At 71.3% G+C, this 43,930-nt stretch carries 42 protein-coding genes and 1 pseudogene (1 of these 43 only partly in view); 21 read left to right on the top strand and 22 right to left on the bottom strand.

From position 1 onward, the window contains the following. Positions 1 to 2,146, bottom strand: partial view of an excinuclease ABC subunit UvrA gene (gene uvrA, locus BEK98_RS03305; RefSeq protein WP_094214826.1) — the 5' portion only. Its footprint begins 881 nt before the window's first position; the window shows 2,146 of its 3,027 coding nt (coding positions 1–2,146); the start codon lies at positions 2,144 to 2,146; its stop codon lies beyond the left edge, outside the window. A gap of 225 nt (positions 2,147 to 2,371) precedes the next feature. On the opposite strand from uvrA, the gene BEK98_RS03310 reads away from it, so the two are divergent. From BEK98_RS03310 to BEK98_RS03330, 5 genes are all read left to right on the top strand, one after another. Continuing rightward, positions 2,372 to 3,058, top strand: coding sequence for a maleylpyruvate isomerase family mycothiol-dependent enzyme (locus tag BEK98_RS03310; RefSeq protein ID WP_094214827.1), 687 nt, complete (start codon positions 2,372 to 2,374; stop codon positions 3,056 to 3,058). 62 nt (positions 3,059 to 3,120) lie between these two features. Continuing rightward, a complete protein-coding gene (locus BEK98_RS03315) occupies positions 3,121 to 3,777 on the top strand; it encodes an MBL fold metallo-hydrolase (RefSeq protein WP_094214828.1) in 657 nt (218 codons plus the stop codon). Positions 3,778 to 4,218: 441 nt separating this feature from the next. After that, a complete protein-coding gene (locus tag BEK98_RS03320; RefSeq protein WP_094214829.1) occupies positions 4,219 to 5,103 on the top strand; it encodes an ABC transporter substrate-binding protein in 885 nt (294 codons plus the stop codon). Beyond that, positions 5,100 to 6,035: an amino acid ABC transporter permease gene (locus tag BEK98_RS03325; protein ID WP_094214830.1), complete on the top strand. Its 936-nt coding sequence runs from the start codon at positions 5,100 to 5,102 to the stop codon at positions 6,033 to 6,035. Before BEK98_RS03320 ends, BEK98_RS03325 begins: the two co-directional genes overlap by 4 nt. Continuing rightward, positions 6,032 to 6,784 carry an amino acid ABC transporter ATP-binding protein gene (locus BEK98_RS03330; protein ID WP_167444075.1) on the top strand — a complete coding sequence of 251 codons (753 nt, stop codon included), beginning with the start codon at positions 6,032 to 6,034 and terminating at the stop codon, positions 6,782 to 6,784. Before BEK98_RS03325 ends, BEK98_RS03330 begins: the two co-directional genes overlap by 4 nt. 10 nt (positions 6,785 to 6,794) lie before the next feature. On the opposite strand, the gene aroQ is transcribed toward BEK98_RS03330, so the two are convergent. Then, the gene (aroQ, locus tag BEK98_RS03335; RefSeq protein ID WP_094214831.1) at positions 6,795 to 7,268 is read right to left on the bottom strand and encodes a type II 3-dehydroquinate dehydratase; all 474 of its coding nucleotides are present in this window, start codon (positions 7,266 to 7,268) and stop codon (positions 6,795 to 6,797) included. A 209-nt stretch (positions 7,269 to 7,477) separates the two neighbouring features. On the opposite strand from aroQ, the gene BEK98_RS03340 reads away from it, so the two are divergent. Next, positions 7,478 to 8,749 carry an MFS transporter gene (locus tag BEK98_RS03340; RefSeq protein WP_094214832.1) on the top strand — a complete coding sequence of 424 codons (1,272 nt, stop codon included), beginning with the start codon at positions 7,478 to 7,480 and terminating at the stop codon, positions 8,747 to 8,749. A gap of 14 nt (positions 8,750 to 8,763) precedes the next feature. Here BEK98_RS03340 and BEK98_RS03345 read toward each other — a convergent pair whose 3' ends face one another. The 6 genes from BEK98_RS03345 to BEK98_RS03370 all read right to left on the bottom strand — a co-directional run bounded on the left by BEK98_RS03345 (position 8,764) and on the right by BEK98_RS03370 (position 16,985). Next, entirely contained in the window at positions 8,764 to 9,864 is a 1,101-nt protein-coding gene (locus BEK98_RS03345; protein WP_094214833.1) for a calcium:cation antiporter, read from the bottom strand. Between the two features lie 160 nt (positions 9,865 to 10,024). Then, positions 10,025 to 11,026: a TerC/Alx family metal homeostasis membrane protein gene (locus tag BEK98_RS03350; protein WP_094214834.1), complete on the bottom strand. Its 1,002-nt coding sequence runs from the start codon at positions 11,024 to 11,026 to the stop codon at positions 10,025 to 10,027. 224 nt (positions 11,027 to 11,250) lie between these two features. After that, positions 11,251 to 13,125, bottom strand: coding sequence for a TerD family protein (locus BEK98_RS03355; protein ID WP_094214835.1), 1,875 nt, complete (start codon positions 13,123 to 13,125; stop codon positions 11,251 to 11,253). A 50-nt stretch (positions 13,126 to 13,175) separates the two neighbouring features. Beyond that, the gene (locus tag BEK98_RS03360) at positions 13,176 to 13,754 is read right to left on the bottom strand and encodes a TerD family protein (RefSeq protein WP_094214836.1); all 579 of its coding nucleotides are present in this window, start codon (positions 13,752 to 13,754) and stop codon (positions 13,176 to 13,178) included. A gap of 158 nt (positions 13,755 to 13,912) precedes the next feature. Continuing rightward, positions 13,913 to 16,060, bottom strand: a complete 2,148-nt coding sequence (uvrB, locus tag BEK98_RS03365; RefSeq protein ID WP_094214837.1) for an excinuclease ABC subunit UvrB — start codon at positions 16,058 to 16,060, stop codon at positions 13,913 to 13,915. A 40-nt stretch (positions 16,061 to 16,100) separates the two neighbouring features. Further along, entirely contained in the window at positions 16,101 to 16,985 is an 885-nt protein-coding gene (locus BEK98_RS03370) for an MHYT domain-containing protein (RefSeq protein WP_094214838.1), read from the bottom strand. 279 nt (positions 16,986 to 17,264) lie between these two features. Between BEK98_RS03370 and BEK98_RS03375 the strand changes: the two genes are divergently transcribed. Then, positions 17,265 to 18,134: a glycerophosphodiester phosphodiesterase gene (locus tag BEK98_RS03375; RefSeq protein ID WP_094214839.1), complete on the top strand. Its 870-nt coding sequence runs from the start codon at positions 17,265 to 17,267 to the stop codon at positions 18,132 to 18,134. Positions 18,135 to 18,187: 53 nt separating this feature from the next. Then, on the top strand, positions 18,188 to 18,742 hold the full coding sequence (locus BEK98_RS03380) for a methylated-DNA--[protein]-cysteine S-methyltransferase (protein ID WP_094214840.1): 555 nt from the start codon (positions 18,188 to 18,190) through the stop codon (positions 18,740 to 18,742). 30 nt (positions 18,743 to 18,772) lie between these two features. Here the strand turns inward: BEK98_RS03380 and BEK98_RS03385 are convergent, their stop codons facing one another. Then, positions 18,773 to 19,201, bottom strand: a complete 429-nt coding sequence (locus BEK98_RS03385) for a VOC family protein (RefSeq protein ID WP_094214841.1) — start codon at positions 19,199 to 19,201, stop codon at positions 18,773 to 18,775. 99 nt (positions 19,202 to 19,300) lie between these two features. On the opposite strand from BEK98_RS03385, the gene BEK98_RS03390 reads away from it, so the two are divergent. Beyond that, on the top strand, positions 19,301 to 20,209 hold the full coding sequence (locus BEK98_RS03390) for a pseudouridine-5'-phosphate glycosidase (protein WP_094214842.1): 909 nt from the start codon (positions 19,301 to 19,303) through the stop codon (positions 20,207 to 20,209). Continuing rightward, on the top strand, positions 20,206 to 21,186 hold the full coding sequence (locus BEK98_RS03395) for a carbohydrate kinase family protein (RefSeq protein WP_208642989.1): 981 nt from the start codon (positions 20,206 to 20,208) through the stop codon (positions 21,184 to 21,186). The genes BEK98_RS03390 and BEK98_RS03395 overlap by 4 nt, the downstream gene beginning before the upstream one ends. 9 nt (positions 21,187 to 21,195) lie before the next feature. Here the strand turns inward: BEK98_RS03395 and BEK98_RS03400 are convergent, their stop codons facing one another. Next, a complete protein-coding gene (locus tag BEK98_RS03400; RefSeq protein ID WP_094214844.1) occupies positions 21,196 to 21,990 on the bottom strand; it encodes a methyltransferase in 795 nt (264 codons plus the stop codon). A gap of 194 nt (positions 21,991 to 22,184) precedes the next feature. On the opposite strand from BEK98_RS03400, the gene corA reads away from it, so the two are divergent. Beyond that, positions 22,185 to 23,312: a magnesium/cobalt transporter CorA gene (gene corA / locus BEK98_RS03405; protein ID WP_094214845.1), complete on the top strand. Its 1,128-nt coding sequence runs from the start codon at positions 22,185 to 22,187 to the stop codon at positions 23,310 to 23,312. A gap of 25 nt (positions 23,313 to 23,337) precedes the next feature. Here the strand turns inward: corA and BEK98_RS03410 are convergent, their stop codons facing one another. Then, complete coding sequence (locus tag BEK98_RS03410) at positions 23,338 to 23,751, bottom strand: PPOX class F420-dependent oxidoreductase (RefSeq protein WP_094214846.1); 414 nt, start codon at positions 23,749 to 23,751, stop codon at positions 23,338 to 23,340. 78 nt (positions 23,752 to 23,829) lie between these two features. Then, positions 23,830 to 24,462: a nucleoside/nucleotide kinase family protein gene (locus tag BEK98_RS03415; RefSeq protein WP_094214847.1), complete on the bottom strand. Its 633-nt coding sequence runs from the start codon at positions 24,460 to 24,462 to the stop codon at positions 23,830 to 23,832. A 326-nt stretch (positions 24,463 to 24,788) separates the two neighbouring features. On the opposite strand from BEK98_RS03415, the gene BEK98_RS03420 reads away from it, so the two are divergent. From BEK98_RS03420 to BEK98_RS03430, 3 genes are all read left to right on the top strand, one after another. After that, positions 24,789 to 25,481 (top strand): DUF2293 domain-containing protein, encoded by a 693-nt coding sequence (locus BEK98_RS03420; RefSeq protein WP_094214848.1) that lies wholly within the window; start codon positions 24,789 to 24,791, stop codon positions 25,479 to 25,481. A 153-nt stretch (positions 25,482 to 25,634) separates the two neighbouring features. Then, positions 25,635 to 26,114, top strand: a complete 480-nt coding sequence (locus BEK98_RS03425; protein WP_094214875.1) for an anthrone oxygenase family protein — start codon at positions 25,635 to 25,637, stop codon at positions 26,112 to 26,114. A 184-nt stretch (positions 26,115 to 26,298) separates the two neighbouring features. Beyond that, complete coding sequence (locus BEK98_RS03430) at positions 26,299 to 27,786, top strand: glutamate synthase subunit beta (protein WP_094214849.1); 1,488 nt, start codon at positions 26,299 to 26,301, stop codon at positions 27,784 to 27,786. 102 nt (positions 27,787 to 27,888) lie between these two features. On the opposite strand, the gene BEK98_RS03435 is transcribed toward BEK98_RS03430, so the two are convergent. Both BEK98_RS03435 and BEK98_RS03440 read right to left on the bottom strand, forming a co-directional pair. Continuing rightward, entirely contained in the window at positions 27,889 to 28,143 is a 255-nt protein-coding gene (locus tag BEK98_RS03435; protein WP_094214850.1) for a DUF397 domain-containing protein, read from the bottom strand. Continuing rightward, entirely contained in the window at positions 28,144 to 29,004 is an 861-nt protein-coding gene (locus BEK98_RS03440; protein WP_094214851.1) for a helix-turn-helix domain-containing protein, read from the bottom strand. 222 nt (positions 29,005 to 29,226) lie between these two features. On the opposite strand from BEK98_RS03440, the gene BEK98_RS03445 reads away from it, so the two are divergent. From BEK98_RS03445 to BEK98_RS03455, 3 genes are all read left to right on the top strand, one after another. After that, a complete protein-coding gene (locus BEK98_RS03445) occupies positions 29,227 to 29,865 on the top strand; it encodes an ATP-binding protein (RefSeq protein WP_094214852.1) in 639 nt (212 codons plus the stop codon). After that, positions 29,862 to 30,290, top strand: a complete 429-nt coding sequence (locus BEK98_RS03450) for a hypothetical protein (protein ID WP_094214853.1) — start codon at positions 29,862 to 29,864, stop codon at positions 30,288 to 30,290. The genes BEK98_RS03445 and BEK98_RS03450 overlap by 4 nt, the downstream gene beginning before the upstream one ends. Positions 30,291 to 30,543: 253 nt before the next feature. Next, the gene (locus BEK98_RS03455) at positions 30,544 to 32,487 is read left to right on the top strand and encodes an ABC transporter ATP-binding protein (protein WP_094214854.1); all 1,944 of its coding nucleotides are present in this window, start codon (positions 30,544 to 30,546) and stop codon (positions 32,485 to 32,487) included. Positions 32,488 to 32,525: 38 nt separating this feature from the next. Here the strand turns inward: BEK98_RS03455 and BEK98_RS48860 are convergent, their stop codons facing one another. The 5 genes from BEK98_RS48860 to BEK98_RS03480 all read right to left on the bottom strand — a co-directional run bounded on the left by BEK98_RS48860 (position 32,526) and on the right by BEK98_RS03480 (position 38,341). Then, complete coding sequence (locus BEK98_RS48860; RefSeq protein WP_094214855.1) at positions 32,526 to 32,699, bottom strand: hypothetical protein; 174 nt, start codon at positions 32,697 to 32,699, stop codon at positions 32,526 to 32,528. Between the two features lie 187 nt (positions 32,700 to 32,886). Beyond that, the gene (locus tag BEK98_RS03465; RefSeq protein ID WP_094214856.1) at positions 32,887 to 34,050 is read right to left on the bottom strand and encodes a cytochrome P450 family protein; all 1,164 of its coding nucleotides are present in this window, start codon (positions 34,048 to 34,050) and stop codon (positions 32,887 to 32,889) included. A gap of 20 nt (positions 34,051 to 34,070) precedes the next feature. Continuing rightward, positions 34,071 to 35,447 carry an amidohydrolase gene (locus BEK98_RS03470; protein ID WP_094214857.1) on the bottom strand — a complete coding sequence of 459 codons (1,377 nt, stop codon included), beginning with the start codon at positions 35,445 to 35,447 and terminating at the stop codon, positions 34,071 to 34,073. Between the two features lie 49 nt (positions 35,448 to 35,496). Next, positions 35,497 to 37,359, bottom strand: a complete 1,863-nt coding sequence (locus BEK98_RS03475) for an FUSC family protein (protein WP_094214858.1) — start codon at positions 37,357 to 37,359, stop codon at positions 35,497 to 35,499. A 214-nt stretch (positions 37,360 to 37,573) separates the two neighbouring features. Next, positions 37,574 to 38,341 carry a nucleotidyltransferase domain-containing protein gene (locus tag BEK98_RS03480; protein WP_094214859.1) on the bottom strand — a complete coding sequence of 256 codons (768 nt, stop codon included), beginning with the start codon at positions 38,339 to 38,341 and terminating at the stop codon, positions 37,574 to 37,576. 630 nt (positions 38,342 to 38,971) lie between these two features. On the opposite strand from BEK98_RS03480, the gene BEK98_RS03485 reads away from it, so the two are divergent. Continuing rightward, positions 38,972 to 39,385 (top strand): RidA family protein, encoded by a 414-nt coding sequence (locus BEK98_RS03485; RefSeq protein ID WP_094214860.1) that lies wholly within the window; start codon positions 38,972 to 38,974, stop codon positions 39,383 to 39,385. Next, on the top strand, positions 39,382 to 39,846 hold the full coding sequence (locus BEK98_RS03490) for a GNAT family N-acetyltransferase (RefSeq protein WP_094214861.1): 465 nt from the start codon (positions 39,382 to 39,384) through the stop codon (positions 39,844 to 39,846). Before BEK98_RS03485 ends, BEK98_RS03490 begins: the two co-directional genes overlap by 4 nt. A 10-nt stretch (positions 39,847 to 39,856) precedes the next feature. Here the strand turns inward: BEK98_RS03490 and BEK98_RS03495 are convergent, their stop codons facing one another. Both BEK98_RS03495 and BEK98_RS03500 read right to left on the bottom strand, forming a co-directional pair. Further along, the gene (locus tag BEK98_RS03495; protein ID WP_094214862.1) at positions 39,857 to 40,579 is read right to left on the bottom strand and encodes an aspartate/glutamate racemase family protein; all 723 of its coding nucleotides are present in this window, start codon (positions 40,577 to 40,579) and stop codon (positions 39,857 to 39,859) included. A 5-nt stretch (positions 40,580 to 40,584) separates the two neighbouring features. Beyond that, positions 40,585 to 42,045 carry an NCS1 family nucleobase:cation symporter-1 gene (locus tag BEK98_RS03500; protein WP_094214863.1) on the bottom strand — a complete coding sequence of 487 codons (1,461 nt, stop codon included), beginning with the start codon at positions 42,043 to 42,045 and terminating at the stop codon, positions 40,585 to 40,587. 186 nt (positions 42,046 to 42,231) lie between these two features. On the opposite strand from BEK98_RS03500, the gene BEK98_RS03505 reads away from it, so the two are divergent. Continuing rightward, on the top strand, positions 42,232 to 42,906 hold the full coding sequence (locus BEK98_RS03505) for a GntR family transcriptional regulator (protein WP_094214864.1): 675 nt from the start codon (positions 42,232 to 42,234) through the stop codon (positions 42,904 to 42,906). A 7-nt stretch (positions 42,907 to 42,913) separates the two neighbouring features. Here BEK98_RS03505 and BEK98_RS03510 read toward each other — a convergent pair whose 3' ends face one another. Next, the gene (locus BEK98_RS03510; protein ID WP_094214865.1) at positions 42,914 to 43,609 is read right to left on the bottom strand and encodes a uracil-DNA glycosylase; all 696 of its coding nucleotides are present in this window, start codon (positions 43,607 to 43,609) and stop codon (positions 42,914 to 42,916) included. A 142-nt stretch (positions 43,610 to 43,751) separates the two neighbouring features. Here BEK98_RS03510 and BEK98_RS03515 point away from each other — a divergent pair. Further along, positions 43,752 to 43,930 (top strand): annotated as a pseudogene (locus BEK98_RS03515) (S4 domain-containing protein); the annotation flags it as partial.

Genomic DNA, 43,930 nt, shown 5'->3' on the forward strand with positions numbered 1-43,930 from the left:
GGATGTGGTCGAAGACGCCGGTGTACGTCGCCGGGTTGGACCGCGGGGTGCGGCCGATGGGCGACTGGTCGACGTGCACGACCTTGTCGACGAGGTCGTCGCCGTCCACGCGCGTGTGCCGTCCGGGGACGCTGCGCGCGCCGTTCAGCTCGCGGGCCAGGTGCGTGTAGAGGATGTCGTTGACCAGCGTCGACTTGCCGGATCCGGACACGCCCGTGACGGCCGTGAACACGCCCAGCGGGAAGGACACGTCGATGTCCTGCAGGTTGTTCTCACGGGCACCGTGCACGGTCAGCCGCCGGGACGGGTCCTGGGGGCGCCGGATGTCCGGCAGCGGGATGGACTTGCGACCCGAGAGGTACTGGCCGGTCTGCGACTCGGCGTTGGCAAGCAGTTCCTTCAGGGAGCCGCTGTGCACGACCTTGCCGCCGTGCTCGCCGGCGCCGGGACCGATGTCGACGATCCAGTCGGCGACCTTGATCGTGTCCTCGTCGTGCTCCACGACGATGAGCGTGTTGCCCATGTCGCGCAGCCGGACCAGGGTCTCGATCAGCCGGTGGTTGTCGCGCTGGTGCAGGCCGATGGACGGCTCGTCCAGGACGTACAGGACGCCGACGAGGCCGGAGCCGATCTGGGTGGCCAGGCGGATGCGCTGGGCCTCACCGCCGGAGAGGGTGCCGGCCGCTCGGTTGAGGGAGAGGTAGTCGAGGCCGACGTCGACGAGGAAGCGCAGCCGCTCGTTGACCTCCTTCAGGACGCGCTCGGCGATCTTCTTGTCGCGGGCGTTCAGCGTCAGCTCGCCCAGGAACTCCGCGCAGTCGCTGATCGACATCGCGGAGACCTCGGCGATCGACTTCTCCATGATCGTGACGGCCAGGACGATCGGCTTCAGGCGCGTGCCCTCGCAGGAGGGGCAGGGCACCTCGCGCATGTAGCCCTCGAAGCGCTCGCGGCTGGCGTCGCTCTCGGCCTCGCTGTGCCGGCGCTTCACGAAGGGCACCGCACCCTCGAAGGGTGTGGTGTACACGCGCTCGCGGCCGTATCGGTTGCGGTACCGGACCTCGATCTGGGTCTTGTGACCGTAGAGCAGGGCCTTCTTGGCACGCTGCGGCAGGCCCGCGAAGGGGATGTCGGTACGGAAGCCGAGCGCGTCGGCGAGCGCGCCGATCAGGCGGCCGAAGTAGTCCTTGGTGTGTCCGTGCGACCAGGGGTGGATGGCGCCCTCGTCCAGGGACTTGTCCTCGTCCGGGACGATCAGCTCCGGGTCAACCTCCATGCGCGTGCCGATGCCGGTGCACTCGGGGCAGGCGCCGAAGGGCGAGTTGAAGGAGAAGGAGCGGGGCTCCAGCTCCTCGAAGGACAGGTCGTCGTACGGGCAGTACAGGTGCTCCGAGTACATGCGCTCGCGCTCGGGGTCGTCCTCGGGGAGGTCCACGAAGTCGAGCACGACCATGCCGCCGGACAGGCCGAGGGCGGTCTCCACGGAGTCGGTGAGGCGGCGCTTGGCGGTGTCCTTCACCGTCAGGCGGTCGACGACCACCTCGATGGTGTGCTTCTCCTGCTTCTTCAGGGTCGGCGGCTCGGACAGCTGGATGGTCTCGCCGTCCACGCGCGCGCGTGAGTAGCCCTTGGTCTGCAGGTCGGCGAAGAGGTCGACGAACTCGCCCTTGCGCTCGCGCACCAGCGGCGACAGCACCTGGAAGCGGCTCCCCTCCGGCAGCTCCAGGACCTTGTCGACGATGGCCTGCGGCGACTGGCGCGAGATCGGGCGGCCGCACTCGGGGCAGTGCGGCTTGCCGATGCGCGCGAAGAGCAGACGCAGGTAGTCGTAGACCTCGGTGATGGTGCCGACCGTCGAGCGCGGGTTGCGCGAGGTCGACTTCTGGTCGATGGAGACCGCCGGGGACAGACCCTCGATGAAGTCGACGTCCGGCTTGTCCATCTGGCCGAGGAACTGGCGGGCGTACGAGGAGAGCGACTCCACGTAGCGGCGCTGGCCCTCGGCGAAGATCGTGTCGAAGGCCAGCGAGGACTTGCCCGACCCCGACAGGCCCGTGAAGACGATGAGCGAGTCACGCGGCAGGTCGAGCGAGACATTCTTCAGGTTGTGCTCGCGCGCGCCACGGACGATGAGACGGTCGGCCACGCCGGTCCGCACCTTTCTTGAGAGAAGTGACAGGGGCGGGGCCCCCGTGCTTCTTCGAGACTAGGGGGAGCCACTGACAACGCCGGTCGGATTTCCCGGTTGCATAACAACCCCCGGTCATCCAGCATGCCCGACGCCACCTCCGACGATATAGCACGTGCTTTCGATTTTCGGCCGAGGTTCACCACCTTCACCCAAACGTGTGGCGGGGCTAGGGTCGGGCCCATGATTGATCACGCTCATGACCTGGCCTCTGTACGCGACGCGACCGAGCGGCTCCTCACCGCTGTCGCCAAGCTGGACAACGCGTCTCTCGCCGAGCCGTCACGCCTGCCCGGCTGGACCCGTGGACATGTCCTCGCCCACCTCGCCCGCAACGCGGACGCGCTCGTGAACGTCCTCGAGGGCCGTCCCATGTACGCGAGCGGCGAGACCCGGGACGCCGACATCGAGCGGGACGCCCCCCGCCCGCTGGACGTCCAGCTCGCCGACGTGCGCGAGAGCGGGGCCTGCTTCCAGGAGACGGGGGCCGCGCCGGCGGACTGGACGCGCACGGTGGAGCTGCGCAACGGGGTCACCGACTCCGCGTCCCGGGTGCCGTTCCGGCGGTGGGTCGAGGTCGAGCTGCATCATGTGGACCTCGGGGTGGGGTACGAGCTGGAGGATCTTCCGGCGGAGTTCACCGAGCGGGAGATCGAGTTCCTGGCACAGCGGTTCTCCGGGCACCCCGACGTCCCGGCGACCCGCGTCACGGACGGGACGCGCGCGTGGAGCACGGGACGCGAGGCCGCCGAGCCCGAGGTCACGGTCAGCGGGGCTCCGGCGGACCTGCTGGGCTGGCTCGCCGGACGCCGCGGGGGTGCCGCGCTGCGGGCGACGGGCGGCGCGCTCCCGAAGCTGCCCCCGCTGTAGCGCGACGACGGCTGCAGCGCCACGCGGCCCGTCGGGCACTCCCCCGCTATAGGCTGATCACCATGACGTACAGCGGAGAGGTCAAGGTCGGCGGACCGGCGGACGTGCACGAGCTGAAAGACCTGATGATCACGAAGATCGCGGTCGGCCCGATGGACAACAACGCCTATCTGCTGCGCTGCCGGGCCACCGACGAGCAACTCCTGATCGACGCCGCCAACGAGGCGCAGACCCTGCTCGCCATGATCGGCGACGACGGCATCGCGTCCGTCGTCACCACGCATCAGCACGGCGACCACTGGCAGGCGCTCGCCGAGGTCGTCGCCGCCACGGGTGCCCGTGCGTACGCCGGCCGCGAGGACGCCCCGGGCATCCCGGTGCCCACCGACGTCCTGGTCGACGACGGTGACGTCATCAGGGTGGGGCGCGTGGAACTTACCGCGCGCCATCTCATCGGGCACACTCCGGGCTCCATCGCGCTGGTCTACGACGACCCGCACGGTCACCCGCACGTCTTCACCGGGGACTGCCTCTTCCCGGGCGGCGTCGGCAACACGCGCAAGGACCCGGCGGCGTTCGCCAGTCTGATCCACGACGTCGAGACGAAGATCTTCGACGTCCTGCCGGACGAGACCTGGGTCTACCCCGGGCATGGCAACGACACCACACTGGGGGCGGAGCGGCCGCATCTGCCGGAGTGGCACGCGCGCGGGTGGTGATGCGGCGGGCGCTTACCAGCTCGGGGTGCCTGGTTCGCGTGCGACTGCGGGTCCTTGGTGGGCTTGTCGCACAGTTCCCTGCGCCCCTTGATGTGGCCCGCGCAGCTTGAGAAGTTGGCGCTTCCACACAGGGCGCACGCCCCGCGTGCACTCCCGGCGCGCACTCCGCCGCGCGCCCCGTGTGAACTGTTCGCACGCGCCTGGGGCGCATGCGCGCTCCCTTCGCGCCGTGTCACGCGGTCAACTGGTAGCAGCCCCGCACAGGATGACGGCTCCTGCGCGGTATGGGCCGCCGGTCTTCCAACCCCGCCCTCGGCCGGCGGCCCAGGCCAGGGCCGCCTCAGGCGACAGTGTTCACACGACAGCAACACCGGTTCCCACTATGCGGACAATGAACGCCGTGACCTGGACAAACGGGGGGTTCGCTGTCAATCTCCCGCCATGCACCTTGCCCCTCGCGCACTGCGCCGCGCGGTAGCCGCCGCCACCATAGCCCTGCTCGCCACCGCTGTCGGCTGTGCTCCGCAGCCCGAGGAGAAGGCGTCGGCCACCCCGTCCGGGTCCGCCCAGAAGAGCTGCGCCAAGGGCAAGTTGGCCACCCAGACGTCCGGGAAGCTGACGATCGCGACGGACGAGCCCGCGTACGAGCCGTGGTTCAAGGACGACAAGCCCGCGAACGGCAAGGGCTTCGAGTCCGCGGTGGCCTACGCCGTGGCGAAGCAGCTGGGCTATGACAAGAGCGCCGTGGTCTGGCAGAGCGTGCCCTTCAACAAGGCGTTCGCGCCCGGCGTGAAGACGTTCGACTTCGACATCAACCAGGTGTCGATCAGCACGGAGCGCAAGAAGGCCGTGGACTTCTCCTCCGGTTACTACGACGTGCGCCAGGCCGTCATCGCGCTCAAGGGCAGCAAGGCCGCCAAGGCGACGAGCATCGCGGACCTGAAGAACCTCAAGCTGGGCGCCCAGGTGGGAACCACGAGCCTCGACTACATCACCGACGTGGTGAAGCCGAAGCAGGAGGCCGCCGTGTACGCCAAGAACGACCAGGCCAAGTCCGCGCTGAAGAACGGTCAGGTCGACGCCATCGTCGTCGACCTGCCGACCGCGTTCTACATCACCGCGGCCGAGGTGACGGACGCGAAGATCGTCGGCCAGTTCGAGAACCAGGGCGGCACGCCCGAGCAGTTCGGGCTCGTGCTCGACAAGGGCAGCGCGCTGACCTCGTGCGTGTCCGGCGCCGTGGACGCCCTGCGCAAGGACGGCACGCTGGCGCGGATCGAGAAGCAGTGGCTCTCCGACGCCGTCGACGCACCGGTGCTCAAGTGACGGTCACCAAGGGTGAGTCCGCCCGGGAGGGGGCGGACGACAAGGGTGACATGACCGGCGGCGCCGAGGACGGCGTCGTCGGCGACGGCTATGTGCCCTCCGAGCGGCGGCTGGAGCGCGAGCGCTACAAGCGGGCGCGCGCCCGCCGCGCCACGGCCATCGCGGCGCTCTCCACCCTGGTCACGGCCGCCGTGCTCTACCTGGTCGTCGTCAACGCGCCGGGCTGGCCGCGCACCAAGGAGACGTTCTTCAGCGCACAGTACGCGCGCGAGGCGTTCCCGAAGGTCCTCGAAGGCCTGTGGCTGAACGTCCGCCTACTGCTCATCTGCGGCGTCGCCGTGCTGGTCCTCGGCATGCTCATCGCCGTGGCCCGCACCCTGCGCGGCCCGGTGTTCTTCCCGCTGCGCGCGCTGGCGGCGGCGTACACCGACTTCTTCCGCGGTCTGCCGCTCATCATCAACTTGATGATCGTGGTGCTGGGCGTGCCCGCGCTGCGGCTGCAGGGCGTGACGGTGGATCCGGTGCTGCTGGGCGGTACGGCGCTGACGCTGACGTACTCGGCGTACGTGGCCGAGGTGTTCCGGGCCGGCATCGAGTCCATCCACCCCTCGCAGCGCGCCGCGGCCCGCTCGCTGGGCCTCACCAACCGGCAGGCCCTGCGCTATGTCGTGCTGCCCCAGGCGGTGCGCCGTCAGGTGCCGCCCCTGCTCAACGACCTGGTGTCGCTGCAGAAGGACACCGGCCTGGTGTCGATCGGCGGTGCGGTGGACGCCGTACGGGCCGCCGACATCATCGTGGGCCGGAGCCTCAACTACACGCCGTACATCGTCGCGGGGCTGGTGTTCGTGGCGCTCACCATCCCGATGACCCGCTTCACGGACTGGGTGACCGCCAGGATGGACCGGCAGCGGGCCCAGGGAGGATCCATATGAGCGACGCGCCTGTCCTGCGCATGGAGTCCGTCCGCAAGACCTTCGGCGGCTCGGTCGTGCTGCGGGACGTCGACCTGGAGGTCGCCCCGCATACCGTGACCGCGCTGATCGGCGCCTCCGGCTCGGGCAAGTCCACGCTGCTGCGCTGCGCCAACCTCCTGGAGGAGATCGACGACGGAGCGATCTGGCTGGACAGCGAGGAGATCACCGACCCGCGCGTCGACCAGGACGCGGTACGACGCCGTATCGGCGTGGTCTTCCAGGCGTACAACCTCTTCCCGCACATGACCGTGCTGGACAACATCACGCTCGCCCCGCGCCGGGTGCACGGCGTCTCTCGCGCGGAGGCCGAGGAGCGGGCCGGGGAGCTGCTGGAGCGCCTCGGACTGGGCGGCAAGGCGGCTGCCTACCCGGACCGGTTGAGCGGCGGCCAGCAGCAGCGTGTGGCGATCGTACGGGCCCTCGCCGTACGGCCCCGGCTGCTGCTGCTCGACGAGATCACCGCCGCGCTGGACCCCGAACTCGTCGGCGAGGTACTGGAAGTGGTCCGTGGCCTGAAGGACGAGGGCATGACCATGGTGCTGGCGACGCACGAGATGGGCTTCGCCCGGGACGTCGCCGACCAGGTCTGTTTTCTGGACGGAGGGGTCGTGCTGGAGCGCGGCACCGCCGAGCAGGTCTTCGGCGACCCGCAGCAGGAGCGCACGCGGCGCTTCCTGCGACGGATCGTGGAGTCCGGCCGCCTGTAGCCCGCGGAGGCTACGCGTCGGCCTGCGCCGCCCCCACCAGGGCGGCGACCCGCTCCACGCCGAACACGTAGCCCTGCACGCCGCACCCCGCGATCACGCCGTCGGCGCGCAGCGAGACGTACGAGTGGTGCCGGAACGTCTCGCGCTGGTGGATGTTGGAGATGTGCACCTCCAGCACAGGCATGCCGTCGCAGGTGTTGAGCGCGTCCAGAATCGCGACCGACGTGTGGGAGTAGGCGCCGGGGTTGATGACGATCCCGCAGTGGGTGAGCCGCGCCTCGTGGATCCAGTCGACCAGCTCGCCCTCGTGGTTGGACTGCCGGAAGTCCACCGTGCCGCCGTGCGCCGCCGCTGCCTTGGCGCACATCGCCTCGACGTCGGCGAGCGTGTCCTTGCCGTAGATCTCGGGCTGGCGCTGGCCGAGGAGGTTCAGGTTGGGCCCGTTGAGGATCATGATCGGGGCGTTGGCCAGGGTGCGGGGCACGGTTCCTCCGGTCCGTTCGGGGCGGTCTCTGCGACCGCTCGCTCGCACCCGGTCTATCACGGGGTGCCGCGCGGGCGAGGGGTCGCGTGCTCCGGCCGCCTCGGCGCGCGCCACGACTCGTTGATCACCTCCGCACGCCCCCGTAACCCTTGATCACGGTGGGTAGTTGACGCGGCATGCACGATGTACGGGCTGTAAGGGCCCCTTCCATGCCACGGCTCGCGGCCGCTTCGCTCGCCGGGACCGCGATCGAGTTCTACGACTTCTTCGTCTACGGGACAGCGGCGGCCCTGGTCCTGGGACCCCTGTTCTTCCCGACGTTCCCGCCGGTGGCGGGGACGCTGGCGGCGTTCGTGACGTTCGGGGTGGGGTTCGTGGCCCGGCCGCTGGGCTCGGTGCTGTTCGGGCACCTCGGTGACCGGCACGGACGGCGGCCGGTGCTGGTCGCCTCCCTGCTGCTGACCGGCGCTTCGACGGTCGCGGTCGGGTGCGTGCCGACGTACGGATCCATCGGCGTGGCCGCCCCGGTGCTGCTGCTCGTCCTGCGCTTCCTTCAGGGGCTGGGGCTCGGCGGTGAGTGGGGCGGGGCGGTGCTGCTGACCGCCGAGCACGCGCCCGCGGAGCGGCGCGCCCTGTGGTCGAGCTTCCCTCAGGTGGGGCCCGCGTTCGGCTTCGTGCTCGCCAACGGGGTGATGCTCGCACTGTCGGCGGCGCTGTCCGACGCGCAGTTCGCGCAATGGGGGTGGCGGGTTCCGTTCTGGGCGGCCGGCGTGCTGGCTCTGGCCGGGCTGTGGCTGCGGTCGTCGCTCACCGAGACTCCCGGGTTCCTGGAGATCGACGACCACGCGCGCGTGCCGATCTTCGAGGTCGTACGGCACCACGGACGGCTGGTGCTGCTGACGGCCGGGGCGCTGGCCGTCGGGTACGCGGTGTTCTACGCGGTGACGACGTGGTCGCTGGCGTACGCGACGGAACGGCTCGGGGTGAGCCGTACCGTCATGCTGACGTGCGTCATGGCCGCCGTGGTGGTGAAGGGGGCGCTCACGGCCCCCATGGCGCTGCTGGGCGACCGCTACGGGCGCCGGCCGATGTGCCTGGCGGGCTGCACGGCATGCGCCCTGTGGATGCTGCCGATGGTCGCGCTGCTGGCGACGGGCGAGCCGTTGCTGATGTTCCTCGGCATCCTGGGCGCGCTGGTCGCCTTCGTCATCATGTTCTCGGTGATCGCCGCGTATCTGCCGGAGCTGTACGAGGCGCGGGTGCGCTGCACGGGGGCCGCGGTCGGCTACAACCTCGGCGGGGTCCTGGGCGGCGCGCTCACCCCGATCGTGGCGACGGCGCTGGCGGAGCACGGCGGGCGCGTCCCGTGGGGCGTGGGCGTGTATCTGACCGGGATCGCCCTGCTGAGCCTGGGCTGCTTCGCGCTGCTGCCGGAGACGCGGCCGGTACCCGTGCCCGCGGTCGAGCCGGCCACGAGCTGACCGGGCCGACCACGCTACGGATTGATCGCCAGCTCCAGGTAGGCCGCGAACAGCACCAGGTGCACGCCGCCCTGCAGGGGTGTGGCCCGGCCCGGCACCACCGTCAGGGAGCTGACGACAACGGTCAGTGCGAGCAGCAGCATGTGCGTCGGGCCGAGACCGAGGACGAGCGGTCCGGACAGCCAGATGGAGGCGAGGGCGACGGCGGGGATGGTCAGGCCGATGCTGGCCATGGCCGAGCCGAGCGCGAGGTTGAGGCTGGTCTGCACCCGGTCGCGGCGGGCGGAGCGCAGCGCGGCGATCGTCTCGGGCAGCAGGACGAGCAGGGCGATGATCACACCGACGACCGCTTGGTTCAGGCCGGCCGCCTCCACACCGGACTCGATGGTGGGCGACACACCCTTCGCCAGGCCCACCACGCCGACCAGGGCGAGGCCGAGCACGCCGAGGCTGGTCCAGGCGGCGCGCACGGAGGGGGGCGCGGCATGGTCGTCGCTGGTGATGATCTCGCCCTGCCGGGTGATCGGCAGGAAGTAGTCGCGGTGCCGCACGGTCTGGGTGGCCACGAACAGGCCGTAGAGGATCAGTGAGGACAGCGCGGCGAACGTCAGCTGCACGGTGGAGAACTCGGGGCCCGGCTTGCTGGTGGTGAACGTCGGCAGCACCAGGCTGAGCGTGGCCAGGGTCGCCACGGTCGCCAGGGCGGCGCCGGTGCCCTCGGGGTTGAAGACCGCGGTCCCGTGGCGCAGGGAGGCGACGAGGAGACAGAGCCCGACGATGCCGTTGCAGGTGATCATCACGGCAGCGAAGACGGTGTCGCGGGCCAGGGTGGCACTCTTGTCGCCGCCGTCGACCATGAGGGTGACGATCAGGGCCACCTCGATGACGGTGACGGCGATGGCCAGCACCAGGGAGCCGAAGGGTTCACCGACGCGGTGGGCGACCACCTCGGCGTGGTGCACCGCTGCGAGGACGGACCCCGCGAGGACCAGCGTCACCACCGCGACGACCGCGCCGGGAAGACTACGGCCCCAGGTGAAGATCAGCAGGACGACCGCGACCACCGGCACGAGGAGCGTCCACTGGGTGGTGAGCGACCTGAGCCGAGTGATCATGCAGCGATCGTGGCAGACACGTACAGGGTTCGCATTCCGTTCTTTTCGGATCCCTTCTCATCCTTTCCGGTGCGGGGCACCAGCCTTTCCGGTGCGGGGCACCAGCGCCGGTACGGCCGGCGCCCCGCAGGTCGGGTGATGGTTCTCGCGTCCCCTGCCGTCAGGCGTCGACGCTGTCCTTCGGGGCGCCCTCGCTCCCGCCGCGCACCGCCTCGGCGGCCGCCTGCTTCCTGGAGGCCATCAGGCTGGTGATGGTGGTGACGACCAGGACGGCACAGATCACGCCGAGCGAGATCGGGATGCTGATCTCGGGGACGTGGACCCCGGACTCGTGCAGCGCGTGCAGGACCAGCTTCACGCCGATGAAGCCGAGGATGATCGACAGGCCGTACGACAGGTGGACCAGCTTCCTGAGCAGACCACCGATGAGGAAGTACAGCTGGCGCAGACCCATGAGGGCGAAGGCGTTGGCGGTGAAGACGATGTACGGATCCTGAGTCAGGCCGAAGATCGCGGGGATGGAGTCCAGCGCGAACAGCACGTCGGTGGTGCCGATGGCGAGCATCACGACCAGCATCGGGGTCATGACCCGCTTGCCGTTCTGCTGGATCCAGAGCTTGGTGCCGTGGTACCGGTCGGCCACGCCGAACCGGCGCTCCGCGGCCTTCAGCAGCTTGTTCTCCTCGTACTCCTCGTCCTCTTCGTCGGCGCGGGCCTCCTGGATGAGCTTCCAGGCGGTCCAGATCAGGAAGGCGCCGAAGAGGTAGAAGACCCAGGAGAAGCTGGCGAGGATCGCGGCTCCGGCCGCGATGAAGATGGCCCGCAGGACCAGGGCTATGAGGACACCGACGAGCAGGACTCGCTGCTGATACTGCGAGGGCACTGCGAACTTCGCCATGATCAGGACGAAGACGAAGAGGTTGTCGACGCTCAGCGACTTCTCGGTGATGAAGCCGGCGAAGAACTCACCGGCCGGCCGGCCACCACCGAAGACCAGCAGACCGAGGCCGAAGAGTCCGGCCAGGGCGATCCAGACGACGGTCCAGATGCCGGCTTCCTTGATCGACACGTCGTGGGGCTTGCGGCCGATGAAGAAATCGACCGCGATCAGGGCGGCGAGACCCAGAATGGTCAGGACCCACAGGGTCACAGAGACTTCCACTGCACCTCCGGCATTACGTAACGGCAAACACTTTCAGCGTTGTCGCTGCCGGAGGTCTCTTCCACCCGCGATGGGCCGACGCCCCGGGATCCACATCGATCCGTATTGACGGGTGCGCCGCAGTCAGGGAGTACTCCCCTCCGTTGGGAAGACAGTACCCCAATCACCAAGGAAAGGTAAAGTCATTAGTAAAAGAAACACCAAATGCACAGCTCAGATGCCTTTTACCGATGCTTGGTGCGGGCTGTGGTGACCTCGGTGAGCACCTGCTGCAGGATCCCGCTGCCGGGCGGAACGAGCGAGGGCTCGTACGTCCAGGCGTGGCCGACCCAGGGATCGGCGAGGTGGTCGTCGGGCACGGGGGTTAGTCGCATGAGCGAACGCCACAGCGGGTCGAGCAACGGGCCGTAGGCCTCGGCGTCCGCACGATCCGCGACCATCAGCAGGTGCACCCCGACGGCCGGGCCCTCGTCGGCGAGATAGCGCAGCCGGGTCACCGCCCGGTCGTCGAAACCGTGCGGGAAGTCGTTGACGATCAGCAGCTGCTGGGCGGTGTCGACGTCGGGTGGCAGCGATTCGGCAGCGCCGCCGCGAACCGCCATCTGCGTCAGGTCGACACGGCGGGTGAGCCGCTCCAGCATGTCCGCCACGCCGGCCGCCCCGCTCGCGGGCGGCGCCACCGCCCCCGCCCGCGTCAGCGGCAGGAGTGCCTGGGCCCCGGCACCGGCCGGGTCGACGACCTGCACGGCGAACTCCCCCGCCGGGTGGACGGCGAGCAGCCGGACCGCGAGCGCCACTGCGGCGTCCAGGGCGAGCCGGCGTGCCTCGTCAGAGTCCAGGAAGGTGTCGTCGGGTCCTGCCACAGGGCCGCTGTCGATCCACAGGCCCCGCTCCAGCGGCAGCCTGACCAGCAGGGGAATGCGCAGCGGGACGCTTTCGGGCAGGTGGAGATCACCGAGCCGCACGGCCAGCGGCGGCTCGTCCGGCACGCGGTAGCCGTGCCAGACGGGGTTGTCCCAGCGGGCGTACGCCGGCGGGAGCGCGGGCTCGACGACCTCGGACTCGGCGGTGAGCTGGGCGAGGTCCCGGTCGAAGGCAGCCTGAGCCTGGTCGACCAGCTGGGAGTACCGGGCATGGGCCGTCTCGCGCGCGGCATCACCCGCCGTACCGAGCCGGCTGCGCGGGTCGGCGAGGACCTGGTCGAGTTCCTTCTCCAGACGGGAGCCGGCGAAGTCGACCGCGCTGCGGTACGCGGCCGTGGTGCGGGCCAGATCCTCGAACATGCCCCAGACCTGGTTGTACAGCCGCTCCTCCATCGACCAGCCCACCGCGTCACCCGCCACGGGCTGGGGAGGCCGGCCCTCCGGTGCCGGGGACGCCGAGGGCGGCGGCGGGGCCGTGTGGGCACGGCGGTCGGGGTGGGTGTAGTCGATCGGGCCACTTGGGGTCCGCGCGCCCTGCGGGTCCTGGGTGTCGTACGACTGGGTCGGCTGTGGTGCCGAGGAGCCGGCGGTGTCCTGAGGCTGTGGCACCGGTATCGCGCGGGCGAGGCTTCGGGACACCGCCTCCTGCACGTCCGCCGCGAGTGCTTCGGCCCGGGGCAGGCCCTGGTCGGTGAGGAGGGCGGCGAGGCCGCCGGCGTAGCCCTGGCCGACCGCGCGGACCTTCCAGGCACCCTGCCGGCGGTACAACTCCAGGGCGACGACGGCCGACTCGGCGTCCAGGTCGGTGAGGGTGAAGCGAACGATCTCGGCGCCGTCGAGGCCGGTGACCGACGTCCGCGGGGCGGCGACCGCACCGAACCGGAGCGCGCCTCCCGGCTGCGTGGGCAGGGCCAGCAGCACGGTGAGGCGGTGGACCGCCTCGGGCAGGGCGGCCAGGTCGACGGCGAGACGGTGGTCAGCGGCGGCCTGCCCGGACACCTCGATTCCGGGCAGCGTGGGGGCGCCGGGGTGAGCCACCCACTCGGCGCCGTGCACCGTGCCGTGCTCGTCGCCGAGCGTGGCTCCCGCCAGGACCGGCACCCCGGCAGAGATCCGGATCTCCAGCCGGTCCTGCGACAGCGGGTGGTTCTGCCCCCGCACCAGCTCGGCCGTCATCGCCGACGCCCCCCTGTGTCGTGTTGTCGTGCGCGCCGCGTCGGGCGGTCCTACAGGTACGACTGGATCGTCGGCATCAGGTCCTGGAACGTGCGGCCCCTGGCCGGCTCGCCCAGGGCGGTCATCGTCCAGCCCGAGCCCGCGCGGTGCACCTTGGCCATGATCTGGGCGGTGTACTCGCCGCCGCCCGCCAGCGTGTAGCGGGCCAGCTCCTGGCCGTTGGTCTCGTCCACGAGGCGGCAGAACGCGTTCTCCACCTCCTGGAAGGTCTGGCCCGTGAAGGAGTTCACGGTGAAGACGATCTGGTCGATGTGGACCGGGACGCGCTGCAGGTCCACGAGGATGGCCTCGTCGTCACCGCCCTGACCGGCACCGCCGACGAGGTTGTCGCCGGTGTGGCGCACGGAGCCGTCGTCGCTCACCAGGTGACGGAAGAAGACGACGTCGACCGGCTGCTTCTCGGCGAAGAGAACCGCCGAGGCGTCCAGGTCGATCTCGCGGGTGCGCGAGCCGAACAGGCCGCGCCGCTTCGCCGCCTGCCAGCCGAGACCCATGCGGACCGCGGTCAGGGTGGCCCCGTCCTTCTTCTCCAGGCTGATGGCCTGACCCTTGGTCAAGTTGACGGTCACGGCTGATTCCCCTCTCGGTGGTCCCCTGTTGCCGCACAGTGGGCGGTTGTCCAGAACCCTACGCAGGGGCACCGACAGTGCCGAACCCCGGCTCGCGCTTTGTGTCGGTGTTGCAACACGAGGCGCGTATGCCGAGGTCCGGCAGGGTCCACGCGGGGTCAGGCGAGACCCGCCTCCCGCATCTGGCGCAGTTCCTTCTTCATCTCGGAGACCTCGTCGCGCAGCCGGGCGGCGATCTCGAACTGCAGCTCGGCGGCGGCGGCGCGCATGCGCTCCGTCATCTCCTCGATCTGCTCGGCGAGTTCGGCCGCGGGGCGGTCCGTGGGCACCGCGGCGCCGGCCTTGCCCTTCGCGGCCTTGCCGGCCTTCGCTCCCTTGGCCGCCTTGTCGCCGAGCGACGGGACGGGGGCCTTGGCGCCCTTGCCGTCCTTCTGCTTGCGGTAGCCGGAGCCGAGCAGTTGCTCGGTGTCGACCTCCTCACGGGCGATCTGCGCGACGATGTCGTTGATCTTCTTGCGCAGCGGCTGCGGGTCGATGCCGTTGGCCTTGTTGTAGGCGACCTGCTTCTCCCGGCGGCGGTTGGTCTCCTCGATGGCCTTCTCCATCGCCGGGGTGATCTTGTCGGCGTACATATGGACCTGGCCGGAGACATTGCGCGCCGCGCGGCCGATGGTCTGGATCAGCGAGGTGCCGGAGCGCAGGAAGCCCTCCTTGTCGGCGTCGAGGATGGCCACCAGGGACACCTCGGGCAGGTCGAGGCCCTCGCGGAGCAGGTTGATGCCGACCAGGACGTCGAACTCGCCGGAGCGCAGCTCGCGCAGCAGCTCGACGCGGCGCAGGGTGTCGACGTCGCTGTGCAGATAGCGCACCTGGATGCCGAGTTCCAGGAAGTAGTCCGTGAGGTCCTCGGCCATCTTCTTGGTGAGCGTGGTGACCAGGACACGCTCGTCCTTCTTGGTGCGCTTGCGGATCTCGTGCACCAGGTCGTCGATCTGGCCCTCGGTGGGCTTGACGACGACCTCCGGGTCGATGAGGCCGGTGGGGCGGATGATCTGCTCGACGACGCCGTCCCCACGGGACAGCTCGTAGGTGCCGGGGGTCGCCGACAGGTAGACCGTCTGGTCGATGCGCTCCTGGAACTCCTCCCACTTCAGGGGGCGGTTGTCCAGGGCGGAGGGCAGCCGGAAGCCGTGCTCGACCAGGGTGCGCTTGCGGGAGGCGTCACCCTCGTACATGGCGCCGATCTGCGGGACCGTGACGTGCGACTCGTCGATGACGAGCAGGAAGTCGTCCGGGAAGTAGTCCAGCAGGGTGTTGGGCGGGGAGCCGGGCTCGCGGCCGTCGAAGTGCATCGAGTAGTTCTCCACGCCTGAGCAGCTGCCGATCTGGCGGAGCATCTCGATGTCGTACGTGGTGCGCATCCGCAGGCGCTGGGCCTCCAGGAGCTTGCCCTGTTTCTCCAGCTCGGCCAGGCGCTCCCCCAGCTCCTTCTCGATGTCGTTGACGGCCCGCTCCATGCGCTCGGGGCCGGCGACGTAGTGGGAGGCCGGGAAGACGTACAGCTGCTGGTCGTCGCTGATGATCTCGCCGGTGAGCGGGTGGAGCGTGGACAGCGCCTCGATCTCGTCGCCGAACATCTCGATGCGGACGGCCAGCTCTTCGTAGACCGGGAAGATCTCGATGGTGTCGCCGCGGACCCGGAAGGTGCCGCGGGTGAAGGCCACGTCGTTGCGCGTGTACTGGATGTCGACGAAGCGGCGCAGCAGCTCGTCACGGTCGATCTCGTCGCCGACCCGGAGGGGGACCATCCGGTCCACGTACTCCTGCGGGGTACCGAGGCCGTAGATGCAGGACACCGAGGCGACCACGATGACGTCACGGCGGGTGAGCAGCGAGTTCGTCGCCGAGTGGCGCAGGCGCTCGACCTCCTCGTTGATCGAGGAGTCCTTCTCGATGTAGGTGTCCGACTGCGGGACGTAGGCCTCGGGCTGGTAGTAGTCGTAGTACGAGACGAAGTACTCGACCGCATTGTTCGGGAGGAGCTCGCGGAACTCGTTGGCCAGCTGGGCGGCCAGCGTCTTGTTCGGCGCCATCACGAGGGTGGGGCGCTGGAGCTTCTCGATCATCCACGCGGTGGTGGCGGACTTGCCGGTGCCGGTCGCGCCGAGCAGGACGACGTCCTTCTCACCGGCCTTGATGCGCTTGGCCAGATCGGCGATGGCCGCCGGCTGGTCGCCGCTGGGCTGGTAGGGGCTGACGACCTCGAAGGGCGCCACCGTGCGTTCGATGTGGGAAACGGGCCGCATGGGATCCACCGTACGACCCCGCACTGACAACGGGTCCCGGTCAGCGGTTCTGCGGGGTCCGGGAGCCGTGGTGCCGGGGGTCGCGGACCGGTCGGCGGCCGGAGTGGAGCGGTGGGTGGTGGTGCTGGTGCGAGGCCACGGCGGTGGCCGGGACACCCGGCTTGTCCTCGACGTCCCTCCGGGTGGGCTTGCCCATGACCATCAGCGGGTCGAACATCACGACGACGCCGGCGAGGAGCAGGAAGGCGAGGGGGCCGATCAGCATCGGCGCGAGCACCGTGGCCGGTGAGCCGCCGGTGGCGGAGCCGGAGGTGCCGTGGAGGTGGAGGTGGACGTCGAGGGCGGCCATGCCGGTGTAGTGCATGCCGCTGACGGCGAGGCCCATCACCATGCTCGCCCCGACGCTCCACAGGAAGCCCCGGACGCGTCCGGCGGCCCACAGGGCGGCCGTGGCGGCCACGACCGCTATGACGACGGAGGCGGCGACGGTGAGCGTGTTGTACGAGAGCCGCCCGTCGAAGTGCATGCCCGCCATGCCGAGGTAGTGCATCGAGGCGACGCCCAGACCGGTGATCGTGCCGCCGGTGAACAGAGCGGTGCCGGTGGCGCCCCGGTAGCCGACGATGAAGATCCCGACGCCCACCATGACGATGGCGAGGCCGAGGCTCGCGTAGGTGATCGGCTTGTCGTAGTGGATCGGCGTCTGCTTGATGGTGAAGCCCATCATGGCGACGAAGTGCATGGTCCAGATCCCGGAGCCGATCGCGGCCGAGCCGAGGGCCAGCCAGGCGGGCCGCCAGGAGTGGGTGACCAGCAGGGATCGGGTGGTGCAGCGCAGGCCGAGGGCGCCGCCGAGGCAGGCCATCAGAAAGGCCACCAACGGGGTGACGACCCCGTAGCTGAATCCGTCGACCGTGCCCTGCATGCGCGGCTGCCCTTCCGCCCTCTTGCGTCCCGGAATACCTGAAATGCGCCCCCGTCCCAGGACCGCGACGGCGGTCAGGGTTGACGCAGAGAGTATGACTCCCACCGGAATGGTCGAACGATTTTCCGGCAAAGAAACACGGCCTTGCCCCACTTGTGCGGCACCCGTGAGCGGACTTGGGCGACACCATTCATTGTGTGGGCGTCCTGCACCCACGTGTCGTTGACTCTCTGCTGTCAAGCTGATGCTGTCGGTAATCGCTCGACACGAGGAGTCCGCATGTACGCGCGCGCAGTCGCCTCTACGGCCACCGCGATCCTGGGGGCGGCAGCCCTGCTCAGCCCCACCTCCGACGCCCTGGCGCGCGAGGCCGGCGAGCCCACGGTGATCGCCCACCGCGGTGCCTCCGCCTACGCTCCCGAGAACACCCTGGCCTCCATCGACAAGGCCGCGCAGCTTGGCTTCACCTGGGTCGAGAACGACGTCCAGCGCACCAAGGACGGCGAACTGGTCGTCATCCACGACGACAGCCTGCGGCGCACCACGAACGTCGAGGACGTCTTCCCGGGCCGGGCGCCCTGGAAGGTGAAGGACTTCACCGCCGCCGAGATCGCCCGGCTGGACGCGGGCAGCTGGTTCTCCCCCGCCTACGTGGGCACGCACGTGCCCACCCTGGAGCAGTACATGCGCCGGGTCGACCACAACCACGAGAAGCTGCTCCTGGAGATCAAGAACCCCGAGCTGTACCCCGGCATCGAGCAGCAGACTCTGAAGCTGCTCGGCAACGAGGGCTGGCTGGACCGCCGCCACCTCGGGCGGCTGATCGTGCAGAGTTTCGACGCGGACAGCGTGCGCGCCGTGCACAAACTGAAGCCCGCTCTCACCACCGCCTGCCTCGGCACGCCGTCGTTGGCGCAGCTGCGTCAGTACGCGCGCTTCAGCGACCTGATCAATCCCTCGTACGGGTCGATCTCCGCCGACTACGTCTCCGCCGTGCATGCCCTCACCGGACCGCACGGCAGGCGGCTGCGGGTGTTCGCCTGGACGGTGAACGACGCGGCCACCGCCTGGAAGACCACGGGATACGGCGTCGACGGGCTCATCACCAACAAACCCGACGTGGTCCGGGCGGCGCTGGGCACCGACTGAGCCGGGGCCGCATTGCGGCGGGCGTTGTCAGTGGCGGGTCGTACGGTGGGCGCATGGACAGCCATGGGCAGGACGAGCAGCGGGTCGTGTGGGCCGTCGTGGGCACCGGCGTCGGCCCGCTGATGCTGGCGGCGACCCGCGAGGGACTGGTCAACGTCGTCTTCCACGCGACGGACGCGGTGCGTGAGAGGGCTCTGGAGCAGTTGGCGGCCCGACTGGGCACCGAACCGGTCGAGGACCCGGACTCGCCGCTGCTGGCCGAGGCGATACGGCAGGTCGAGGCGTACTTCGCGGGCGAGCGGCACGACTTCGACCTGCCCCTGGACTGGTCGCTGATCTCGGGCTTCAACCGGCAGGTGCTGCGCGAGCTGGCCTCCGGAGTCCCGTACGGCACGGTGGTGGGGTACGGCGATCTGGCCGGGCGGGTCGGGCAGCCGGGCGGGGCACAGGCCGTAGGTGCTGCGATGGGTGCCAATCCGCTGCCGGTCGTCGTGCCGTGCCACCGGGTGGTGGAGAGCGACGGCGGCATCGGCGGTTTCGGTGGCGGTCTCGAGGCCAAGCGGAAGCTGCTCGCCCTGGAGGGCGTGCTGCCCGAGCCGCTGTTCTGACGGCGGCGGGTCCGCTCGCCCCGGGTGCGGCTACGCGTAGTGCCGGGCCTCGAAGACGTTGCCGTCCGGGTCCTGGAAGTAGAAGTTCCGCGTGGCGTTTCCGCGGGCGCCGGAGGAGTCGTAGCCGATGTCGGACACGGGGACGCCATGTGCGGCCAGGCGGGCGCGCAGGGCGTCGAAGCCGACGGACGGCAGGGCCAGACAGACGTGGTTGACGGGGTGGCCCGCGCTGTCGGCGGAACCGGGGAGCATGTTCATGCGCTCCACGAGGCTGTGCGGCGCGAGGTCCAGGATCGTCTCCTCGTTGACGCGTACGGAGGGGAACGACACCTTTCCCTCGGTGTACTCGGCGACGTTCAGGGGCTCCAGTCCGACGGTGTTCTCGTAGAAACCTGCGGCTGCGACCGGGTCGGCCACCCACAGGACGACGTGGTCGAGACGCGTGGTGTGGTCAGTCATGCCGTCCAGGCTGGTGGCGTCCCCCACAGACGGCAAGCGTTTAGCGGGGTGTGGCGCCCGCCAGAGATGAGGAAGGACCGACGGACAGGAGGCGGGCACGTGGTGCTGGTGGTGTCGGAAGAAGTCCGGGAAGCGATCGACGCGCGGCGGCCGGTGGTGGCCCTGGAGTCCACGATCATCGCGCACGGGCTGCCGCGTCCGCGCAATCTCCAGGTGGCGCTGGAGCTGGAACACGTGGTGCGGCAGGAGGGCGCCGTCCCCGCGACCATCGCCGTCCTGGACGGGCGCCCACACGTCGGCCTGGACAAGGAGCAGCTGGAGCGGGTCGCCAACGAGGACGGCATCCGCAAGCTGGGCCACCGTGACCTGCCGCTGGCCGTGGCGGCGGGGGCGAGCGGGGCGACGACCGTGTCGGCGACGGCGCAGCTGGCGGCGCTGGCGGGCGTCCGGGTGTTCGCCACCGGCGGGCTGGGCGGTGTGCACCGGGAGTGGACGGTGACCCAGGACGAGTCGGCCGACCTGGGCCTGCTCGCGCGGACCCGGATCACGGTGGTGTGCGCGGGCGTGAAGTCGATCCTGGACGTGTCGGCGACCCTGCAGCGGCTGGAGACGCTGGGCGTGGCCGTCGCCGGGTACCGCACCGGCCGGTTCCCCGGGTTCTATCTGTCCGACTCCGGGCATCCGGTCGACTGGACGCTGCAGAGCCCGGAAGAGGCCGCCGAGGTCATGCGGGCGCAGGACGGGCTCGACGCGCCGGGGTCGGCGCTCATCGTCGCCAACCCCGTCCCGGAGGAGCAGCAGCTCGATCCGGGGCTGCACGCGCGCGTGCTCGCCGACGCGCTGCGCGCCTGTGAGGAGGAGGGGGTCACCGGGCAGGCGGTCACGCCGTTCCTGCTCGACTTCCTGGTCCGGCACACGGACGGGGCCTCGCTGGACGCCAACCTGGCCGCGGTGCGCGGCAATGTGCGGCTGGCGGCGCGGATCGCGGCGGCGTGGACCAGACAGTGACCGCAGCAGGGGACGGGTCGCTGCTGGTCGTCGGAGACATCGTCACCGACGTCGTCGCCCGGCACCGGGGGCCGCTCGCGACCGGCACCGACACGGCCGCCGCGGTCCGGACCCTGCCGGGCGGCGCGGGCGCCAATGTGGCCTGCTGGGCGGCCCATTCGGGCTGCGCGGACGTACGGCTGCTGGGGCGGGTGGGCGCGGACGCGGCACAGTGGCACGAGCGGGAGCTGGTGGCGGCCGGGGTGCGGCCCCGGCTGGTGGTCGACCGGGAGGCGACGACCGGGACGGTGATCTGCCTCGTCGACACGGGTGCCTCGGCCGAGCGCACGTTTCTTACCGACAGCGGGGCGTCCCTGCGGCTCGAACCCGCCGACTGGTCGGACGCGTTGCTCGACGGGGTCGCCCGGCTCCACCTGTCGGGCTATCTGCTGTTCTCCGAGCCGAGCCGGGCGCTCGCCGAGGTGGCCCTCGCGGCGGCACGCGAGCGTGGGGTGCCGGTCAGTCTGGATCCGGCGTCGGCGGGCTTCCTGCTGGAGTTCGGTGTGGACCGTTTCCTGGCGTTCGCGGAAGGGCTGGACGTGCTGCTGCCCAGCCGGGACGAGGCGTGTCTGCTGACCGGGCTGCCCGAACCGGTGGACGCGGCAGCCAAGTTGAGCCGGCTCGTCCCTCTGGTGGTGGCCAAGTCGGGTGTGGCCGGGGCGCTGGTGGCTCGTTCCGGGGCCGTGGTCGCCCGGGTTCCGGCCGTGCCGGCGACCCCGCTGGACACCACGGGCGCCGGCGACGCCTTCACCGGCGCGTTCCTGGCCGCCCTGCTGGCGGGCGCGGATCCGGAGGAGGCGGCGGCACAGGGGTGCAGAGCAGGAGCACGAGCGGTGGAACGCGTGGGCGGCAGACCACCGCACCGCAGACCAACACACCGGGGCACCGGCGGCCAGGGGGTGCCCCCTGGCCGACCTGATCCAGAAGTCACCCCCTAGCCTCTGCGCTCAGCCCTTGCGTCCCCACGCCGAGATCATCGGCGCGGTGGCCAGGTCCATACCGCCCGCCTCCACATGGGCCAGGTGGCGGTCGATCTCCTCGTCGGTGGCGAGGCCCGCGGCGACGAGTCGGCCGCGGATCTGGCGGACCGTGGCGGACTCCAGGGCGGCGCAGGCGGGCGAGGTCATGGGGAAGTACGCGTCGGCGGCCACATCGCGCAGTCCGGCCTCGCGGAGCAGGCGCGGGAGCTTGCGGCCGTACGACAGGTCGGCGCCGCGGTCGGCGAGCAGCTTGCGGAAACCCTGCCGCAGGCGGTTGGCGAGCCGCTGCTCGGGGCCGTACTCGTCGGGGCAGGTCAGGGGCTGAAGGGCCGGGTCGGCGTCCTCGATCAGCAACACTCCGCCGGGCCGCAGTGCGCTGACCATGGAGTGCAACGCCCTTTCCCGGTCCGGGACATGGACGAGGACCAGCCGGGCGTGCACCAGGTCGAAACCGTCCCCCGGCGGCTCCTCGGTGCCCACGTCGTGGATGCGAACCTCGACCGGAGGGCGGGCCACGGCGGCGAGCCGCGAGGTGTCGATGTCGGTCGCGACGACCCGGCCGGTGGGTCCGACCCGCTGGGCGAGCCAGGACACCACGGAGGTGCCGCCGGCCCCCACTTCCCAGCAGTGCCCGCCGGGACCGAGCCCGAGTCCTTCGAGATGCCGGAACGTCACCGGATCGAAGAGGGAGGCGAAGGCGTCGAAGCGCTGTCCTGCCTCGCTCTGCCGGTTGTCCAGGAGGTATCCGTCGGATGGCGTCATGCCGCGATCCTGTCAGTCGCTCGACTCGCCCCGCCCGCCCGGCTCAACCGCACCGGCCGACGCTTCGTCCACAGGCGGGAACAAAGCGGAACGGGCCGTTCCCACAGGCTTACCCGCGCTTTGCTCCAGGCTGGCACACTTGCCGGGCAAGGCGCGAAGGCGTTGTGCGAGGAGATCCACGCGAGGAGATCCAGATGTCCATGGCAGGGAATCTGCGGAAGGTCACGGGGCTGGGCAGGGTCGGCAGCCTGCGCAAGGTGGCGCGGCTGGCCCGGCGGCGGCCGCGCGTGGACCTGAGTCATCCCGCCCGGTCACCGCTGGGTTCCTCCGTGGTGAACTGCGTGACGTACCAGGACGGTGCCCGGGTGCCGGGGTGCACCGACCTGGTGCATGCCGTGGAGATGGTGCGCAAGAGCGGCGAGGGGTTCGTCTGGCTGGGACTGCACGAGCCGACGGACAGCGAGTTCGCGGGCATCGCCGAGCTGTTCGACCTGCACCCGCTGGCGGTGGAGGACGCGGTGGAGGCCCATCAGCGCCCGAAGCTGGAGCGGTACGGGGAGACGCTCTTCGCGGTGTTCAAGACCGTCTGCTACGTGGAGCACGAACAGCTGACGGCGACGAGCGAGGTGGTCGACACCGGCGAGATCATGGTGTTCGTCGGCGAGGACTTCGTCATCACGGTACGCCACGGGCGGCACGGCTCACTCGGCCCGCTGCGCGAGGAATTGGAGGCGGATCCACAGCAGCTCGCCAAGGGGCCGGCGGCGGTGCTGCACGCGATCGCCGACCACGTCGTGGACGACTACCTGACCGTCACGGACGCGGTGCAGGCCGACATCGACCAGGTCGAGACGGACGTGTTCTCGGAGAACGGCGCACGGGCCGATCCGGGGCGCATCTACCAGTTGAAGCGTGAACTCCTCGAGCTGAAGCGGGCGGTGGTGCCGCTCGCCCGCCCGGTGGAGGATCTGGCGACCCGGCCGATCCGAGTCGTCGACCCGGAGATACAGGCCTACTTCAGGGACGTGCTCGACCATCTGATGCGAGCCAAGGAGCAGATAGCCGCGTTCGACGAACTGCTCAACTCCATCCTGCAGGCGCATCTCGCGCAGGTGACGGTCGCGCAGAACGAGGACATGCGCAAGATCACGGCCTGGGCCGCGGTGATCGCCGTACCGACGATGGTGTGCGGGGTCTACGGCATGAACTTCGACCACATGCCGGAGCTGCACTGGCGGTTCGGCTATCCGCTCGTGATGGGCGTCATGGCGGCGGCCTGTCTCACGCTGTACCGGGGCTTCAGGCGCAACGGCTGGCTCTGACCTCTCACACCGAGAAGGCCACGACTCACGCCGAGAAGGCCACGACCTTCCGCGGCACGACCTTGATGATCACTCGGACCTCGTCGTCCTTCTCGGCCGGCGGGTCGATGCCGAGGTACTTGTGCGACAGCTCGTGCGGGAGCCGTTTGCCCTCGTCCGGCAGGATCTCGGCGACGCCCCGGATCTCGGCGGAGTGGTAGGGGTTGGCCAGGTCGAAGACCGTCAGGCTGATGTGCGGGTCACGGTGGAGGTTGCGCACCTTCTGCCGGCCGCCGGTGGACGAGAAGAGCACGGTGTCGCCCTCGCGCTTGATCCAGACCACCGAGTTCTGCGGGGCGCCGTCGGGGCCGAGGGTGGCGACACTGGCGAAGTTCTTGCCGTCGAGGAGGGCGCGGACGGAGTCGTCGAAGGCGACGGGAGCGCCGGAGGAGGTCGTCATGGCGCCACTCTAGTTACATGCACGTGCATAGAAGAGGGGTTTTGCCGAACAGCTCGGATCAGCGCGGATCAGCGCGGATCAGCCGTTCCAGGCGGGGTGACGAGGATCGTCGGCGCGCACGAGGACGTCGGCCGTTCCGGCCGGGTCGGTCTCGCCCTCGTAGCGCTCGAAGGCGGGGAGCATCCAGTGGTCGGCCTCCGGGGTACGGCGGCGCAGGGCGCCCTGGGAAAGGAGGACGTGGACGGTCAGATCGAAGGGGAACCAGTGCCGCAGGAGAAGGGGGCCATGGAGCAACAGGATCCCGCCGGGCGGGAGTTGGACGTAGGGGCTGCGGGTGGCGCGGTCGGTGACCGGGTCCCACAGGTCGGGCAGGACGCGGCCGCTGCCACCGGGGTCGAGCGGGCCGAAGACCTCGCGCCACAGGGCGCCCGTGTCGAACCAGCCGCCGTAGTACGACTCCGCGTCCCGTCGCCCGTGTTCCAGGCGGAGGGAGGCAGGGCGCAGAAAGCCCTCGGCGCCGACGACGAGCGAGGGCCGACCGCGCACGCGCAGCGCCTCGGCGACGAGTTCGGCGAGGTCCACCGGGCGGGCGGCCGGTGCCCCGTCGAAGCCGATGCGCGGCCAGGCACCCCCGTCCGCCGGCTCCAGCTCGAGCAGCCGGTCGGCGAGCAGCTCGGCAAGCCGGTCCCAGGTGATCGCTTCGAGTCGCACAGCCCCCATGATGCCGGGCGGGGTCGGCGGGCGAGACCGGCAGGGTGGGCGAGGGCCACCGGGACGGCCATCCGGCTCCACGCCCAGGGCCGTCGGCACGCACCGGCGGTCTCCGGCGGACAAGGGAAGGCTCACCCGTGGTCACGAGAGGGCTCTCCCGCGGTCACGAGAAGGCGGTGACGGGCCCGTCCACCGGGTGATGCTCACGCCCGCCGGGCACCGGGAACACGGCGGGGCTCCGGACCGGCCGGCACCGCGTGGGCGGAGAGCGCCTCCTTCTCCCCCCGGAGTGGGAGCGGTGCGCGGAGACGGGGAAAGAAGCGCGTATGGCACGTTCTTCAACCCCCCGGGTCCCCAATGGACTTGTCGCCGTCCAGCCCCTGCGGAGCAAGCGCTGCTCCGGGTGCCGGCGGGGGCCGCTCTCGCTGCTCGTGCTGGAGGACGGGGCACCGCGCTGCCTCGACTGCGCCGACCTGGGGCACCTGGTGTTCCTGCCGCGTGGCGACACGGCGCTGACCCGCCGGGCGCGGGAGGAGAGCACGCTGTCGGTGGTGGTCGTGCGGTTCAACCGGCGCAAGAGCCGCTACGAACGGCAAGGCGTTCTCGTGGAGGAGGCGGCGCTGGCCCGGGCCGAGGCGCGGTGTCTGGCGGACGCCGAGGCGCGGCGCCGGCGACGGGCGCGGGACGCCCGGCACAGGGCGGCGGAGGACGAGCGGTTCGCGGCGGCGTTCGCGGCGGAGATCCTGCGGCTGTTTCCGGGGTGCCCGGCCGAGCGGGCCCGGGCGATCGCGGCGCACGCGTCGATGCGGGGCAGCGGGCGGGTCGGGCGCAGCGCGGCCGGGCGGGCGCTGTCGGAGGGGGCGGTGATCTCGGCGGTCGTGGCGGCCGTACGGCACGTGGACACGCCGTACGACCAGCTGCTGATGAGCGGGGTGCCGAGGTTCGAGGCGCGGCGGCGGATCGCGGTGGCCGTGGAGAGCGTGCTGCGGAGGTGGGAGGAGGAGGCCGACGTCGGCTGAAGACGCCGGCAGCAGTGGCAGGGGGCTGGACGCTCGCGTATGGCCCCGCGTCCCTCAGCCATGGTGGCCTCGGCGTGCCGCGCATTGACTGGAAGGGAGTGCTGAAGCCGGGCCTCGGCCCGGGACGAGACGAGCTGGGAGTGGGGTGTGACCGTGATCGATGGGCCGTTCTTCGTGCTGGCCGTGCTGGGTGTGCTGGGGACCGGGCTGGTGGCCGGGGTGTTCTGCGGGTTCTCGACCTTCGTGATGCGCGGGCTGGCCGCGCTGCCTCCCGCGCAGGGCGTCGCCGCGATGAAGGCGATCAACGTGGCCGCCGTGCGGCCCGCCTTCATGCTGGTGTTCATCGGCTCCGCGGTGCTGTGCGCGACGACCGCGGTGGTGACGTTCGTGGTGTGGCCGGACGAGGGGAAGGTGGCGCTGCTGCTGGGCAGCGCGCTGTACCTGTTCGGGTCCTTCGGGCTGACCATGGTCGCGAACGTGCCCCGCAACGACAGGCTGGCAGGGATGACCCCGGGCAGCGCCGAGGCCACGGCGTACTGGCCGCAGTACGTGCGCGAGTGGACGTTCTGGAATCACATACGCACGGCCGCCTCCGCCGCGGCCGCCGTCGGGTACGTGCTGGCCCTTGCCTGAGCCTGCGCTGTGAGGGATCGGGGAGCCGGCGGGCCGGGCGCTGAGGGAACCCCGTCAGAAAGCGCTGTCCGCCACTCTGCGTGCGTGTCGGGGTGGACGTATCGTGGCCGAAAGAGTGCCGCCCGATGACGCACGGCCCGTCGCACATCGAGTACCCCGGTACACGTACGCGAGGAAGACGACCATGGCCGATCCCAAGGGGTTCATGACCACGCCGCGCCAGGAGTGGCCGCGGCGGCCCGTCGAGGAGCGGGTCCGGGACTGGGACGAGGTCTACGTCCCGGGAGCGCTGCTGCCGATCATCAGCAAGCAGGCGGACCGCTGCATGGACTGCGGCATCCCGTTCTGCCACGATGCCTGCCCGCTGGGCAATCTGATCCCCGAGTGGAACGACCTGGTCTCCCGCGAGGACTGGCGCGCGGCGAGCGACCGGCTGCACGCGACGAACAACTTCCCCGAGTTCACCGGAAGGCTGTGTCCGGCACCCTGTGAGGCCGGGTGTGTGCTGGCGATCAACCAGCCGGCCGTCACCATCAAGAACGTCGAGTGCGCGATCGCCGACCGGGCCTGGGAGGAGGGTTTCGCCCTGCCACGGCCTCCGGACCGGCTGTCGGGGAAGACCGTCGCGGTGATCGGCTCCGGGCCGACCGGGCTCGCCGCGGCTCAGCAGCTGACCCGGGCCGGGCACACCGTCGCCGTGTACGAACGGGACGACCGGATCGGGGGGCTGCTGCGGTACGGCATCCCCGAGTTCAAGATGGAGAAGCGGCATCTGGAGCGGCGGCTGGAGCAGATGCGGGCCGAGGGGACGAGGTTCCGTACGTCGACGGCGGTCGGGCGGGATGTCCCGGCGGACGTTCTGCGGACCCGCTACGACGCGGTGGTGCTGGCCACGGGCGCGACGGCGTGGCGGGAACTTCCGGTGCCGGGCCGGGAGTTGACCGGGATACACCAGGCGATGGAGTACCTGCCGCTGGCCAACCGGGTGTGCGAGGGGGATCTGGAGGTCTCGCCGCTGTCCGCGGCCGGACAGCATGTGGTGATCGTGGGCGGCGGCGACACCGGGGCGGACTGTCTGGGGACCGCGGTGCGCGAGGGGGCCGCGTCGGTGACCCAGCTGGACATCTACGCGCAGCCGGGTACCGAGCGCGACGAGGAGGCCGAGCCGTGGCCGACGTACCCGAAGCTCTACCGGCTGTCCGCCGCGCACGAGGAGGCGCGGGACCTGCGGACGGCTCCGGCGGCGGACGCGGACGCGCGGCTGTTCGCGGCGTCCACGCTCCGCTTCGCCGGGGACGACAGCGGGCATGTGCGGTCGTTGCACCTGGTCGAGGTGGACGAGCGACGGCAGCCGGTGCAGGGCACCGGGCGGACGCTGCCCGCCGACCTGGTGCTGCTCGCCCTCGGTTTCTCCGGGCCCGACCGGGAGGACGGGCTGGTCGATCAGCTGGGGCTGATGATGGAGCCGCGAGGCACGATCGCCCGCGACGACGGCTTCGCGACCAACGTCGCCGGCGTGTTCGCAGCCGGGGACGCGGCGCGCGGCCAGTCGCTCGTCGTGTGGGCGATCGCGGAGGGGCGGGCGGTGGCGGCAGCCGTGGACCGCTACCTGACGGGGAGTTCACGGCTGCCGGCACCGATCTCGCCACGTGACCGGCCGATGGCGGTGTGAGGAGGCGGCACCGAAGGCGTTGTGCGGGGTGCTGCCACCAGGGTGAGAGTCATAAAGGAGTTGAAGTTGAGGTTGAGCAAGAGGCAGTAAGCATCAGGCGGTTCAGGAGAGCAGGAAGTCGGCCTCCCCCGCCTTGGCGCCCTCGATGAACGCGGTCATCTCGTCCGTGGTGTAGATCAGCGCCGGTCCGTCCGGGTCGGTCGACTGCCGTACGGCTATCCGGCCGTCGGCGAGCTTCATCGCCTCCAGGCAGTTTCCGCCGTTGCCGCCGCTCCAGGGCTTGTGCCACCCCTCGCTGCCCAACTCCCGTGCGGGCATGCCGTTGTAGACGCGAGTGCGCGGCTCGATGCGATCCATTCACAGCTCCTTGCGGAGATCCTGGAGGATCTCCTTCGTACGTTGTGCCGTGGCGGCCTGCGCCGCCATGCGGTCCATGACCTCCAGGTGGGTCGCCACCTCGGAGCGCGCGTCCAGGTAGACCGCGCCGGTCAGGTACTCGCTGTAGACCATGTCCGGGAGTTCCGACATGGCGAATCGGAACAGGACGAACGGTCCGTACGTCCCCGGGTGGGGCCCGTTGGCGAACGGGGCGACCTGGAGCGTCACATGCGGCAACGTCGTGGCCTCGAGCAACTTGTCGATCTGCGTGCGCATCACCTCCGGGCCGCCGACCGGGCGGCGCAGGGCCGTCTCGTCCATCACCGCCCAGAAACGGGGGGCGTCGGTACGAGTGAGCAGTTCCTGGCGTTGCATGCGCAGCGCGACATGGCGCTCGATGTCGTCGGGGCTGGTCTGGCCGATGGCGCCCGACTTCAGCACCCCGCGCGCGTAGTCCTCGGTCTGCAGCAGGCCCGGGACGAAGTGCGGCTCGTAGGAGCGGATGAGGCTGGCCGCGCCCTCCAGGCTGACGTACATCGAGAACCAGCCCGGCAGGATGTCGTGGAACCGCTGCCACCAGCCGGGTCTGTTGGCCTCCTCGGCCAGTTGGACGAAGACATCGGCCTCGTCGTCGGAAACTCCGTAGGCCTTCAGCAGCAGTTGTACATACGGGATCTTGAGGGCGACCTCGGCCATCTCCATACGGCGGATGGTGGCGGGGGCGACGCGGAGCACACGGGCGGCCTCCTCGCGCTTCAGCCCGGCGCGTTCCCGCAGGTCCAGCAGGCGCCGGCCGAGGACCACCTGGCCCACGGTCGGCGCGGACCGCGGCTCGCTCACGCTCCCACCTCCGACACAAGAGTCCGCTCCGGCAAAAGAATCCCGACAGCCCTGCGGCGCCGTTCGAAGACTCATTCGAACGATCCGGCCGGATCGCCGACGGTCCCAATTGGCGCCGCTCGAGGTGCTGTTGCGAGCAGTGTGCCACGGCCATTGACCGAGTCACACAGCACTCTGCATTTTTCAGAGTGACACTTGCCAAGTGTCCACGCCGGGGAGATAGTGGCAAGCGTGATTCCGTCCGCACCCTTAGGAACAGACGCCGCCGCAGACCGTCTTGGTCTCGGTGCGGCAACGGGAGCAGCCCCTGGTGGGGGCGCTGTCGAGCGCCGGTTCCGCTTCGAGCTGGCCGCACATCCGGGTTCACCCGCCCAGGCGAGACGCCTGACGCACGCCCGGCTGACCGGCTGGTCGGTGTGCGCGGACACCTGTGACAACGCGGCCCTCGTCATATCCGAGCTGGTCACCAACGCGATCGTGCACACCGCGAGCAGTCGCGTGGTGTGCGAGCTGCACGACCACGACGACACGGTGCGCATAGCCGTGCGCGACGAGGGCTGTGCGCCCGGCGAGCCCCACCCGTCCCCGCAGCGCCCCGATGAGGAGCACGGGAGGGGGTTGCTCCTCGTCGACGCACTGTGCCAGGCCTGGGGTGCGCAGGAGCACGGGCCGGGGCTGCTGATCTGGGCCGAGCTGGCCCGCCAGACCGACGCGGCCCGCGGCACCGTCGAACCGTGCAACGACCTGGGCTGGGGTGCCCGCCCCAAGCCGGGCGGCCCGCCGCCCGGTCCGGGCGACGAGGAAGAGGCACAGGCCCGGCACGGGACCCCGGAACAGCGGCGCGCCTGGGAGCGACCGTGAGCGGCGCCGACGCGTCCGGCCGGCCGCTCGGCCTGGACACCCTGGTGCGCCTCGGACGCCGGCAGCACACGCCGGCACAGGTCCGCCGCCTGCCGGTGCCGGAAGGTATGACGTCACCGCTGGGCTGTGACGCCGTAGCCGTACCCGACCGCCTCGGGCCGCTGATCGTCCCGCGGCTGCCGCGGGTGGGCTGTGTGTACGCCGACGGCGCGCACTGGTGGTGGATCGTTCCGTCGGACTCCGACTACGCCCTCCCCTGGCCGGCCCCCGCCCTCTACGCCCCGGGCGCCCTGGTCCCCGCCACCGCCCGCCTGATCCACCGCCCCGAGGGCACGGTCCCCTACACCCCGCCGATCCCCATGTACCTGGCCCTGTGCCGGGTGACGGGAACCACACCGGACTGGTCCCGAGCCGTATCGGCGTGACGCTGCGCCGGCTTTGGCCGGTGGGGTGGGATGAGCTGCGGGACTCCTGAGCGGAGGCTTTCACCAGGGGCCCTTCACCCGGCCTCACCGCCGGGCGCGCTGAGCAGGTTCTCGCTCAGCAGACACCACAGCCCACCACCCCTCCACCCCCGCACCCCCTTCACGCCCCCGGTACCCCCTCTCGCGCTCTGCCCCACCACCGGCCCGCCCGCGATAGTGGCCGTTCGGTCATGGGCCGGGATGGAGGGGCGCGGTGCGGAAGAAGCGCGAGGCGGGTGGGCCTGAGGTCTCGGAGTCGGAGCGACTGCTGTTCGGGGGGCCGCTGCGGTACGACATGGGGTGGAACGAGCATGCGGACGCCTTTCTGGAGCTGAGCTTCCGGGCGATGACGGTCCGGTTGCCCGGCATGCTGGCGTCCAGCCTGCGGCTGGCCCGGCAGGCGGACCCGCGGGCGGCACGGATCGTGCTGGCCGCCGAGGTGGGCCGGGGCGCGGCCCAGGCGGTGAGCCTGCTGGCCGTGAACAGCGCGCTCGGAAAGCTGCTCGCCGGTCCCGACATCGCGCAGCGGCTGCGCGCGGCCGCCCCCGCCCTGGTGGTCATGGCCGCCGTGATGCTGGTCGCGGCGCTGCTGCGGGCCGCCTCGACGTATGCCACCGGACGGCTGGAGCCCAAGGTGGAGCGGGTGGCGACCGAGCTGTATCTGGAGCGGGCGGCGAACGTGGAGCTGGCCGCGATCGAGGACCACGCCTTCCACAAGCTGCTGGACACGGCCCAGTACGGCGCCCGGTCCGCGCGCAGCATGATCTCCTACGGCGCCCGGGTCATCAACGCGGTGATCTCCCTGATCGCCGCGGCCGGTGTGCTCACCGTGCTGCATCCGGCGCTGCTGCCGCTGCTGGTCACCATGACCCTGCCCAGCGCCTGGGGCGCCCTGACCAACGCCCGTCGCCGCTACGAGTCCTTCCACACCTGGGTGCAGCACGCGCGCGCCGGCCATCTGATCGGCAACCTGCTCACCGAGCCGGCCGCGGCCCCGGAGATCCGGGTGCACGGAGTCGGCCCGTTCCTGCTGCGGCACTTCCGCTCCATGTCGGAGACGGCGGAGGCGGAGCAGGCCCGGCTGTCCCGGCTGGCCGCCCGGACCGGTCTGATCGCGGCCGCCTGGACGGGGCTCGCCACCGTCGCGACGTACGCCACGCTGGGCGCGCTGCTGCTGGGCGGCGCGATGGCCCTGTCCGTGGCCGGTACGGCGGTGATCGCGATCCGCACCGGGTCGACGAGCCTGGACACCCTGGTGCTGGAGATCAACGAGCTGCACGAGGAGGCCCTGTTCGTCGGCGATCTGCAGCGGCTGTACACCGAGGCGGCCGAGCGGGCGATCCCGTCCGGCGGGCTGCCACTGCCCGAGGACCCGCGGGAGATCCGGTTCGAGAACGTCACGTTCAGCTATCCGGGTGACGCGGCCCGCCCCGCCCTCGACGACGTGAGCCTCACGCTCCCCCTCGGCCGGATCATCGCGCTCGTCGGTGAGAACGGCTCGGGCAAGACCACCCTGGTCAAGCTGCTCGCGGGCCTGTACACACCGGCCCGGGGCCGGATCCTGTGGGACGGTGTCGACGCGGCGAGCGCCGACCGGCGGCTGCTCGCCGAGCGCGTCGCGATGGTGGCCCAGGACTTCAAGCGCTGGCCGTTCACCGCCCGGGTGAACGTGGCCGTCGGCCGTTCCTCCGCGCCCCTGACCGAGGAGCGCCTGGCCGCGTCGATCGCCGAGGCGGGGGCCGAGGAGGTGGTCGCCGACCTGCCGCGCGGCCTGGACACGCTGCTGGCCCGCAACTTCAGCGGCGGGCACGAGTTGTCGGGCGGCCAGTGGCAGCGCCTCGGCATCGCCCGGGCGGCCTACCGGCGCGGGCGCATCCTGATCGTGGACGAGCCGACGGCGGCGCTGGACGCGCGGGCCGAACTGGAGGTGTTCGACAAGATCCGGGCGCTGGCGGGCAGCGGTCAGACGGTCGTTCTGATCACCCACCGGCTGGCCTCGGTCCGGCACGCCGATCTGGTGCACGTCCTGGAACACGGGCGGCTGGTGGAGTCCGGCACTCCGGAGGAACTCCTGGCCAGGGGTGGTGTCTACGCGGAGCTGTACGCGCTGCAGGCGGAGCAGTTCACGGCGCGGGTGCCGGCCCCGAAGCCGGCCTGAGCCGCCTCACCCCGTGCCGTCTCACTCCGCGGCGAGTCTCACTCCGTCGCGTCTGCGCGCACGATGACCAGGAAGGTGTCCGTCGCGAGGTCCATGACGACCTCGGCGGGCAGGCCTTCGAGACGCCGGGCGCGCGCGAACTCCTCCGCCGGCCACGATCCCCGCGGGCCACCTGCGGGAAAGCACTCGAGCACAGTTCGCCCGTTCACCATCTCGCACCTCCAGAAAGTGTCGTACTTCTTGGAGTTAACGCCCTGGAGAAGGCGAACGGCTCGCCCGGTGACGGGACTGAGACATTGTTGACACCCGCTCACGGCGGAGCGTGAGGATCCGTTTACTTTCCGACAGGAATGACACATTCAGCGACAGCTTCGTCGCTGAATGTGTCAATGGTGCCACTCAGTACGTCACCGGCAGCGCCGTCAGCCCACGGGCCCGCAGCGACGAACGCCACCGCAACTCACCCTCCGCGAGCGCCAGATCGGGAAACCTCTCCAGAAGCGCGGTCAGCGCGATCTCGGTCTCGGCGCGCGCCAGGGGTGCGCCCAGGCAGTAGTGGATGCCATGGCCGAGGGAGAGATGGCCGGAGGCGTCGCGAGAGAGGTCGAGGCGGTCGGGGTCGGGGAAGCGGGCGGGATCGCGGTCGGCGGCGGACAGGGACACCCAGACGGTCTCGCCGGCCGGGATGGTCGCTCCGGCGATCGTCACGTCCTCGACCGGGAACCGGCGCATGGCCAGCAGCATGGGCCCCTCGTAGCGGGCGAGTTCCTCGACGGCGGCCGGGATCCGTCCCGGGTCCTTGCGCAGAGCGGCGAGCTGGTCGGGGTGCTGGAGGAGGGCGAGCACGGCGTTGCCGATGAGCTGGACCGTGTTCTCGTACCCCGCGAAGAGGATGAGGAAGGCCAGGGACATCAACTCGTCCTCGCCGAGCCGGTCGCCTTCGTCGCGGACGGCGATCAGGTCGGAGAGGAGGTCGTCGGCGGGTTCGCGGCGCTTGGTCGCGACCAGCCGGGTGAGGAAGTCGAGCATGGCCGCCATCGCCTCCTTGGAGGCGTGCGGGCGGGCCGGGTCGGGGGCCGTGAGGCTGTCGGTCCACTGCCGGAAGTCCAGCCGGTCGCCCTCCGGGATGCCGAGCAGGTCGCAGATGACCGTGATCGGCAGCGGGGCGGCGTAGGAGGCGACCAGGTCGGTGCTGCCGTGCGGGCCGAGGGCGTCGAGGAGCCGGTCGGCGGTGCGCCGGATCGGCTCGCGGAGCTGCTGGACGCGGCGCGGGGTGAAGGCGCGGCCGACCAGGCGGCGGATGCGGGTGTGGTCGGGCGGGTCCATGTTGAGGAGGTTGGCGTCGAGGGCGGGCGGCAGCGAGAGGCCCTTGTACGTGCCGGACCCCCGCCGCTTGTCCAAGGAGAGCCGGGGGTCGGCCAGGACCGCCCGGACGTCCTCGTACCGGGTGACCAGCCAGGCGGAGGTGCCGTCGGGTCCGGTGATGCGGTGCACGGGCGCGGTGTCGCGCAGGCGCCGGTAGATGTCGTAGGGCTGGTCGAGGAGGCCGTCCGCGAGATCCATGGCAGGCAGCCTACGCGGACTCAGGTGTCGTACTCCTGGATGCGCCGCCCGTGGCTCCGGTCGACCAGGGCGGGCAGTCGCCGGCCCAACTCCCGTACGACGGCGGGCACATCGAGGGTGAGCAGCTCGCGGTCCCGCATCAGGACGCGGCCGTCCACGATGGTGGTGCGGACGTCGGCGGAGCGGGCGCTGTGTACGAGGGTGGCGGCGAGGTCGTGGACCGGCTGGGTGTGCGGGCCGGTGAGGTCGACCAGGATGAGATCGGCGCGCCGGCCGGCGGCGAGGGTCCCGATGCTGCCGCCGAGGCCGACCGCGCGGGCGCTCTGCAGTGTGGCGTGGTGCAGGGCCTGACGGGAGGTCAGCCAGCGCGGGTCGCCCTCGGTGGACTTCTGGATCAGGGAGGTCAGCGCCATCGACTCCCACACGTCGAGGGAGTTGTTGGAGGCGGCGCCGTCCGTGGCGAGGCCGACGGGGACGCCGATCGCGCGCAGGGCCCGTACCGGAGTGGTGTCGGGCCAGGCGAACTTGAGGTAGCCGCGGGGTGCGGTCGCCACCGCCGTACGGCCGCCCGTGTGTTCGAGGAGTGGCAGGTCGCGCTCGATGATGCCGGTGCCGTGGGCGATGAGCAGGTCGGTGTCGAGGAGTCCGGTGCGGTCGAGGACCTCGACGGGGGTGACGCCGTGCCGGGCGAGACTGGTGTCGGTCTGGTCGCGGTTCTCGGCGGCGTGGAGGTGGACGGGCAGGCCATGGGCGCGGGCCAGTTCGGCGGTCGCGGTGAGGTCGGCTTCGGTGACGGTGTAGGGGGCGTGCGGGGCGAGCGCGGTGGTGATCCGCCCGCCGGCGGCGCCCCGCCGGCGGAGCGCGAACTCCACCGACCGCTCCCGCCCTTGCGGGCCCTGCGAGGAGAAGTAGGCCTCGCCGAGGTGGGCCCGCATCCCGCACTCGGCGACGACGTCGGCGACCACGTCCATGTGGAAGTAGTGGTCGGCGAAGCAGGTGACCCCGCCCCGGATCATCTCGGCGCAGGCGAGCCGGGCGCCCAGCTCGACGTCCTTCTCGGTGAGGTTGGACTCGACGGGCCAGACGACGTCGTTGAACCACTCCTCGGTCGGCAGATCCTCGGCGAGCCCGCGCAGCGCGACCATCGGGGCGTGCGTATGGCAGTTGACGAGCCCGGGCATGGCGACCTGCCCGTGCGCCTCGATCCGCTCCACGGCCGCCAGGTCCGCCGCGGCCGCCGCGGTGGTCACCGCTTCGATCACCCCGTCGCGTACGACGATCGCGGCGTCCTCGCGAAAGGCGATGCGCTCCTCTTCGTCGCGCACCTCGTCGTGCACCTCGTCGTGCACGAGGACGGTGCAGCCGGTGATGATCAGGTCGGCGGGAGAGGCACTCATGGGCCCAACGTACGACGGTGCCGTACCGCGAGGTGAGCGCATCCGGTCACTACGCGGCGGCGGGCGGCCCGACCCACTCCTGGCGCTGCTTCAACTCGTCCAGCAGTTCCTGCAGTTGCCGGGTGTGCCGTGGGGTGAGGTGGCCGGTGTCGTCGAGGTGCACGGCGCAGGCCGTGGTGGTGTCGACGAGACGTTCCAGAACGGCGGCGACGGCGTCCGTGCCCTCGGTGTGCCGGGCGAGAGCGGGCAGTTCGGCGGCGGCGAGCGCGATCGCGGCACGGGCCTCGGCGAGGGTGCGATAGGCCTCGCGGCGCAGCGCCCACCGTTCGCTACGGTCGCCGGACTCGCTCAGGACGTGCACGAGATAGGCGTGCGCGGCGCCCGCGGCGGCGGCGAGCCGGGCCCGCACCCCGCCGCCCCGCTCCCCCGGCATCGGCAGATGCCCGACGACCAGCACGATCGCGCAGGCCAGCAGGGTCTCGCCGATCCGGCTGGCGGAGGCCTGCGACTCGCCGCCGACCATGACCAGGGCCAGGACGAGGACGGTGACGACGGTGGTCAGGGCGGCGAAGTTCCGGGTGGCGACGGGGATGAGCGCCCCGCAGACGGCCACCAGCACGATGAGCCCCTCGGGGCGGGGCAGCACGGCGGCGAACCCGGCGAAGACAAGGGCACCCAGCACGGTCCCGGCGGCCCGGCTCAGCACGCGGGAGGCGAGCGGCCCGAGGTCCGGCTTGACGAGGAAGACGGCGGTGGCGGGCAGCCAGTACCAGTGCTGGTGCTGCCCGTACCAACGGGTGTGGTGCAGGGCCTGGGCGACGGCGGCGCTGGCCCCGAAGCAGAGGGCGACGCGCAGCCCGTACTCCCGCCCGCCGGTGCCGAGCGCGGCCCGGACGGCGTCCCTGGCGCCGCGCCGCCGGGCGAGCAGCCGGTGTGCGCCGTCCTCGGTCCGGTCGAAGGCCTCCGCGGCGCGCAACAGGGCCTCGTCGAGGGCGCGCAGGGCGGGCGCGGACCGGGTGGGGGCGGGCAGCGGGCCGGTGCCGGTGTTGCCGCGCACGGCGGCGGCGAGCCGCCGCGGCCCTTCCGCCGCGCGCGCGGAGACGGGTTCGCCCACCCAGGCGAGGGCGGTGGCGGCCTCGGCCAGGGGCAGCGCGGCCGCGTACTGGGCGTGCAGCCGGCGCTCGGCCGCGGAGCCCGCGTACCGGCGCAGCCGGGGTCCGGCGAGCGCGTCCTGGGCGTGGTCGAGGGCAGCGGTGAGCGCGGCCCGGCGGGCGGTGGCGGTCTCCGTGCCCACGGCGTCGAGCAGCGCGGCGACGGCGTCGTACACGTCGGCGACCGCCTTCCGTTCGCCGTCGAACCGGAAGTCCCCGGCGAGCGAACCGGGCGTGGGCAGCGCCAGCCGCAGCAGGAGCAGCCAGCCGGCGCCGGCGAGAAAGGCGAGCGCCCGCTGCCAGCCGCTCTCGGCCGCGGGCATCCCCGCGCCGATGGCGGAGGCGACGAGCAACTGGGTACCGGCGGCGGAGGCGACGGGCCCGACGGCGCTGATGCCTCCGGCGGCCAGCCCGAGCACGGTGAGGAGCAGGGTCAGCGGTACGGCGGACAGCACCTGCCCGGTGTACGTCCCCACGAGCAGCCCGAGCGCCCCGGCCAGCGCGGGCACCCCGAGCCGCCTGACGGAGGCGCGCCTGCTGCCGGGCCGGTCGTTGATGCCGGCGAGCATCGCGGCGATGGCGGCGAGGACTCCGAGCGGCGTACGGCCACTGAGCACACCGGCGAGCAGCAGCGGCCCGGCGGCGAGCGCGCCCCGGGTCACCGCGCTCCAGGGGACGGGTCCACGCTGGGTGCGCAGGGGGTGGGCGAGCCAGGGGGGCAGTGACAGTACGGCCGGGCGCGACACGGGGCTCCTGTTCATTCGAGGGCGGGGTGGGCCTTCGGACGACGGCGGCCGGGCTGTGGGGTGTGCGTTCCACGGTAGATCGCGTTCGCCGAGCAAACGGGGCGCTTGCGTTTCGGGGAGGTGAAAGGTGGCGGGGTGGGGGCTTTCTTTATGAACGCAATTCCCCGGGGCCTGGGGGTCTTAGGGAACGGCTGCCTCTCAACTCCCTGGAGCGACCCCGAGGATCTCTTCAACTCGCGGGACCGACCCCGAGGATCCTTTCGGCCTGTCCGATCGCGTCCGTCAGCGCCTCCGGCTCCGCCCGCAACGCGCCCACCACCGCGTCGATCCGCCGCAGCCCCGCCCGCTCCAGCAACCGCTTCTCGTTCGTCACCCACTCCCCGCGTGCCGCCAGCACCGCGTGGCCGGCCTGTGCGGCGGCGGTGGCCAGGGCGCCGGCGACCTCGGTGAGGCGGGCGTGCGGGGCGTGGTTGGCCTTGGCGTAGGCCAGAGTGGCGCGGGCGGTGCCGGACCAGCGCTCCGCCGCGGTCCGGCGCAGCTTCTCCGGATAGGCGGCCGGGCGCGGCAGTTCGCCCCGCAGTACCTGGTTGACGGCCAGCTCGGCCACGATCAGGTAGCTGGGGATCCCGGCCAGATGGAACAGCAGCGGCTCCACCCGGAACCGCCCCTCCTCCGCCTCCGCCAGCTCGTGCTCGACCACGTCCAGGTCCCGGTAGTGCATGTCGACCCGGCGTCCGTCGATGGTCAGCCAGGCCCCGCCGTTGAAGACTCCGCCGCCCCAGCCGCCGATCTCGGACACCTCGCCCTGCCAGCCGAGGGCGCGCAGGTCGGTGGGGTCGAAGGGGCCGCGGTAGTAGAGGGCGAGGTCCCAGTCGCTGTCGGGGGTGTGCGTGCCCTGGGCCCGGGATCCGCCGAGGGCCACGGCCTGGACAGTGGGGAGGGCGGCAAGGCGGTCGGCCGTGGTGGTGAGGAAGTCGGGGTCGGCGAGCGTGGGCATGGGTGGGGGCTCCGGCTGGGGTGAGGGTTCGAGTTCGGGTGCGGGTGCGGGTGCGGGTGCGGGGAGCGTAGGACGGGGGCCGGACGTGCGGCGACCCGATTGTCAGTGGGGTGCGTTATCAATGAGATCGTCACTCACTGTCACGACGGGGGAGGTCATGGTGACGACTGGGGAGAGCGGTGCGAAGGCGCGGCGGGGCCATGTGTCGATGGCCGGGCTGCGGGCTCGCGGGTGGACGGCCGAGCTGGCGCGCCGACTGCTGGGTGAGCCCGATCTGCTGCGTGTCAATCCGTACTCGGCCTCGGCCCCGCCGACCCGGCTCTACCGCGTCGAACGGGTCGCGGCGGCGGAAGAGAGCGCCGAGTTCAGAGCCGTGGCGGCGGCCGCGGTACGGCGGTCGATCGCGGCCAAGGCCGCCGTCCGGCGCGGGCGACGGGAAGTGCGGGCGCGGGTCGCGGGGGCGCGGCGGGCTGCGAAGGACGGCATGCCCGGTCGGCCTTCCCGGACCGCCGGAGACCCGGAAATTCGGGTGCGCAGGCCTGGGCGGGCCCCGGATGATCAGGAGGTTGCCCGTCCATCGAACGCTGCCCGTCCATCCAACGCTGCCCGTCCATCGAACCAGGAGCCGCCATGATCCGGCGCGTGACCGCCCCCGGGCTCTTCCCACCACCCACCTACTCGCACGCCTCCGTCGTCGAGGCCGGCACGAAGCTCGCCTTCCTCGCCGGGGCCGTGCCACTCGACGAGAAGGGGGCGGTGGTGGGAGTAGGAGATCCCGTACGGCAGGCGGAGCAGGTGGTCGCCAATCTCCGGGAGCAACTGCTCGCGGCGGGCAGCGACTTGGAGCATGTCGTGTCGACCGACGTGTACGTCGTGAGCAGCGAGCCCTCGGTGCTGTCCGCCGTCTGGGATGTGGTGGAGGCGTCGGGTCTCAGTGCCGGACCGCATTCGTCGACCCTCCTCGGCGTGGCCTGCCTCGGGTACACGGGGCAGCTGGTGGAGATCACGGCCACGGCCGTCGTACCTGAGGAGGCGCGCCCGTGAGCGCGGGTGCCGGGCCGGAGGTCGTGCTGCGCCGGGCGGCCGGCCCGGACGCCTCCGCCGTCGCCGACGTGTGGCTACGGTCCTACACGGCCGCGTTGCCCACGGTGGTCCGGGCGCACACCGACGACGAGGTGCGCGACTACTTCCGGGAGGTCGTGGTGCCTTCCCGCGAGACCTGGGTCGCCGAGGCGGGCGGTGGCGTCGTGGGCATGATGGTGCTCGCCGGGGACCTGCTGTCCCAGCTGTACCTGGACCCCGACTGGCGCGGCCGTGGCATCGGCGACCGGTTCGTCGCGCTGGCCAAGGAGCGCAGTCCGGGCGGGCTCACCCTGTGGACCTTCCAGGTCAACAAGCCCGCCCACCGCTTCTACGAACGGCACGGTTTCGTCGCCGTCGAGTCCACGGACGGCAGCGACAACGAGGAGCGGGAGCCGGACGTGCGGTACGAGTGGCGGCCCTGAAGGGCATCCCTCACCCCCTCGGCCGTCCCCACGCCCGCACCTTCGGCAAGGGCTTCGCGTACGTGCCCGCCCGGCTCGTCGTCAGCCCCAGCGACACCAGCGACTCCGCCAGCTTCACCGCCGCTCCGACCCCGTCGACGACCGGGAGCCCCAGCTTCTCCTCCACCGCGCGCTGCAGTCCCGTCATCCCGGCGCAGCCCAGCACCAGGACCTCGGCGCCGGCCTCGCGGGCCCGTTCGCCCGCGGCGAGGAAGGCGGCCTCTGTGCGGGCCGGGTCGTCGGCGAGGTCGAGGACGCCCAGGCCCGTGCCGATCACGGCGGCGCAGTTGCGGGCCACGCCGGCGGTCTCCAGGCTGTCCTCGATCTGGCCGCGGGACCGGTCGAGGGTGGTGACGACGCCGTAGCGCCGCCCGAGGAGGCAGGCGAGGTGGGCCGCGGCCTCGGTGATGTCCACGACGGGCACGTCCACCAGCTCCCGTACGCCCTCCCGGCCGTGCTCCCCGAACCCGGCGAGCACGACGGCGTCGTACGACGGGCCGTCGTAGGTGCGCAGTGCGTCGAGGACGGCCGCGGCCGAGAGGTAGCTGTCGAGCCAGCCCTCCGCCGACTCGGGGCCCCAGGCGGGGGTCAGCCCGGTCACGGTGGTGCCCGGGCCTGCGGCGGCCCGGGCACCTCGGACGATCTCCTCGGTCATCTCCTGCGTGGTGTTGCAGTTGGTGACGACGATCCGCACGTCCGTCAGACCTCCGCCCCGGCCGTCGGGGCCCGCTCGCCGCGGTACAGCACCGCGTACAGCCCGGCGGCCAGCGCCGTGCCGATGAACCAGGAGTACGGCGCCACGTCGCTGAAGGTCTTGACCAGTGCCAGCACCGCGGCGACCGCGGCCGAGGGCAGGAACGCCCACAGGGCCTTGGGGTTGACGCCCTTGCGGTAGTAGTAGCGGGAGCCGGGCGTGGCGTCGAAGAGCTGGTTCACGTCGACCCGGCCGCGCTTGACCGCGTAGTAGTCGACCATGATCACGCCGAACAGCGGGCCCAGGAAGGCGCCGAGGCCGCCGAGGAAGTAGTTGACCACGGTCGGGTTGGAGAAGAGGTTCCAGGGGGTGACGACCAGCGCAGCCACGGTGCTGATCAGGCCGCCGACCTTGAAGGTGATCTTCTGCGGCCAGACGTTGGCGAGGTCGTACGCCGGTGAGACGAAGTTGGCGACGATGTTGACGCCCATGGTGGCGACGGCGAACGTCAGCGCGGCCACGACCAGCACCCAGGTGTTGCCGACCTTGGCGACCAGCTCCGCCGGGTCCGTGATGGCCTTGCCCCAGACCTCCAGCGAGCCCGCGGTGACGATGACGGAGACGACGACGAAGGCGGTGGAGTTGATGGGCAGGCCCCAGAAGTTGCCGCGGCGGACCGTCTTGTAGTCGGGTGCGAAGCGGGAGAAGTCACAGAAGTTGAGCATCAGCGTGCCGTAGGTGGCGAGGATCAGGCCGATCGCGCCGAACCACTGCCGCCACTGCTCGCCGACGGAGACCGGGTGCGGCGTGGAGGTGAGCGAGATGCTCCAGTGGGCCTTGGCCAGGACCCAGATGGCCAGCGCGATCATCACCAGCCAGATCGCCGGACCGCAGAAGTCCTGGAACTTCCGTACCGATTCCATGCCCTGACTGATGATCAGCGCCTGGATCAGCCAGAGGGAGACGAAGGAGATCCAGCCGAGGGCGTCCAGGCCGAGGAAGGAGCTGTGGGTGAGGGACTCCAGCCCGGGCCAGGCCGCCAGCAGCATCACGTTGACGGCCACGGAGGCCAGATAGGTCTGGATGCCGTACCACATGATGGCGATCACGGCCCGGATGAGCGCAGGGATGTTGGCGCCCCAGACACCGAAGCTGATACGGCTGACGACGGGGAACGGGACGCCGTGGCGCTGGCCGATCTTCCCCATCCAGTTCATGCCGATGTAGATGAGCACGAAGCCGACGAGCAGGGAGGTGAAGACCTGCCAGACGTTCATGCCCAGGACGAGCAGGCCGGCGGCGAAGGTGTAGTTGCCGAGGTTGTGGACGTCGGACATCCACATGGCGAACAGGTCGAAGACCTTCCAGTTCCGCTGCCCGGCGGGGGCGAGGTCTTCGTTGGTGAGTCGGGGGTCGGGGACGAACGCTGGGACGCCGGTGGCTTCGGCGCGGTCGGCGAGGGACACGGGGCCTCCATGGACGAGGGGACGGCGGAGGACGGCTGCATTGTCCGGAGTGCCGGACTGGGGGGTGCCGAGCGAGTTCGTTTGGTATACCAAACTGCCGTCATGGTCCCGCCGTCAAGCGTTCGGACCGATGTCGCTGCTGTTACTTCTCCGTAAAAGCACCGCCGGGTCGGCGAAGATGGCCCCATGAGCTCCACGACGACGAAGACCGAGCCCCTGGGCGCGGTACGCGAACGGGTCCTCGCGACCCTGCGGCAGGACATCATCGCGGGGCGTCTGGGTCCCGGCGAACGGCTCGTCGAACGGGAGCTGGCCGACCGGTTCGGCGTCTCGCGGGTGCCGGTGCGGGAGGCGATCCGCGCCCTGGTCGCCGAGGGCTTCGTCCTGTTCGAGTCGGCACGCCGTACGGTCGTCCGCCGGCTGACCCCGACCGATGTGAAGGAACTCTTCGAGCTGCGCGAGGCGTTGGAGGTGTACGCGGCGGGACTGGCCGCGGCACGGGCGACACCCGAGGCGCTGGCGGAGCTGCGGGAGCTGCTGACCGAGGCCACGACGGCGACGAAGGAGGGGGACGGCGAGGCGATCACGGACATCAACACCCGCTTCCACGACCGCATCCTGGCCATGGCCGGCAACACCCTGCTGATCTCCGTCATGGAGCCGGTCGACGGCCGACTGCGCTGGCTCACCCGGCAGAACGAGGAATGGCCCCAACTCCTCGACGAGCACCGGGAGTTGTACGAGGCCATCGCCTCCGGCGACCCGGACCGCGCCCGCACCCACGCACTCGGCCACGTCCGCGCCAACTACCGCTCGACGGTACGGCACCTGTTCGGAACCGAGCCCGACGACGCCGGCTGAGGCCCCCCTACGGCAGTCCGGCCGCGTCGGCCGCCGTGCGCAGCACCTCGCGCAGCATCTCGGGGGTGAGCCGGCCGGTGAAGGTGTTGCGCTGGCTGACATGGAAGCAGCCGAAGACGTCCAGACCTCCGAGGGCGACCCGGGCGCCATGGGCGAAGACAGGGCGGGGCCGGGGCACGGGCCAGCCCGCCTCGGCGAACGCGGGCAGCGCCGCCTGCCAGCCGAAGGCGCCGAGCACCACGGCGGCCCGGAGCGTCGGGCGCAGCAGCTTCAGCTCCTGGACCAGCCAGGGGCGGCAGGTGTCGCGTTCACCGGGGGTGGGCTTGTTGGCGGGCGGCGCGCAGTGCACGGGCGCGGTGACGCGGACGCCGTACAGCTCCAGGCCGTCGTCGGCGCGCACGGAGGTGGGCTGCGAGGCGAGCCCCACGTCGTACAGCGCCTGGTACAGCACGTCTCCCGAGCGGTCCCCGGTGAACATACGGCCCGTGCGGTTGCCCCCGTGCGCGGCCGGGGCCAGCCCGATGATCACGAGGCGGGCATCCGCCGGCCCGAAGCCCGGCACCGGCCGCCCCCAGTACGTCCAGTCGGCGAACGCGGCCCGCTTGGTCCGAGCCACCTCCTCCCGCCACCCGACCAGCCGTGGACAGGCCCGGCACTCCGCGACGCGCCGGTCGAGCCGGGCAAGGGCACAGCTGTCGTCCATACCGCCACCGTATGCCCGCCCCGGAAAACGCCTCCGGCTCCTCCGACCCGGCGGGTTAAGGTCGGGACATGGCTTCCGAGGATGCGGACGAGAACGTCAACCGTGACACCGGCGGAACGGGCGCAGCGGCACCCGGCCAGNNGGCCGCGGCCGAGGCCGCCGGTCCGGCCGGCGCCGAGACCGTTCGGATCGACAGCTGGATCTGGGCCGTCCGCCTGATCAAGACCCGCTCGCTGGGCGCCACCGCCTGCCGTGGCGGACACGTCCACGTCAACGGCGAGCGGGTGAAGCCCGCCTACTCCGTGCGCGTCGGCGACGAGG

The sequence above is a fragment of the Streptomyces diastatochromogenes genome (genome assembly GCF_002242805.1).
Lineage (GTDB): Bacteria > Actinomycetota > Actinomycetes > Streptomycetales > Streptomycetaceae > Streptomyces > Streptomyces diastatochromogenes.

Coding starts and splice junctions, on each gene's coding strand:
- BEK98_RS03430 (WP_094214849.1), top strand. CDS start 26,299: ATGGCCGATCCCAAGGGGTTCATGACCACGCCGCGCCAGGAGTGGCCG.
- BEK98_RS03310 (WP_094214827.1), top strand. CDS start 2,372: ATGATTGATCACGCTCATGACCTGGCCTCTGTACGCGACGCGACCGAG.
- BEK98_RS03380 (WP_094214840.1), top strand. CDS start 18,188: ATGGACAGCCATGGGCAGGACGAGCAGCGGGTCGTGTGGGCCGTCGTG.
- BEK98_RS03510 (WP_094214865.1), bottom strand. CDS start 43,609: ATGGACGACAGCTGTGCCCTTGCCCGGCTCGACCGGCGCGTCGCGGAG.
- BEK98_RS03320 (WP_094214829.1), top strand. CDS start 4,219: ATGCACCTTGCCCCTCGCGCACTGCGCCGCGCGGTAGCCGCCGCCACC.
- BEK98_RS03400 (WP_094214844.1), bottom strand. CDS start 21,990: ATGACGCCATCCGACGGATACCTCCTGGACAACCGGCAGAGCGAGGCA.
- corA (WP_094214845.1), top strand. CDS start 22,185: ATGTCCATGGCAGGGAATCTGCGGAAGGTCACGGGGCTGGGCAGGGTC.
- BEK98_RS03375 (WP_094214839.1), top strand. CDS start 17,265: ATGTACGCGCGCGCAGTCGCCTCTACGGCCACCGCGATCCTGGGGGCG.
- BEK98_RS03475 (WP_094214858.1), bottom strand. CDS start 37,359: ATGAACAGGAGCCCCGTGTCGCGCCCGGCCGTACTGTCACTGCCCCCC.
- BEK98_RS03345 (WP_094214833.1), bottom strand. CDS start 9,864: ATGATCACTCGGCTCAGGTCGCTCACCACCCAGTGGACGCTCCTCGTG.
- BEK98_RS03370 (WP_094214838.1), bottom strand. CDS start 16,985: ATGCAGGGCACGGTCGACGGATTCAGCTACGGGGTCGTCACCCCGTTG.
- BEK98_RS03330 (WP_167444075.1), top strand. CDS start 6,032: ATGAGCGACGCGCCTGTCCTGCGCATGGAGTCCGTCCGCAAGACCTTC.
- BEK98_RS03355 (WP_094214835.1), bottom strand. CDS start 13,125: ATGACGGCCGAGCTGGTGCGGGGGCAGAACCACCCGCTGTCGCAGGAC.
- BEK98_RS03385 (WP_094214841.1), bottom strand. CDS start 19,201: ATGACTGACCACACCACGCGTCTCGACCACGTCGTCCTGTGGGTGGCC.
- BEK98_RS03485 (WP_094214860.1), top strand. CDS start 38,972: ATGATCCGGCGCGTGACCGCCCCCGGGCTCTTCCCACCACCCACCTAC.
- BEK98_RS48860 (WP_094214855.1), bottom strand. CDS start 32,699: ATGGTGAACGGGCGAACTGTGCTCGAGTGCTTTCCCGCAGGTGGCCCG.
- BEK98_RS03410 (WP_094214846.1), bottom strand. CDS start 23,751: ATGACGACCTCCTCCGGCGCTCCCGTCGCCTTCGACGACTCCGTCCGC.
- BEK98_RS03465 (WP_094214856.1), bottom strand. CDS start 34,050: ATGGATCTCGCGGACGGCCTCCTCGACCAGCCCTACGACATCTACCGG.
- BEK98_RS03480 (WP_094214859.1), bottom strand. CDS start 38,341: ATGCCCACGCTCGCCGACCCCGACTTCCTCACCACCACGGCCGACCGC.
- BEK98_RS03435 (WP_094214850.1), bottom strand. CDS start 28,143: ATGGATCGCATCGAGCCGCGCACTCGCGTCTACAACGGCATGCCCGCA.
- BEK98_RS03505 (WP_094214864.1), top strand. CDS start 42,232: ATGAGCTCCACGACGACGAAGACCGAGCCCCTGGGCGCGGTACGCGAA.
- BEK98_RS03340 (WP_094214832.1), top strand. CDS start 7,478: ATGCCACGGCTCGCGGCCGCTTCGCTCGCCGGGACCGCGATCGAGTTC.
- BEK98_RS03470 (WP_094214857.1), bottom strand. CDS start 35,447: ATGAGTGCCTCTCCCGCCGACCTGATCATCACCGGCTGCACCGTCCTC.
- BEK98_RS03420 (WP_094214848.1), top strand. CDS start 24,789: ATGGCACGTTCTTCAACCCCCCGGGTCCCCAATGGACTTGTCGCCGTC.
- BEK98_RS03315 (WP_094214828.1), top strand. CDS start 3,121: ATGACGTACAGCGGAGAGGTCAAGGTCGGCGGACCGGCGGACGTGCAC.
- uvrB (WP_094214837.1), bottom strand. CDS start 16,060: ATGCGGCCCGTTTCCCACATCGAACGCACGGTGGCGCCCTTCGAGGTC.